This is a genomic window from Dyella jiangningensis, from assembly GCF_003264855.1.
GTDB classification, from domain to species: domain Bacteria; phylum Pseudomonadota; class Gammaproteobacteria; order Xanthomonadales; family Rhodanobacteraceae; genus Dyella; species Dyella jiangningensis_C.
This window is the reverse complement of sequence record NZ_NFZS01000004.1, coordinates 402,540-456,735: the sequence shown is the minus strand read 5'-3', so window position 1 is coordinate 456,735 and position 54,196 is coordinate 402,540. Positions and strand designations below refer to the sequence as shown.

General features: G+C 65.6%; 58 protein-coding genes (2 of these 58 only partly in view). 33 read left to right on the top strand and 25 right to left on the bottom strand.

The features are described from left to right. A protein-coding gene (locus CA260_RS14665) for a hypothetical protein (RefSeq protein WP_111983795.1) crosses the window boundary here: on the bottom strand, positions 1 to 186 show its 5' portion. 12 nt of this gene lie to the left of the window's left edge; 186 of the gene's 198 nt are visible here — the first part of the coding sequence; the start codon lies at positions 184 to 186; its stop codon lies beyond the left edge, outside the window. Between the two features lie 236 nt (positions 187 to 422). Here CA260_RS14665 and CA260_RS14660 point away from each other — a divergent pair, with 236 nt between their 5' ends. After that, on the top strand, positions 423 to 1,982 hold the full coding sequence (locus CA260_RS14660; RefSeq protein ID WP_111983794.1) for a protein adenylyltransferase SelO: 1,560 nt from the start codon (positions 423 to 425) through the stop codon (positions 1,980 to 1,982). Positions 1,983 to 2,004: 22 nt separating this feature from the next. On the opposite strand, the gene trxC is transcribed toward CA260_RS14660, so the two are convergent. After that, positions 2,005 to 2,442 carry a thioredoxin TrxC gene (gene trxC, locus CA260_RS14655; protein WP_111983793.1) on the bottom strand — a complete coding sequence of 146 codons (438 nt, stop codon included), beginning with the start codon at positions 2,440 to 2,442 and terminating at the stop codon, positions 2,005 to 2,007. A 104-nt stretch (positions 2,443 to 2,546) separates the two neighbouring features. Here trxC and CA260_RS14650 point away from each other — a divergent pair, with 104 nt between their 5' ends. Continuing rightward, positions 2,547 to 3,017, top strand: coding sequence for a hypothetical protein (locus CA260_RS14650; protein ID WP_238149773.1), 471 nt, complete (start codon positions 2,547 to 2,549; stop codon positions 3,015 to 3,017). Here CA260_RS14650 and CA260_RS14645 read toward each other — a convergent pair. From CA260_RS14645 to CA260_RS14630, 4 genes are all read right to left on the bottom strand, one after another. Beyond that, the gene (locus tag CA260_RS14645) at positions 2,989 to 4,401 is read right to left on the bottom strand and encodes a tetratricopeptide repeat protein (protein WP_111983791.1); all 1,413 of its coding nucleotides are present in this window, start codon (positions 4,399 to 4,401) and stop codon (positions 2,989 to 2,991) included. The genes CA260_RS14650 and CA260_RS14645 overlap by 29 nt on opposite strands. After that, entirely contained in the window at positions 4,398 to 5,798 is a 1,401-nt protein-coding gene (locus CA260_RS14640) for a glycosyltransferase (RefSeq protein WP_111983790.1), read from the bottom strand. The genes CA260_RS14645 and CA260_RS14640 overlap by 4 nt, the downstream gene beginning before the upstream one ends. A 342-nt stretch (positions 5,799 to 6,140) precedes the next feature. Beyond that, positions 6,141 to 6,956, bottom strand: a complete 816-nt coding sequence (locus CA260_RS14635) for an SH3 domain-containing protein (RefSeq protein WP_172461861.1) — start codon at positions 6,954 to 6,956, stop codon at positions 6,141 to 6,143. Between the two features lie 120 nt (positions 6,957 to 7,076). Next, complete coding sequence (locus CA260_RS14630) at positions 7,077 to 8,948, bottom strand: 3'-5' exonuclease (protein ID WP_111983788.1); 1,872 nt, start codon at positions 8,946 to 8,948, stop codon at positions 7,077 to 7,079. Positions 8,949 to 9,098: 150 nt separating this feature from the next. Here CA260_RS14630 and CA260_RS14625 point away from each other — a divergent pair, with 150 nt between their 5' ends. Then, positions 9,099 to 9,563, top strand: coding sequence for a VOC family protein (locus tag CA260_RS14625; protein ID WP_111983787.1), 465 nt, complete (start codon positions 9,099 to 9,101; stop codon positions 9,561 to 9,563). Here CA260_RS14625 and CA260_RS14620 read toward each other — a convergent pair. Then, positions 9,547 to 10,488 (bottom strand): oxygenase MpaB family protein, encoded by a 942-nt coding sequence (locus CA260_RS14620; protein WP_111983786.1) that lies wholly within the window; start codon positions 10,486 to 10,488, stop codon positions 9,547 to 9,549. The two genes, CA260_RS14625 and CA260_RS14620, sit on opposite strands and share 17 nt — an antisense overlap. A gap of 248 nt (positions 10,489 to 10,736) precedes the next feature. Between CA260_RS14620 and CA260_RS14615 the strand changes: the two genes are divergently transcribed. Next, positions 10,737 to 11,834 carry a 3-deoxy-7-phosphoheptulonate synthase gene (locus CA260_RS14615; RefSeq protein WP_111983785.1) on the top strand — a complete coding sequence of 366 codons (1,098 nt, stop codon included), beginning with the start codon at positions 10,737 to 10,739 and terminating at the stop codon, positions 11,832 to 11,834. A gap of 127 nt (positions 11,835 to 11,961) precedes the next feature. Here the strand turns inward: CA260_RS14615 and CA260_RS14610 are convergent, their stop codons facing one another. Further along, positions 11,962 to 12,387 carry an OsmC family protein gene (locus CA260_RS14610; protein WP_111984401.1) on the bottom strand — a complete coding sequence of 142 codons (426 nt, stop codon included), beginning with the start codon at positions 12,385 to 12,387 and terminating at the stop codon, positions 11,962 to 11,964. A gap of 150 nt (positions 12,388 to 12,537) precedes the next feature. On the opposite strand from CA260_RS14610, the gene CA260_RS14605 reads away from it, so the two are divergent. Both CA260_RS14605 and CA260_RS14600 read left to right on the top strand, forming a co-directional pair. Beyond that, the gene (locus CA260_RS14605) at positions 12,538 to 12,813 is read left to right on the top strand and encodes a GNAT family N-acetyltransferase (protein WP_111983784.1); all 276 of its coding nucleotides are present in this window, start codon (positions 12,538 to 12,540) and stop codon (positions 12,811 to 12,813) included. 100 nt (positions 12,814 to 12,913) lie between these two features. Then, positions 12,914 to 13,600 (top strand): DUF1345 domain-containing protein, encoded by a 687-nt coding sequence (locus CA260_RS14600; RefSeq protein ID WP_111983783.1) that lies wholly within the window; start codon positions 12,914 to 12,916, stop codon positions 13,598 to 13,600. A gap of 47 nt (positions 13,601 to 13,647) precedes the next feature. Here CA260_RS14600 and CA260_RS14595 read toward each other — a convergent pair whose 3' ends face one another. After that, positions 13,648 to 14,130, bottom strand: coding sequence for a YajQ family cyclic di-GMP-binding protein (locus tag CA260_RS14595; protein WP_111983782.1), 483 nt, complete (start codon positions 14,128 to 14,130; stop codon positions 13,648 to 13,650). Positions 14,131 to 14,237: 107 nt separating this feature from the next. Here CA260_RS14595 and CA260_RS14590 point away from each other — a divergent pair, with 107 nt between their 5' ends. Both CA260_RS14590 and CA260_RS14585 read left to right on the top strand, forming a co-directional pair. Then, on the top strand, positions 14,238 to 15,416 hold the full coding sequence (locus CA260_RS14590; protein ID WP_238149772.1) for an NAD(P)/FAD-dependent oxidoreductase: 1,179 nt from the start codon (positions 14,238 to 14,240) through the stop codon (positions 15,414 to 15,416). A 64-nt stretch (positions 15,417 to 15,480) separates the two neighbouring features. After that, positions 15,481 to 16,368 carry an NAD(P)-dependent oxidoreductase gene (locus CA260_RS14585; RefSeq protein WP_111983780.1) on the top strand — a complete coding sequence of 296 codons (888 nt, stop codon included), beginning with the start codon at positions 15,481 to 15,483 and terminating at the stop codon, positions 16,366 to 16,368. Between the two features lie 91 nt (positions 16,369 to 16,459). On the opposite strand, the gene CA260_RS14580 is transcribed toward CA260_RS14585, so the two are convergent. Together CA260_RS14580 and CA260_RS14575 are read right to left on the bottom strand one after the other, a co-directional pair. Next, positions 16,460 to 16,936 (bottom strand): YaiI/YqxD family protein, encoded by a 477-nt coding sequence (locus CA260_RS14580; protein ID WP_111983779.1) that lies wholly within the window; start codon positions 16,934 to 16,936, stop codon positions 16,460 to 16,462. After that, positions 16,933 to 17,814, bottom strand: a complete 882-nt coding sequence (locus CA260_RS14575; RefSeq protein ID WP_111983778.1) for a PhzF family phenazine biosynthesis protein — start codon at positions 17,812 to 17,814, stop codon at positions 16,933 to 16,935. The genes CA260_RS14580 and CA260_RS14575 overlap by 4 nt, the downstream gene beginning before the upstream one ends. Before the next feature lie 161 nt (positions 17,815 to 17,975). Here CA260_RS14575 and CA260_RS14570 point away from each other — a divergent pair, with 161 nt between their 5' ends. The 4 genes from CA260_RS14570 to CA260_RS14555 all read left to right on the top strand — a co-directional run bounded on the left by CA260_RS14570 (position 17,976) and on the right by CA260_RS14555 (position 21,049). After that, the gene (locus CA260_RS14570; protein ID WP_111983777.1) at positions 17,976 to 18,578 is read left to right on the top strand and encodes a rhomboid family intramembrane serine protease; all 603 of its coding nucleotides are present in this window, start codon (positions 17,976 to 17,978) and stop codon (positions 18,576 to 18,578) included. 112 nt (positions 18,579 to 18,690) lie between these two features. Further along, on the top strand, positions 18,691 to 19,416 hold the full coding sequence (locus CA260_RS14565; protein WP_111983776.1) for a histone H1-like repetitive region-containing protein: 726 nt from the start codon (positions 18,691 to 18,693) through the stop codon (positions 19,414 to 19,416). A gap of 134 nt (positions 19,417 to 19,550) precedes the next feature. Then, positions 19,551 to 19,946 (top strand): hypothetical protein, encoded by a 396-nt coding sequence (locus CA260_RS14560; RefSeq protein WP_111984400.1) that lies wholly within the window; start codon positions 19,551 to 19,553, stop codon positions 19,944 to 19,946. Between the two features lie 80 nt (positions 19,947 to 20,026). After that, positions 20,027 to 21,049, top strand: coding sequence for an aminopeptidase (locus CA260_RS14555; protein WP_111984399.1), 1,023 nt, complete (start codon positions 20,027 to 20,029; stop codon positions 21,047 to 21,049). Positions 21,050 to 21,402: 353 nt separating this feature from the next. On the opposite strand, the gene CA260_RS14550 is transcribed toward CA260_RS14555, so the two are convergent. Next, complete coding sequence (locus CA260_RS14550; RefSeq protein ID WP_111983775.1) at positions 21,403 to 22,224, bottom strand: cytochrome c; 822 nt, start codon at positions 22,222 to 22,224, stop codon at positions 21,403 to 21,405. Between the two features lie 333 nt (positions 22,225 to 22,557). Between CA260_RS14550 and pncB the strand changes: the two genes are divergently transcribed. Then, complete coding sequence (pncB, locus tag CA260_RS14545; protein ID WP_111983774.1) at positions 22,558 to 23,760, top strand: nicotinate phosphoribosyltransferase; 1,203 nt, start codon at positions 22,558 to 22,560, stop codon at positions 23,758 to 23,760. Between the two features lie 236 nt (positions 23,761 to 23,996). Here pncB and CA260_RS14540 read toward each other — a convergent pair whose 3' ends face one another. The 3 genes from CA260_RS14540 to CA260_RS14530 all read right to left on the bottom strand — a co-directional run bounded on the left by CA260_RS14540 (position 23,997) and on the right by CA260_RS14530 (position 26,583). Continuing rightward, the gene (locus CA260_RS14540) at positions 23,997 to 24,797 is read right to left on the bottom strand and encodes a MetQ/NlpA family ABC transporter substrate-binding protein (RefSeq protein WP_111984398.1); all 801 of its coding nucleotides are present in this window, start codon (positions 24,795 to 24,797) and stop codon (positions 23,997 to 23,999) included. 74 nt (positions 24,798 to 24,871) lie between these two features. Beyond that, on the bottom strand, positions 24,872 to 25,555 hold the full coding sequence (locus tag CA260_RS14535) for a methionine ABC transporter permease (protein WP_111983773.1): 684 nt from the start codon (positions 25,553 to 25,555) through the stop codon (positions 24,872 to 24,874). After that, complete coding sequence (locus CA260_RS14530; RefSeq protein WP_111983772.1) at positions 25,552 to 26,583, bottom strand: methionine ABC transporter ATP-binding protein; 1,032 nt, start codon at positions 26,581 to 26,583, stop codon at positions 25,552 to 25,554. Before CA260_RS14530 ends, CA260_RS14535 begins: the two co-directional genes overlap by 4 nt. A gap of 164 nt (positions 26,584 to 26,747) precedes the next feature. On the opposite strand from CA260_RS14530, the gene CA260_RS14525 reads away from it, so the two are divergent. The 3 genes from CA260_RS14525 to CA260_RS14515 are packed head-to-tail and all read left to right on the top strand — an operon-like array spanning position 26,748 to position 29,298. Further along, positions 26,748 to 27,983 (top strand): methyl-accepting chemotaxis protein, encoded by a 1,236-nt coding sequence (locus tag CA260_RS14525; RefSeq protein ID WP_111983771.1) that lies wholly within the window; start codon positions 26,748 to 26,750, stop codon positions 27,981 to 27,983. A 43-nt stretch (positions 27,984 to 28,026) separates the two neighbouring features. Next, on the top strand, positions 28,027 to 28,737 hold the full coding sequence (locus CA260_RS14520; protein WP_172461860.1) for an MHYT domain-containing protein: 711 nt from the start codon (positions 28,027 to 28,029) through the stop codon (positions 28,735 to 28,737). 60 nt (positions 28,738 to 28,797) lie between these two features. Beyond that, a complete protein-coding gene (locus CA260_RS14515) occupies positions 28,798 to 29,298 on the top strand; it encodes a glutathione peroxidase (RefSeq protein ID WP_111983769.1) in 501 nt (166 codons plus the stop codon). Between the two features lie 180 nt (positions 29,299 to 29,478). Here the strand turns inward: CA260_RS14515 and dacB are convergent, their stop codons facing one another. Next, positions 29,479 to 31,086, bottom strand: coding sequence for a D-alanyl-D-alanine carboxypeptidase/D-alanyl-D-alanine endopeptidase (gene dacB, locus CA260_RS14510; RefSeq protein WP_111983768.1), 1,608 nt, complete (start codon positions 31,084 to 31,086; stop codon positions 29,479 to 29,481). Positions 31,087 to 31,193: 107 nt separating this feature from the next. Between dacB and CA260_RS14505 the strand changes: the two genes are divergently transcribed. Continuing rightward, positions 31,194 to 31,676, top strand: coding sequence for an FKBP-type peptidyl-prolyl cis-trans isomerase (locus CA260_RS14505; RefSeq protein ID WP_111983767.1), 483 nt, complete (start codon positions 31,194 to 31,196; stop codon positions 31,674 to 31,676). A 102-nt stretch (positions 31,677 to 31,778) separates the two neighbouring features. Here the strand turns inward: CA260_RS14505 and CA260_RS14500 are convergent, their stop codons facing one another. After that, positions 31,779 to 32,309: a hypothetical protein gene (locus tag CA260_RS14500; protein ID WP_111983766.1), complete on the bottom strand. Its 531-nt coding sequence runs from the start codon at positions 32,307 to 32,309 to the stop codon at positions 31,779 to 31,781. A gap of 424 nt (positions 32,310 to 32,733) precedes the next feature. On the opposite strand from CA260_RS14500, the gene CA260_RS14495 reads away from it, so the two are divergent. Beyond that, positions 32,734 to 33,102 (top strand): RcnB family protein, encoded by a 369-nt coding sequence (locus CA260_RS14495; RefSeq protein WP_172461859.1) that lies wholly within the window; start codon positions 32,734 to 32,736, stop codon positions 33,100 to 33,102. 50 nt (positions 33,103 to 33,152) lie between these two features. Here CA260_RS14495 and CA260_RS14490 read toward each other — a convergent pair whose 3' ends face one another. Together CA260_RS14490 and CA260_RS21195 are read right to left on the bottom strand one after the other, a co-directional pair. Next, positions 33,153 to 34,250, bottom strand: coding sequence for a phospholipase A (locus CA260_RS14490; protein WP_111983764.1), 1,098 nt, complete (start codon positions 34,248 to 34,250; stop codon positions 33,153 to 33,155). Positions 34,251 to 34,353: 103 nt separating this feature from the next. Beyond that, a complete protein-coding gene (locus tag CA260_RS21195; protein ID WP_172461858.1) occupies positions 34,354 to 34,905 on the bottom strand; it encodes a hypothetical protein in 552 nt (183 codons plus the stop codon). Positions 34,906 to 35,211: 306 nt separating this feature from the next. Here CA260_RS21195 and CA260_RS14480 point away from each other — a divergent pair, with 306 nt between their 5' ends. After that, positions 35,212 to 36,336, top strand: coding sequence for a winged helix-turn-helix domain-containing protein (locus CA260_RS14480; protein ID WP_238149771.1), 1,125 nt, complete (start codon positions 35,212 to 35,214; stop codon positions 36,334 to 36,336). Between the two features lie 2 nt (positions 36,337 to 36,338). Here the strand turns inward: CA260_RS14480 and CA260_RS14475 are convergent, their stop codons facing one another. Continuing rightward, positions 36,339 to 36,848 carry a hypothetical protein gene (locus CA260_RS14475; protein WP_238149770.1) on the bottom strand — a complete coding sequence of 170 codons (510 nt, stop codon included), beginning with the start codon at positions 36,846 to 36,848 and terminating at the stop codon, positions 36,339 to 36,341. A 372-nt stretch (positions 36,849 to 37,220) separates the two neighbouring features. On the opposite strand from CA260_RS14475, the gene CA260_RS14470 reads away from it, so the two are divergent. The 6 genes from CA260_RS14470 (at position 37,221) to CA260_RS14445 (ending at position 41,304) form a co-directional block, all read left to right on the top strand. Further along, positions 37,221 to 37,430 (top strand): cold-shock protein, encoded by a 210-nt coding sequence (locus CA260_RS14470; RefSeq protein ID WP_038616297.1) that lies wholly within the window; start codon positions 37,221 to 37,223, stop codon positions 37,428 to 37,430. A gap of 277 nt (positions 37,431 to 37,707) precedes the next feature. Next, entirely contained in the window at positions 37,708 to 37,917 is a 210-nt protein-coding gene (locus CA260_RS14465; RefSeq protein ID WP_038616299.1) for a cold-shock protein, read from the top strand. Between the two features lie 119 nt (positions 37,918 to 38,036). Beyond that, entirely contained in the window at positions 38,037 to 38,933 is an 897-nt protein-coding gene (locus tag CA260_RS14460) for an alpha/beta hydrolase family protein (protein WP_111983762.1), read from the top strand. Between the two features lie 53 nt (positions 38,934 to 38,986). After that, positions 38,987 to 40,045, top strand: a complete 1,059-nt coding sequence (locus CA260_RS14455; RefSeq protein WP_111983761.1) for an NADH:flavin oxidoreductase/NADH oxidase — start codon at positions 38,987 to 38,989, stop codon at positions 40,043 to 40,045. A 14-nt stretch (positions 40,046 to 40,059) separates the two neighbouring features. Continuing rightward, on the top strand, positions 40,060 to 40,932 hold the full coding sequence (locus CA260_RS14450; RefSeq protein WP_111983760.1) for a pirin family protein: 873 nt from the start codon (positions 40,060 to 40,062) through the stop codon (positions 40,930 to 40,932). Between the two features lie 69 nt (positions 40,933 to 41,001). Continuing rightward, positions 41,002 to 41,304 carry a DUF962 domain-containing protein gene (locus CA260_RS14445; protein ID WP_111983759.1) on the top strand — a complete coding sequence of 101 codons (303 nt, stop codon included), beginning with the start codon at positions 41,002 to 41,004 and terminating at the stop codon, positions 41,302 to 41,304. 110 nt (positions 41,305 to 41,414) lie between these two features. Here CA260_RS14445 and CA260_RS14440 read toward each other — a convergent pair whose 3' ends face one another. Further along, entirely contained in the window at positions 41,415 to 41,804 is a 390-nt protein-coding gene (locus CA260_RS14440; RefSeq protein WP_111983758.1) for a cytochrome c, read from the bottom strand. A 136-nt stretch (positions 41,805 to 41,940) separates the two neighbouring features. Here CA260_RS14440 and CA260_RS14435 point away from each other — a divergent pair, with 136 nt between their 5' ends. Then, the gene (locus CA260_RS14435) at positions 41,941 to 42,780 is read left to right on the top strand and encodes a tRNA threonylcarbamoyladenosine dehydratase (protein WP_425479749.1); all 840 of its coding nucleotides are present in this window, start codon (positions 41,941 to 41,943) and stop codon (positions 42,778 to 42,780) included. A gap of 52 nt (positions 42,781 to 42,832) precedes the next feature. Here the strand turns inward: CA260_RS14435 and phbB are convergent, their stop codons facing one another. After that, positions 42,833 to 43,573: an acetoacetyl-CoA reductase gene (gene phbB / locus CA260_RS14430; protein ID WP_111983757.1), complete on the bottom strand. Its 741-nt coding sequence runs from the start codon at positions 43,571 to 43,573 to the stop codon at positions 42,833 to 42,835. A 150-nt stretch (positions 43,574 to 43,723) separates the two neighbouring features. Continuing rightward, positions 43,724 to 44,584, bottom strand: coding sequence for a tRNA glutamyl-Q(34) synthetase GluQRS (gene gluQRS, locus CA260_RS14425; RefSeq protein ID WP_111983756.1), 861 nt, complete (start codon positions 44,582 to 44,584; stop codon positions 43,724 to 43,726). Positions 44,585 to 44,789: 205 nt separating this feature from the next. Between gluQRS and htpX the strand changes: the two genes are divergently transcribed. From htpX to CA260_RS14395, 6 genes are all read left to right on the top strand, one after another. Further along, on the top strand, positions 44,790 to 45,686 hold the full coding sequence (gene htpX / locus CA260_RS14420) for a protease HtpX (protein ID WP_111983755.1): 897 nt from the start codon (positions 44,790 to 44,792) through the stop codon (positions 45,684 to 45,686). A 111-nt stretch (positions 45,687 to 45,797) separates the two neighbouring features. After that, entirely contained in the window at positions 45,798 to 47,669 is a 1,872-nt protein-coding gene (htpG, locus tag CA260_RS14415; RefSeq protein WP_111983754.1) for a molecular chaperone HtpG, read from the top strand. A 150-nt stretch (positions 47,670 to 47,819) separates the two neighbouring features. Next, positions 47,820 to 48,722 carry an AEC family transporter gene (locus tag CA260_RS14410; RefSeq protein WP_172461857.1) on the top strand — a complete coding sequence of 301 codons (903 nt, stop codon included), beginning with the start codon at positions 47,820 to 47,822 and terminating at the stop codon, positions 48,720 to 48,722. 3 nt (positions 48,723 to 48,725) lie between these two features. After that, a complete protein-coding gene (locus CA260_RS14405; protein ID WP_111983753.1) occupies positions 48,726 to 49,082 on the top strand; it encodes a DUF4440 domain-containing protein in 357 nt (118 codons plus the stop codon). A 571-nt stretch (positions 49,083 to 49,653) separates the two neighbouring features. Then, complete coding sequence (locus CA260_RS14400; RefSeq protein ID WP_111983752.1) at positions 49,654 to 50,052, top strand: RNA-binding S4 domain-containing protein; 399 nt, start codon at positions 49,654 to 49,656, stop codon at positions 50,050 to 50,052. Between the two features lie 97 nt (positions 50,053 to 50,149). Beyond that, a complete protein-coding gene (locus CA260_RS14395; protein WP_111983751.1) occupies positions 50,150 to 50,728 on the top strand; it encodes a response regulator in 579 nt (192 codons plus the stop codon). A gap of 79 nt (positions 50,729 to 50,807) precedes the next feature. Here the strand turns inward: CA260_RS14395 and katG are convergent, their stop codons facing one another. Further along, positions 50,808 to 53,066: a catalase/peroxidase HPI gene (gene katG / locus CA260_RS14390; protein WP_111983750.1), complete on the bottom strand. Its 2,259-nt coding sequence runs from the start codon at positions 53,064 to 53,066 to the stop codon at positions 50,808 to 50,810. 451 nt (positions 53,067 to 53,517) lie between these two features. Here katG and CA260_RS14385 point away from each other — a divergent pair, with 451 nt between their 5' ends. After that, entirely contained in the window at positions 53,518 to 53,769 is a 252-nt protein-coding gene (locus CA260_RS14385) for a hypothetical protein (protein WP_111983749.1), read from the top strand. Here CA260_RS14385 and xth read toward each other — a convergent pair whose 3' ends face one another. After that, positions 53,770 to 54,196: the 3' portion of an exodeoxyribonuclease III gene (xth, locus tag CA260_RS14380; protein WP_111983748.1), read on the bottom strand. 419 nt of this gene lie beyond the right edge of the window; only the last 427 of its 846 coding nucleotides appear in the window; the start codon falls outside the window, past its right edge — the gene reads right to left on this strand; it ends in the stop codon at positions 53,770 to 53,772.

Below are 54,196 nucleotides of genomic sequence, written 5' to 3'. Positions count from 1 at the left end.
TTGATCGCGGCGTCGCGCGAGTTCGTCTTCCCTGCGCGAGTGCGCGCCGGGCTGCCAGGAAACCAGTCTGAACCTGGCGTCCTCCTGGGTGTGGGTTTTTCCAGCGTCCTGCGTGTCCCGATGAAGCATCCCTGCGACCAGCTGCATTCCGCGCTCGATGGCGGAACGGGCAAGAAGCATGTGCATGTTGTGTGGACTCCGGGCTGCCCCTGTGCAGCCGCGAGCTCATCTAATCATCTTCACGGGCGATACACAAATGCCAATCGTCACTGAATTCTTCCGTAAGTTTGCGGAATCAAAGGCCTTTTCTTCACATACGTGAAGGTCGATGACAGGTGCCGTTTGCAGGCAATGCCTTGCATGGCGAAGCTCGCGCGCCGATATAGCTACAGTCAGCTTTTACCCGGCAAGTCTCATTGCATATGCGATCTCTCCGCTTCGACAACCGCTTCATCCGTGAGCTTTCCGGCGACCCCGAGCAAGGTGCGCATCGGCGCCAGGTACTGGGCGCGTTGCATTCCTCCGTGCAACCGACGCCGGTAGCCGCGCCCCGCGTGGTTGCATGGTCGCGCGAGATGGCCAGCGCGCTTGGCCTGTCCGATGCGGACGTCGCCAGCGCCGAGTTCGCTCAGGTCTTCGGTGGCAATGTCCTGCTGGAAGGCATGCAGCCTTACGCCGCGAACTACGGCGGTCACCAGTTCGGCGTCTGGGCTGACCAGCTCGGCGACGGACGCGCCATTTCGCTCGGTGAAGTGCTCGGCGAGAGCGGCCGGCGCTGGGAACTGCAGCTCAAGGGGGCGGGCCCCACGCCGTATTCCCGCGGCGCCGATGGCCGCGCGGTGTTGCGTTCGTCCATCCGCGAATTCCTCTGCAGCGAGGCCATGCACCATCTGGGCGTGCCCACCACGCGCGCGTTGAGCCTGGTCGTCACCGGCGACACGGTGGTGCGCGACATGTTCTACGACGGGCATCCGCAGGAAGAGCCTGGCGCCATCGTCTGCCGCGTGTCGCCGTCGTTCATCCGCTTCGGCAACTTCGAACTGCCGGCCGCGCGAGGAGACCTCGCCCTGTTGAAGCAGCTGGTGGACTTCACCATCGCGCGTGATTTTCCGGGGCTCGATGGCGAGGGCGAAGCACTCTATGCGGAATGGTTCGCCCAGGTGTGCGAGCGCACCGCCGTGACGATGGCGCACTGGATGCGCGTGGGCTTCGTGCATGGCGTGATGAATACCGACAACATGTCCATTCTCGGGCTCACCATCGACTACGGCCCCTACGGCTGGATCGACAACTTCGACCCGGAGTGGACACCCAACACCACCGACGCCGGGCGTCGCCGCTATCGCTTCGGCCAGCAGCCCAACGTGGCATGGTGGAACCTGAGCCGGCTGGCGATGGCGCTGTCGCCGCTGTTCTCCGGCGTCGAGCTGCTGCAGGCGGGCCTGGATCGTTATGCTGCAGCGTACGCCGCCGCCGATCGCGAGAACGTGGCAGCCAAGCTCGGCTTCGCGGCATGTCGCGATGAGGATGTGGAGCTCATGCGCTCTCTGCACACGCTGCTTGCGGAAGCGAATGTCGACATGACGTTGTTCTTCCGTGCGCTCGCCGACGTGGATCCGCGGCAACCCGCGCTGGCACCGCTGCACGAGGCGTTCTACGACGAGGCGATGCGCGTGGCCGCGGAGCCCGCTTTCCTGGCATGGCTGACGCGTTACGCGGCGCGTGCCATCGATGATCCGCTGCAAGGAGAAGAACGGCGAGCACGCATGAACGCCGCCAACCCCCGCTACGTGTTGCGCAACTACCTCGCGCAGGAAGCGATCGATCGCGCCATGCAGGGCGACTACGCCGGCATCGATGAATTGCTGGATGTGATGCGCCGTCCTTACGACGATCAGCCGGGACGCGAACGTTTCGCGCGGAAGCGTCCCGACTGGGCGATGCACAAGGCCGGTTGTTCGATGCTCTCGTGCAGTTCCTAGTCAGTGTTGCCCTGGGTGCCGCTCAGTGCAGCGTGTTGGCGAGGAACTGACGCAGCTGCATGGGATTGAGCGCGCCGGCCTGGCGGCCGACCTCCCGGCCGCCACGCAGCACCAGCAACGTGGGAATGCTGCGGATGCCAAAGCGCTGCGCCAGCGCCGGCTGGGCCTCGGTATCCACCTTCGCGAGCCGCAGCTGTGGTTCCAGCGCACGTGCCGCCTCCGTGAACACAGGCGCGAAGTTGCGGCAGGGGCCGCACCAGGGCGCCCAGAAATCCACCACGACGGGCAGGTCGCCACGGCCGGCCACGGCGTCGAAGTTGCCTGAAGTCAGCTCCACCGGCTTGCCTTGGAACAAGGCCTGCTTGCAGCGGCCGCACACCGGATGTTCGCCGAGCCGTTCGGACGGCACGCGATTGAGCGCACTGCAATGGGGGCAGGGGATATCCAGCGTGGTGGACATGGCGGGCCTCGTGGCGAACACTCGATGTCGCGTCAGATGGTGATGGCGAGGCCCTGAAACAAGGTGGAGGGGAGCGGATGGATGGCGGTCGCGACCGGCGAGTCATGGCGCGCCTAGCGATGATCCTGGGCATCTGCTGGACGTCACCCAACAGCCTGCTGGGATTGTTGGCGGGCCTCGCATGCCTGCCGTGGGGCGCGCGGCCGCAATGGCGGCCCCGCGACTGCGCGCTGGTGTTCCGTCATATGCCGTGGCATGGCGTGGGCGGCGCGCTCACGCTCGGCAACATCATTCTCCACACCGGCGCGCAACTGGATGTGCCGTGCGCGACCTACGCCCATCGCGCCGGCCAAGGCGATGAGCCGTTCATTTCGCTGGCCGACCATGAGCGCGCGCACGTCTACCAGTACATGGTGCTGGGGCCGCTGTTCCTTCCGCTGTACGTGCTGCACGGTGGCATCAGCGCACGCAACCGGTTCGAGCGCGCCGCGGATCGCTACGCGCGTCGCGGCACGGGTTGGTGGCCCTGGTGCAAGCCCGATGGACTCAGAGCGGGTAGCGCACCGAGAGGTTGATGCTGTTGCACCAGTAGCCCGAACCGCCACCGTTGGCCGATGCCGCGGAACTGCGGCCCAGCTGCAGTTCCAGTCGCCCATTGCCTGGCAGCCGTCCGCTGAGCGAAGCACCGATCGTGTACACGCTGGCGCCCGCGCCGTCGGTCACCTGGCGACCCACGGCCGCCACGCCGCGCACCTTCCATTCCTGGCTGAGGCTGTACACGCCGACCAGGCCGACCTGTGCGGTGCGGTAGTTGGCCGGATTGAAGTACACGCCGTGGCTGGGCTGGCTGCTGTGGAAGATGCGCGCGGAAAACTCCGCGCCGATCGCGCCGCCGGTGTCGGGTATGTCGTAGGGGCTCAGCAGCACCTTCATCGTGCCGCCGTCGCGGTGATTGCCGTCGCTGAAATCCTGGCGGTAGTACGTCGGCACGACGTACCAGCGCGAGGCCGGACGCAGGCTGACGCCCACGCTGTAGACGTCGTAGATCAGGCGGTCGGCGATGGCCGTATCCGTCGGCACCGGCGCGCGTTCGGCACCCGTCGACAGGCTGAAGCTGTCGCTAGGTTGCAGCGTCCAGCGCGCGCTGCCCTGCAGGTAGTTCCAACTGCCGCTGCGCCCCGGACCGAGATCGAGATCGATGCGGTTGTCATCGCCCAGGTGCAATTCGCCGAGCAGGGAGAGATCGTCGAGGCGGCGCGACTGCAGGTCGTCTTCCACATGCGTGGTGCCAGCAGCGATGCCCCAGCGCTGCGTCCAGCCGTCATGCCCGGACGGGGCGAAGCGATAGGCGCCACCGACATGCCAGGTGTCCAGCCCGTCGCTGTCGTGGCTGTAGGCAAAGTCGCCTTGCAGCTGCGACGACAGCGCGAGGCGGATGTCGTCGCCGAGCAGGCGGTACTGCGTAGCGAGGTAGCCTTGTGTCGTCGGTGCGGGGGCCGCATCGAGATAGCTCTCGCCGCGATCTTCCCAGCCCAGCGACTGCGTGGCGCGCATCAGTTCCACCGTGGGACGCGTCTGGCCCATCGCGAAGGGCGCAACCAGCGCATAGGCGGCGCGCGGGTAATCCTGTGCGTTCAAGGCCTGCGCGAGGCCCGTGTCGGCCGCCTGGCGTGCAGGCGTGCCCGCGGCCTCCTGCTGCGCGATGCGGAACGCATCCGCCGCGGCGGGATACTGGCCCAGCCACAAGGTGGATTGGCCTAGCCCCATCGCGGCGGCGTAGCGGTCGTCGTGCGAGCCGCCGTCCTGCGCCAGCGCTGCAGCAAACAAGCTGCGCGCGCGTGCGGGCTGGTTGTCCGACAGCGCAGCCCGGCCTGCCTGGATATCGCTCGCGATCGAAGCGGTTTGCGCGTGCGCCGCTGGCAGCAGCAAGAGCGCGAGCAAGGGAAGCCGGCGGTTCATTTCGTTCCCCACCGCTTGCGCATCCTGAACAGCTCGGCCAGGTAGCCCATCACGCAGCCCGGCTGCAGCACCACGCCATAGAACAGCGTGTACATCATCAAGCCGAACGGATTGCGGCGGACCGTGAGGTTCTGCTCGCGGAACATGCGCGACTGGATCATGTACATCAGGTAATTCACCAGGCCGGCCATCGGCAGCACCAGCAGTGTCATCGGCCCGGCCAGCCAGTAGATGCCGAAGCAGGCGAGCAGCAGGCCGGGGATGAACACCAGCGTGTAGATCAGGTCCATGTACGGGAACAGCAGGTTCCACCAGATGAAGATCGTGCTCATGCGGCGATGGAACAGCAGGCCGCCGTGCGCCTTGAAGGCCTCGATGAGGCCGCGCGACCAGCGCTGGCGCTGGCGGATGAACTGGCGCAGCGTGGTGGGTGCATTGGTGAAGGTGATGGCGTCTTCGCAGTAGCCCACGCGGTGGCCGTCACGCAGGATGGCCCAGGTGAGCACGATGTCTTCGCCCACGCATTCGGGCCAGCCGCCGACCACGCGCAGGATGTCGGTGCGGTACAGCGAGAACGCGCCCTGCGCCACCAGGGTGCCCTGGAACAGGCTCTGCAGGCGCTTCACCGCGGCGATGCCGTGGAAGTAATCCCACTCCTGCATGCGCGTGACCAGGTTGACCCGCGAGTTGCGCACCAGCACGGCGCCGGCCACCGACGCGGTGTTCGGCGGATCGCTCAGGTAGCGCTCCACCAGCCGGCGCAGCGCGTTGCGATAGAGGTACGAATCGGCGTCGAGCGTGACCGTCAGCGGATACGAGGCGTGGCGCAGCCCGACATTCAGCGCCTTGGCCTTGCCGCCGTTGCACTTGAGGTCGATCACGTGCAGCCAGGGGAAGGACACGGTGCGCAGGCGGTCCATGGTGCCGTCGGTCGAGCCGTCGTTGATCACCATGACTTCGATCGGGCCGGGATATTCCTGCTGCGCGATGCTCGCGATGGTGGCGAGGATCGATTCTTCCTCGTTGAATGCGGCGACCAGCACGGTGATGCCGGGCAGGTCGGCATCCGAGAAATGCGAGCGGGGAGGACGGCGATCCAGCAGCAGTCCGACCACCAGGAAGGCGTTCATGAAGCCCGGCAGGATGGCGATGCCGAAGATCATCACGTGCGCGAGCGCCGAGCCCACTTCGCCGCTGAGCTCATGGATCCAGCGCTGCGCCAGCGAATACGAGAACGCGGCCCAGGCAAGGGAGAAGATCAACGTGAGCGCGAACTTCAGCCGCACCGAGACATACGAGCGGCGATGCACCTTGCTGTCGTTGGCGGCGGCCAGGGTGAGCGGAAGCGACTTTCCCCTCGCTGGCTGTTCCCGCCACTCTTCCGCATTGATGCTCATGGGTGCTCCGATCGTGTATTGACGCGCCGCAGGTACAAACCGTCCCTGCCCGCCGGTCGTTGCCCGGTAGGAGAGGCGCTCGTCCGGTCATGCCGGCTGGGCAGCCCTCGTCGACGTGGTGTATGGCCCTGTTCCCTTGCAGATGTCTTGGCAAGAGTCGTGCCATGGGGCGCCAGCCTCGCTGCGCCCGCAGATCCCATGTTTTAGGCATGCCAGGCGCTGCCTTTTGGCCCGGAAAGGCCGGCGCAAGGCGCTTCCGCGGGTTCTAGCGACGCCGTGGGTCAATGCATGACAAAAAAAGCCGCGGGCGACCCGCGGCTTTCGGTGAACGGGTGGAATGGCTCAGTGCCCGTTGTCGTCCTGCTTCTTGGGCTCCGGATGCGGCGCGGCTTTCTGCGCCGGCTTCTGGCCGCCATGGTTTTCGCCCTGCGGCGGTCGCTGTACGGGCTGCGCGGGTCGGGCGCCCGGGTTCGGCGCAGGCGGGCGGTGACCTTCCTCGGGCGGCGGGCGGTTGGCGCCGGGCTGCGGTCGATAGGCCGGCGAAGGCGGGCGGTTTTCCGGCGGACGATGCTCCGGCGCGCGGTCGGGCTGCGGCCGATAGCCGGCCGATGGCATGGGGCGTCCCTCCGGGGGCACCGAGGGGTGGACCGGAGGCGGCGGTGGGCGACCCGGTGCCGGAGCAGGGCGACCGCGGTCGTCACGGTCGCGATCGTGGTCGCCGCCGCGCCACCCCGGCGGGCGCGGCGGCGGACGGGATTCGATGGGGCGGCTGTACCAGCGGTCGCGCTCACGATAGAACGGCCGGTCCCGGTAGTAGCGGTCCCAATACACGCCGATGGAGAACGCAATGACGGGAATGCCGATGCGCGGGCCGTAGTCGGCGACGATCACGGGCTGGTTGTCGTACGTGTATTGCACGAACGTGCCCGCCACCCAGCCGCGCGTGCCCATCGTGATCACGTCGCACCACCTCCAGCCGTCCAGGCAACCCTGGATGGCAACCGGGGTGCCTGCAGGCAGTTCGGCGACGGGGGGATAGCCGATGTCGGGGCCGGCGTACAGGTCGACGTACGAGGTGATGACGCCGTTGGCGCCCTGTGCGGCTGCCGGGCCCGCAAGGGCCAACGAAAGCAGGAACGTCCAGTGATAGCGTCGCATCGAGGTCTCTCGTGGGTATGCGACCCGATCAGACCCCCGCTCATGAGAAGGCATCGTCAATCCCATGTAAGCGGTATGCCCCGCCTTCAGGAAGGAAAACGCTGCCGAAACGGATGATGGTCAGGCGATCTCCGCCAGTTGCCCCTGCACCTCGTTGATGGAGTTGCGGATGCGCTGGCTGAAGATCGAATCCTCGTGATGAATCATCACCAGCCGCTCGGTGCCGCGCGTCATCGCGACATACAGCAGGCGCGCTTCGTCGGCCTCGTCCTTGCCCGGCTTGGGCAGCGAACCGAGCCCGGGAATGATCACCAGCGGAAACTCCAGGCCCTTGCTGGAATGCATGGTGACGAGCTTCACGGTGTCTTCGACGACGAACAGCGAGCGCTTGCCGTTACCTTCCGCCAGGCGGCTGGGAATGCCTGCGCGCTGCAACGCTTCGTGCAGTTTTTCGCCTTCCCAGGCATTGCGGAAGATCACTGCCATGTCCGACAAGCGCCGGCCGTGGCCGTGCTCCTGGCGCAAGCGATCGATGATGGCCGGCAACTGGTCTTCCTGTCGCTCCACGCGGATCAGTTCCGGCAGCGCGCCACGCCGGCCCGCGCTTTGCGGCGCGATCAGCGGCACGCTGTCGTCGTCTTCGCTGCGTTCGAGCAGGAGTTCGTTGGCGAAGCCGCGCGCCACCGAGAGGATCTCCAGCGTGTTGCGGTAATTGAGCTTGAGGATGGTGGTGCGGCCTTGCGCCTGCACGCCCAGGCTTTTCCAGCTGATCTTCTTGCGGTTGGCCTGGCCGTAGATGTTCTGTGCGTCGTCGTACAGCACCAGCAGCGAGTTGGTGTTGGGATCGATCATCTGCACGATCAGCTTGTACCACTCCGGTTCGAAGTCGTGGCCTTCGTCGATCAGCACCGCGCCGTACTGGAAACGGGGGATCTGCCCGCGATCCACGCCCTCGATCACCGCCGGCGGCAGTTCCTCCGCGAAGCGCGGACCCTCGGGCGGCAGCGGCACGTGGTAGGCCGTGAGCATGCTGCGGCACCACGTGTGGAAGTTGTAGACCTGCACCTTGTCGCTGAGGCCACGCTCGCCCATCAATTGTTCGAGACGCGCGGCCAGCGTCGTGTTGTAGCAGAGCACCAGGATCGGCTTGGACAGCGCGCGCGCCAGCTCCATCGCGCGAAAGCCCAGGATCATCGTCTTGCCCGACCCGGCCACGCCGTGAATGATGCGATGCTCGTCGCCCAGCGAACGCGCGAGCAGTTCCTGCTGCGCGTCCATCACCTTGATGAGGTCGGGCACTTCCACCTTGGTCACGCTGGCGCGATCGCTGGACGCAAAGAGGCCGAACTGGCCTTCGCCCGGTTCCACGCGGATGTCCGGGAAAAGATGCCAGCGCACGCGATCGATCTGCGGCAGCGTGAGCGCGGTGGGAAATACCTGCGGGAACATCGCCCACAACCGTTCCTGGAACGCTTCGGACTCCACCGATTCGTACATCTCGTCCTGGCAGATCACCAGGTGCGCGGGAATCACCGCGTCGAGCTCACCCGCCTCGAACTGCTTGCGGCTGATGTTGGCCAGCACCACGCCGTAGCCCCATGGCATCAGCAGTTGGCCTTCGTACGCATGGCCGGGCGGATAGCGCAGCGCGGGGTCGTGCTGCAGCACCTTGTAGATCTCGTTGGCGCAATCGCGCGCCTGCATCAGCGGATTGTGTTCCTTCACGCTGCTGCTGCCGGTGAGCAGGGTGAACAGCGTGCGGTCGGCCTGCTGGATGGTGCCGGGCTTCCAGTCCTTCACTTCCAGCACGAGCAGGCCGCGGCGCGGGTGGAACACGATGAAGTCGGGGCAGCGCTGCTTGGGGCCGATCGGCACGTCGTACCACAGCAGGTAGTCCTCCTCGAGCTTCTGTTCCAGCCGTTCGGACAGCCGCTTCTCGCCGCTGGTCATGCGGGAAAGACAGCTGTTTCGGGAAGGAATGAGTGTCGCCATCACGGCCCCTGGGCGTTCCGATGCGGCGACGTTAGCGGATCGCGGCCGACTGTCAATTCTGGCGGGCCGGGGCTCGGATTTTCTCCAAGACGCCGGGAGGCGGCCGGCGTAAGGTCCATCGCACGCCTTTCGCCCTCACGGAGTCCCACGATGAGCACGTATCCCCCGCCGATCGTCCATGAGTTGTTTCCCTATCTGCGCGTGCGCGGCGCAAGCGCCGCCATCGACTACTACCAGCGCGCCTTCGGGGCGCGATTGCGGCTTCGCCTCGACGAACCGGGCACGGGCAGGGTAGGGCATGCGGAGCTGGAGCTGGGCTCGGCGGTGCTGATGGTGTCCGACGAATATCCCGAATGCGACATCCTCGGGCCCGAGAGCGTGGGCGGCACCAGCGTCTCCATCCACCTGCATGTCGACAACGCCGACAACGCGTTGGCGCGAGCGGTGGCCGCGGGCGGCACGCTGATACGCCCGGCGCAGGACGCGTTCTACGGCGAACGGGGCGGCACGGTGCGCGATCCGTTTGGTCATGAGTGGTTGATCGGCCACAGCATCGAGGACGTGAGCCCCGAAGAAATGCAGCGCCGCTATGATGCGCTCATGGCCGAGGGCTGACGCGGGGCCAGTGCTGCAGCGTATCGCTCGCCACGCCGACACGCGCGCAGGCCCGCGCCGCGATGCCATCGTGCAATGCCGCGCGGAAGATCGGCGCCACCGACCATAGCGCCCGCGATGCCAGCCGCGCCTGCGCCTGCTGCAGCGGCGTGCGTTCGAGCAGCGTCGTGGCCCATGCCGGCAGCAGGGCGGCGCCGGCCTGCAGGAACACATCGCGCGACAACCCCGCCGCCGGCACTGGCAGGTGCACGCGCGAAAGCACGTCGAGCACTTCGCGGGAGCGGTGGTCGAAACGCAGTTGCCGCTGCACGCCGTGGAAATACGCGGTCACCTGTGCTTCGGAAGCAGGCACGTCCTTCGCACCCAGCGCTTCGGCCACGCATCGTACTTCGTCGTAGTAGCGATCGGCGGCGCCGGCGGGCAGCGATGCATGGCTGTAGCGTCGATAGCCCTGGAGGAAGCTGTATGCCTCGGTCACATGCACCCAGGTCAGCAGTACCGGATCGTCGGCGGCATAGGGACGTCCATCCTCGGTCTGGCCATGGACCTGCGCGTGGATGGCCTTCACCCGGTCGATCAGCTGCTGTGCCTGCTCGCGCGGCGCATACGTCGTGCCGCTGACGAAGGAGGTGGTGCGACGCAGCCTTCCGACCAGGTCGTCGCGAAAGTTGGAGTGGTCCCACACGCCGGCCAGCGCGAGCGGATGCAACGTCTGCAGCATCAGTGCCGCGAGGCCGCCGGCGAGCATGCCGGGAAAGTCGGCATGCACGCGCCAGGTGGCGCTGTCTGGCCCGAACAGGCCGGGGTCGCCGAGGGGCTGGTCGTAATCGACGTGACCGCCGCCGCCGCGCGGAAAGGCGCTCAGTACCCAGCGACGGATGGGTTCGCGCGCGGGCCGTGAGAGCAGCTTCCATGGCGTGATCATGGAGGAAGTGTATCGCTTGGTTTCAAATGCATCCTTTGCATGCGCGAAAAAGCTGTGTTATCTCTTCTCGCCATGACCCACACCACCGCCCGCCAGTATTTTTGGTTTTACGGCTATCCGATGCCGCTGGCGGAGGGTCGGTCGCGAATGTCCTAAGACTTCGACACCAGAACCCAAAAAGGCCGCCAGCCACCACTGGCGGCCTTTTTCTTGGGCCGCGAGTGGAAACCCCCGACCAGGAGACCACCGTGAACCCTTCCACCGACGACCTGCGCATTCGCGCTATCACACGGCTCAGCACGCCCGCCGACGTGATGCGCGATTTCCCCATGAGCGGGCGCGCGGCCGGCACCGTGAGCGCATCGCGCGAGGCCTTGCACCGCATCCTCAACGGCGATGACGACCGGGTGGCCGTGGTCATCGGGCCGTGCTCGATCCACGACACGGCGGCCGCGCTCGAGTACGCCGAACGCCTCGCCGAGCAGCGCCAGCGCCATGCGGAGGAGCTGGAAATCGTCATGCGCGTGTATTTCGAAAAGCCGCGCACCACCGTGGGCTGGAAGGGGCTGATCAACGACCCGGACCTGGACGGCAGCTTCCAGATCGACAAGGGCCTGCGGATGGCGCGCGGCCTGCTGCGCGACATCAACGAACTCGGCGTGCCGGCCGGTTGTGAGTTCCTCGACATGATCACGCCGCAATACATCGCCGACCTGGTGGCCTGGGGCGCGATCGGTGCACGCACCACGGAGAGCCAGGTGCATCGCGAGCTTGCATCCGGGCTTTCCTGCCCGGTGGGTTTCAAGAACGGCACCGATGGCAACGTGAAGATCGCAGTGGATGCCGTGCAGGCAGCGTCGCAGCCCCACCATTTCATGGCGGTGACGAAGGACGGCCAGACGGCCATCGCCGCGACTACCGGCAACACGGACTGCCATGTGATCCTGCGCGGCGGCAAGACGCCCAACTACGATGCAGCCAATGTCGACGCGGCCTGCAAGGCGATCGGCGGCGCGGGCCTCGACAGCCGCGTGATGATCGACGCCAGTCATGCGAACAGCAGCAAACAGCCGGAAAACCAGCCGCGCGTGATCGAGGACATCGCGGTGCAGCTGGCAGGCGGTGAACGGCGCATCGTCGGCGTGATGGTCGAGAGCCATCTCGTTGGCGGCCGCCAGGAGCTGGTTGCGGATCAGCCGTTGCGCTATGGCCAGAGCATCACCGACGGTTGCATCGATTGGGATGCGTCGGTGGACGTGCTGGAACGGCTGGCGCAGGCCGTGCGTGAACGGCGGGCGTTGCAGCGCGCCGCGTCACGTCCGGTGCGTCTGGCGGCCGGGTGCTGAGGCACGCCTCGGCTGTATCGCGGGCGGAGGTGTCCTTGCCGTGAAATGCGCGAGGCGCGGTTCACGGTCGAACATTCGTGCGGTGGCGAGGATGGCAGGCGCCGCTTGCCGCGTCACGACGCCGAGTTCAGCTTTCCAGTTGGGCGTCCAGATTGATCTGTGCCTTCAGCACCTTCGACACCGGACAGCCCGCCTTGGTGGCTTGCGCGACCTTGTCGAATGCCTGAGCGTCGATGCCAGGAACACTCGCCCTGCAGGTCAGGTCCACGGTGGTGATGGCAAAGCCGTCGCCATCCTTGTCGAGCGTGACGACGGCCTTGGTTTCGATGTGCTTGGCGACGAATCCCGCCTGTTCCAGCCCCAACGCGAGCGCCATGCTGAAGCAGCCGGCATGTGCGGCGCCCAGCAGTTCTTCCGGGTTCGTCCCCGGGCCGTCTTCGAAGCGTGAACGAAAACCGTAGGGCGCATCACGCAGCACGCCGGTGGCCGTGGAGATCGTGCCGGTGCCTTCCTTCAGGCCGCCGGCCCAGGCGGCGGACGCTGTCCTCTTCATGGTGGTGCCTCGCGCAGTGACCGGTTGCTTGGTGAGTGTGCCCATCCGCTCATGCAAGAAACGCGAACGGCGACAACCGTAACCTTCACGCGCGGTTTGCCGTGCGATGCATTACGCTGCGCGCCATCGTTTCATCAGGGTGAGTGTTTCATGCAGGCCGAGATCAACCACAACCCAAGGACGCACCGTTTCGAGACCAAGGTCGACGGTGTCCCTTGCGTATTGGATTACACCTTGATCGATGGCGTCATGACGATCACGCACACCATCGTGCCCTCGGCGGTCGGCGGCCGTGGCATTGCTTCCAACCTGGTGCGAACCGCGCTCGACATGGCGCGTGCGGAGCATTGGAAGGTCGATCCTGCCTGTTCCTATTCCGAAATCTGGATGACGCGCCATCCGGAGTACCAGGACCTGCATATCTGAGCGGTTCGCAAAACGGCATTAAGATGCGCCATGCCCGCTGCCGGGCCATGGGAGAGACCGTCTTGATCGTCAGCCGCTCGTTGCCCGTCGGGGCCTATGCATGAATACGCCCACCGGAAATGCGCCGTCGCCCGGCAGGCGAGTCCACTTCCGCATGTTGCGCGCCCGCCCGCGGCTGGCCGCTTCCACGGCGTTTTTCCTGGCGACCTGGCTGGTGCTGTGGCTTGCCTTCCACATGAAACCGGCCAAGGCGCTGCTGCTCGGATTCGACTTGGGCGTACTGGTGTATCTCATTGCACTGGCGAGGTTGTTCGGGCGCTGCTCGACCATGGAGATGATGCGGGGCCAGGCGCGTCGGCAGGACACCGGGCGCTGGGGCGTGCTGTGGACGGCATTGGGCCTAATCGGCGTCGTCGCGGTGGCGCTCACCACCGAACTGGGCGCCGCGCACGGCGGCGGCGTGCAGGGCCTGGTGATCGCCGCGAGCAGCATCGTGCTGTCGTGGCTGTTCCTCAACATCATGTTCGCCATGCATTACGCACATGGCTATTACGGCGATTTCGGCAAGAAGCACGAAGGCCTTGAGTTCCCGGGCACGCCGCAGCCCGACTACTGGGACTTCGCTTACTTCGCCATCGTGATCGGCATGACCTTTCAGGTCTCGGACGTGCAGATCACCAGCCGTTATCTGCGTCGCGTGGCGCTTATGCACAGCGTGATCGCGTTCTTCTTCAACGTGTTCATCATCGCGATCAGCGTGAATATCGCCGCCGGCCTGGTGGCCTGATCGCCGCGCTTGTCCGGCCGTGGCCGGACGAGCGTCGAAGGGCTTTCTCAGTCGCGGAAGTTGTCGAACTGCAGCGGCAGTTCCACGTCGGCCTTGCGCAGCACGCCCATGGCCAGCTGCAGGTCGTCGCGCTTCTTGCCGGTCACGCGCAGCTTGTCGCCGTTGATCTGCGCCTCGACCTTGAGCTTGGCTTCCTTCAACGCGGCCACCAGCTTCTTGGCAATCGGTTGCTCGATGCCCTGCTTGACGGTGACCTTCTGGCGGGAGCCGCCCAGGTTGGTTTCCGGGTCGCCCACTTCCAGCGCGCGGATGTCGATCTTCCGCGTGGTCAGTCGGCCGCGCAGGATGTCCAGCATCTGCTGCAACTGGAATTCGCTGGGTGCGGTCTGCGTGATGACGAAGTCGTCCAGCGTGAACTTGGCGTCGGTGCCCTTGAAGTCGAAGCGGCTGGTCAACTCGCGGTTGGCCTGGTCCACGGCATTGGTCAGCTCGTGCTTGTCGACTTCGGAAACTACGTCAAAAGAGGGCATGGCGGCCGTCCCGTATGCGATGGAAAGCCGAAGTTTAAGCGATATGGCCTCGGCTGGCGGATAATGCGCGGCTTGCAATGGGAGCAGGCCATGACGGCGGTGCGTGCGTGAAAGTGGATGTCTTGGTCATCGGCGCCGGTGCCGCCGGGCTCATGTGCGCCATGGTGGCCGGCCAGCGCGGGCGCTCGGTGCTGGTGGTGGATCACGCCAACAAGGTCGGCAAGAAGATCCTGATGTCGGGCGGTGGCCGCTGCAATTTCACCAACATGGGCGTGACGCCGTCGTGTTATCTCTCGGGCAACCCGCACTTCGCCAAGTCGGCATTGGCGCGCTACACGCCGTGGGATTTCATCGCGATGGTGGAAAAGCACCGCATCGCCTACCACGAGAAGGAGCTCGGCCAGCTCTTCTGTGACGAATCCTCCAAGCTGATCGTGCGCATGCTGCTGGATGAATGCGCGCAGGCCGGCGTGCGCATCGAAGCGAGTTGTGGTGTGACGCGCGCGCAGCGCACGGAAGAGGGTTTCAACGTTCTTACCGCCCATGGCGAAGTGCATGCGCAGTCGCTGGTGGTCGCCACGGGCGGGCTGTCCATTCCCAGCATGGGCGCAACGGGTTTCGGCTATGAGCTGGCCCGGCAGTTCGGCCACAACGTGCTGCCTACACGCGCGGGGCTGGTGCCGTTGACGCTCAGTGGAAAACACCAGGAGCGTTATCAGGATCTCTCCGGCGTCGCGTTGCCCGTTGTCGAAGCGCGCGTAGGAAAACGCAGTTTTCGCGCCGGCATGCTGTTCACGCATCGCGGCATCAGCGGGCCGGCCATCCTGCAGATTTCCTCGTACTGGCAGCCGGGCGATGACCTGCGCATCGATCTGTTGCCCGAAGCGGATGCCGGCGCCTGGTTGCAGGAACAGCGCGTGGCCCGTCCGGCGGCCGAGTTGAAGAACGTGCTTGCCGACCTGCTGCCGCGACGCCTCGCGCAGCGCCTGTGCGAGCTGTGGTTCGAAAGCAGGCCCATGCGCCAGTACCGCGAAGCGGAACTCGCGCAGATCGGCGCGCAACTGCACGACTGGCCCATCGTCGCCAGCGGCACCGAGGGCTACCGCACGGCGGAAGTCACCCTGGGTGGCGTCGATACCGATGGTCTGTCGTCGTCGACCCTGCAATCGAAACTGGTTCCGGGTCTGTTCTTCATTGGTGAAGTGGTGGACGTCACCGGTTGGCTGGGCGGTTACAACTTCCAGTGGGCATGGGCATCGGGCCACGCGGCAGGTGAAGTGGTCTGATTTCGCATGAGCTGAACGCGCGCCGTGATCCACTGGCGGCGCTGCAGAACGTGGAGAAGAACACATGAAAGTCGGTTTCATCGGCCTCGGCGCCATGGGCAGTGCCATGGCGAGCAACCTCATCAAGGCCGGCCACGAGGTAACGGTATGGAACCGTTCGCCGGGCCCCACCGAGCCGCTGGCATCGCTGGGCGCCAAAGTGGTGAAGACTGCAGATCGTGCCGTGCTCGGCGACGCGCTGTTCAGCATGCTGGCCAACGACCAGGCCGTGCGCGATGTCTTCCTTGCAGGCAGGCTGCTCGACGCGATGGACAAGGGCATCGTGCATGTCAATCACGCCACCATCTCGGTGGCGCTCGCCAAGGAGCTGGCGGCAGAACACGCCAAGCGCGGCATCGACTATGTCGCCGCTCCCGTCTTCGGACGTCCGGATGTGGCCGCGGCCGGCAAGCTCAACATCGTTGCCGCCGGCAGGCCGGGCGTGATCGAGCGCGTGCGGCCGCTGCTGGAAACCATGGGCAGCCGCATCTGGCCGCTGGGCGATGCGCCCGAACGCGCCAACGTCGTGAAGATCGCCGGCAACTTCATGCTGGGTGCCGCCATCGAGAGCATGGCCGAAGCATCGGCGCTCACGCGCGCCCATGGCGTCAGCGCGGCTGACTTTCTCGAAGTGATGACCAGCACGCTGTTTGCGTCGCCGGCCTTCCAGGGCTATGCAAAGCTGATCGCCGAACAACGCTACACGCCGGCCGGGTTCGCCTTGCCGCTGGGCTACAAGGACATCGGCCTGGCCTTGTCCGCCGCCGACGCCACGCGTGTACCGCTACCGCTGGCCAGCCTGCTGCACGACAGCCTGCTGGAGGCGCTGTCGGCGGGCGACGAGGACGTGGATTGGTCGATCATGGCTCAGGTCGCCGCGCGGCGCGCGCATCTGGACGAGCGCAAGCTGTAACAAACGCTCTCATGTAGGAGCGCACCCAGTGCGCGATAAGCCTGCGAAGCGGATGACTACCCAGCGCCGCGGTCGCGCACTGGGTGCGCTCCTACAGACGTGGTTTCGCCTGCCTGCGCCGCGTCAACCAACGATCCAGCTGGTTCGCGAACGCCTGCTTGTCGCGCGGATGGAATGCCGCCGGGCCGCCCGTGTCGATGCCGGCGCCGCGCAATTCATCCATGAAATTGCGCATGCCAAGGCGCTGCGCGATGGTGTCGGCGGTGTACAGCTCGCCGCGTGGATGCATGGCGAGCGCGCCCTTGGCGATCACGGCGGCGGCCAGGGGAATGTCCTGCGTGACCACCAGGTCGTCCGCGGCCACGCGTTCCACGATCTCGTTGTCGGCCACATCGAAGCCGCCGGGCACCTGGATGGCGCGCACGTACTTCGAAGGCGGAGTGCGCAGCCACTGGTTGGCCACCAGCGTCACCGATACCTGCTCGCGCTCGGCGGCGCGAAACAGCACTTCCTTGATGGCCGCCGGACAGGCGTCCGCATCCACCCAGATCTGCGCGGCGGGATTCACGCCGCGCCGTTCCAGTGCAGCGTGCCGTCGATGATGGTGTTGGTGCGCCCGCCGATCCACACGACATCACCGTCGATGCGTACGGCGAGGCTGGCGTCGTGGCCGATCTCGCGGCCCTGGCTCACCATGTAGCCGCCGGCGAGCGGGCCATGTGGCTCGGCGTGGGCAATGTAGGCAGCAATCAGGCCATTGGCGGCGCCGGAGGCGGGGTCTTCCACGATGCCGACGCCGGCCGGGAAGGCGCGCACCACCAGCGGGTAGTCGGGGTGTGAGCTGCGCGCGAACACGCAAAGACCCAGGCTGTCGGTGGCGTGCGCCAACGCGCCGATCGCCGAATGATCCGGCTGCCAGTGGCGCAGGGAGGCCTCGTCGGCGCACTCGGCCAGCCACCAGTGGCGTCCACCGGCGACGTAGGCCGGCGGCAGGGCGCCAAGGCCGATGCCACCTAGCGCCGCCTGCAGCAGCGGATGGGCGTCCAGGCCGGTCTTTTCCACCACGGCGTGCGGCGATTTCAGCAACAGCTGGCGATCCTCACCGCTGCCCTCGACGCGGATGGGCAGCACGCCCGCACCGCATTCCTGCCACAGCACGCCATTCACGGGCGCAGCCAGGCCGCACAGCAGCACGGCATGCGCGCTGCCGATGCTGGGATGCCCGGCAAAGGGAATTTCCTTGTGCGGCGTGAAGATACGCACGCGGTAGCTCGCGTCGGATTGGCTCGGCGGGAGCAGGAAGGTGGTCTCGACCAGGTTGGTCCAGCGGGCGAAGGCTTGCATGCGGGCATCGCTCCAGCCGGTGGCGTCGGTGACGACACCCAGGTGGTTGCCGCCGCCAGGCGTGGCGGCAAAGACGTCCAGATGCAGGTAACGGATCGACATGGGGAGGGGGCCTGCAGGCGTGGGGAAAACGCGCGAAGCCGCGAATGATAGTGCGGAAAGGCAGGCCGTGCGCGGCGTCCGGCGCGCAGGCGGTGTCGACAAGCCGGGCGCGCGCGGCCAAGATGCGGGCTCTTTGTCCCGATGATTCTCACGGAAACCGCATGATCACCCTGGCCATCATTGCCATCACCTGCATCGTGTCCTTCATGGCGTTCAACAACGTCCGCCTCATGAACGACCTGATCCTGTGGCCGCCGGCCATCACGCGGCATCGCGAGTATCACCGGCTGGTGACCTACGGCGTGGTGCATGCGGATTTCAACCACCTGCTGTTCAACATGATCACGCTGTTCTTCTTCGGCCGCTCGATGGAGGGCTTCTATACGGCGCGGCTGGGCATGCTGGGCTTCGCCCTGTTCTACATCGTGGCGATGGTGGTTTCGATCCTGCCGACCTATCTCAAGAACCGGCGAAACCCGAACTATCGCAGCCTGGGCGCGTCGGGTGCGGTATCCGCCGTGTTGTTCGCCTACATCCTGCTGGCGCCGTGGTCACGCATCATCGTGTTCGTGGTGCCGATGCCGGCCATCATCTACGCGGTGCTTTACCTGGCCTATTCGATCTACATGGATCGCCGTGCGCAGGACAACGTCAATCACAGCGCGCACCTGTGGGGCGCCGCGTTCGGTGTGGCGTTCACGCTGCTGCTGCGGCCCGAAGTGTTCTCGTATTTCCTGTCGCAGCTTGCGCAGCCGCGCTTCTGAGCGGACGACTCGCGGAGTTGCTCACATCGGATACATCTTCGCGGTGCTAATGCTCGTTTTGCCTGGCGAGCAGGGCGTCGGGCACTCTCGACAACCGCAGGAGTGAAGACGCATGGCAACGACGCGCAAGCCGGCCGCGAAGAAATCCTCGGCCAGGAAAGCAGCCACCCGCAAAAGCACCCGCAAGACCGCCACCGGCAAGAGCGCCGCACGCAAGGCGCCTGCCAAGAAAGTGACCTCCCGAAAGACGGCCGCCCGGAAATCCTCCGCGCGAAAGACCACTGCCAAGAAAGCCACGCCCAGGAAAACCGCTGCCCGCAAGACGACGGCGCGCAAGAGCGCCACCCGCAAGACGGCAGCCAAGACCTCCGCCCGCAAATCCACGGCCAAGCGGCCAGCAACGCGCAAGACCACCGCCGCCAGGAAGACGGCGAAGAAGACCGTGCGCAAGACGGCGCGCAAGGCCGCGGCGAAAAAGACCCCGGCAAAAAAGGCCGCGACACGCAAGACCGCCGCGACCAAGGCCACGACGCGCAAGACCGCGCCGCGCCGAGCACACAAGACGGCGGCACCGAAGCGGGTTGTACGTCCGCGGGCGGCGTCACCGCGCAAGGCGGCCAAGAAACAGCTGACGCCGCAGGAAGCGGCCGCGCACATCCAGGCCCTGCTCGAAGCGAAGCAGGAGCGCGTGAAACAAGGCCCGACGTGGCCCGGCGCCGATCAGCCGCCTTCCAGCGACACCGGCAACCAGGGCAATGGCAACTCCGGCATGGGCGTGTCCAGCGAAGCGGTCTACGGTCACATCCGGCAGCCTCCCGAACGCGGCGGCAACGGCTGAACCGGTGCCGGAAACCGTCGTTCGCAAGCGCATGGCTGGGCGGCCCGTGCCTCCCGGCCGTGCGAAAAGCGCATTCAGCACGCACTTAATCGATCGGGTCCAGAGTGGAGTCATCTACCCGTGAGGTGATGGTCATGAAACGCGTGCTTGCCGGTGTTGCCCTCGCGGTCGCCACCGCGGCGTTATCCGGTTGTTATTACGATCCTGGCTACAGCTACGTGCGCCCCGTGGCGACGTATGGCGATGCCTATTACGGCAGTGGCGTCACCTACAGCGCTGCGCCGGGCTACTACTACCCGAGCTACGGTTATTACGGCTATGGATATGGCTGCTGCTACGGCCCTGCCGTGAGCGTCGGCATCGGCGGCGTGTGGTACGGCGGTCATTCGCACTACTACAACCATGGCGGCTACTACGGTCACGGTGGTTACTACGGCCACGGCGGTTACTACGGCGGCCATGGCGGCTATTCCGGACACGGCAATTGGCATGGCAACCGTGGCAGCTGGAACGGCAACCACGGCCACTGAAGTCAGGGCACAATCGCGGCATGAGGTTGTCTACCTGCATGCCGCCAACCCACGCACTGTTCAGGCCCATCGCTCTGGCGATGGGCCTCATGCTTTCTGGCTGCGGCACGGTGGGCTATTACGCGCATGTCGCCGAAGGGCAGGGCGAGTTGGTGCTGCACCGCCGAGACATCGCCGAGGTGGTTGCCGATCCCTCCACGGACCCCGCCGTGAAGCGGCGCCTGGCGCTGGCGCAACAGGCGCGCCGGTTTGCCACGACGGCGCTCGCCCTGCCGGATAACCGCAGCTACACCAGTTACGTCCAGCTCGATCGCCCCTACGTGGTATGGAACGTGTTCGCCACGCCGCGCTATTCGGTGGCGCCGGTGACGCACTGCTTCCTGTTCGCCGGTTGCGTGGCCTACCGCGGCTACTTTTCGCATGACAGGGCGAAGCAGGAGGCGGCACGGCTCGAGGCCAAAGGCGACGATGTCTACGTCGGCGGCGTTCCCGCCTATTCCACGCTCGGATGGTTCGCCGATCCCATCCTCAGCAGCATGATGCGCTGGGACGACGACGAGCTGGCCGGCACGATCTTTCACGAACTGGCCCACCAGCTGGTTTACGTCAAGGACGACAGCGCGTTCAACGAGTCCTTCGCCACCTTCGTGCAGGAGGAGGGGCTGCGCCAGTGGCGACAGTCGCGAGGCATGGCGCCGCAGGACGCGCGAAGCAAGGCGATGGATGACGGTTTCACGCAACAGGTGCTGGACCTGCGCGATCGCCTGAAGAGGCTGTACGCCAGCGGTGTCGACGCGTCCGCCATGGAAGCCGGCAAGCAGCGTGAGATCGCCGATTTCCGCGCGCATTACGCGCAGTGGCGTGCGAAGAACTGGCCGGACGATCATCGTTACGATGCGTGGGTGGCTGCACCGATCAACAACGCGCGGCTGCTGCCGTTCGGGCTCTACGACCGCTGGACGCCGGCCTTCGCCACGCTGTTCCGGCAGGCCGAAGGGCAGTGGCCCGCGTTCTACACCAACGTGCGGGCGCTCTCGCGGCTGCCCGCGGCGCAGCGTGAGCAGGCCCTGCAGCAACGGCTCGCCGCCAGCGGTGAACCTTAAGGCAACACTGACGAAGTATTGCCGTCGTCCCACGGGACTAGCTTCGCGTCGTCACCCGCCCCGTCTGTTCGCAGGCCACAGGGCCGTTGGCGCACGCGGGCAGCGGCCATGGATGGCCGCAGCCTTGAGGAGCGAGGAAGGCAGACTGGCCGTCTGTCGAGCCAGCGGACCGAAGGCGTGCGGACAGACAGGGCGGGCCCAGCCGGTTGAATTTTCAATGATGGGTGATGTCTGGAAGGCCCGCCTACCGTGCCGCGCGGCTTGGCAAGACGGCCAGTCTTCCCGGCGCCACGCGACACAGCCGGCGAGCCTTCCAGACATCATGACGACGGCAATACTTAGTCAGTGTTGCCTTAAGGCGATGTGGGATGCGCTTTGCGCCCGCTCATATGGCGCAGGTAGGCAAGCAGCTCATCGAGCTCCGCATCCGAAAGCGCCTGGCGGTCGAAGCCCGGCATCCGCGCCTGCGGCCAGTGCCTGAGCGATTGCGGGTCGCGGATGTAGGCGCGGAGCAGGTCTTCCCGCAGGTACTCGGTGGGATTGTGCGGAATGTTGAGATCAGGGCCCAGCCGGGCTTCGCCCTGGCCGTTGAGCGTGTGGCAGGCGAAGCAGGTGCGCTGGAACACGGCAAAACCCTTGCGGACCGCTCCGTCGGGTTTCAGCGCCAGATCGGGCACGATGCCCGGGAAGCGTTCCGCCACGGGTGCGAGGCGACGGATGGCGGCCAGCTGGAACGGCCACTGTTCCGGCCCGATGCGCATGGCCTGCGGGTCGGTCCACACCACGTAGAACGGGCCTGCAACCTTGTTCTCGGCGAGCGGCGGCCACGGGCGGGCGGGTTCTTCGACAGCCAGCCACGCTTCCGAGCCATGCGCCTGCAGGATCGTCGTGGCGGGGATCTCGGCGGCGAAGCCGTCGGAGGCCACGAACAGCAGCGCATCCTCCGGTCTCGCGCCCTGCAGCAAGGCCTTCAATGGCACGGCGCGGTAGCGCATGGCGCGCTTGAACGACACATCGTCGGGAATGTCGATCGTGCGGGCGTCGCCGCGGGCCAGCAGCTGCTCCGTGCGGTAGGTGCGCGCGCCATGGCCAAGGTCGACAGTCAGCTCGGCGGCGCGCAGGGGCAGGGCCACGCAGAGGGCGAGCATGCACAGGCGGCGGAGCAGGGCAGGCATCGGAGTTTTCCCAAGGGCAAGGGCGCCGATTGTAGGCGGCTCCGCCAGCTTGCCAAAAGCTGAACGAATCCACGGGGACGCTTGAACTAGGTCCCCGCGGCCCACACTAACCAACCGTATCGCCGTGACGGCGACAGGAAGTGGTGCAGCTTCGTCGTGCCACTGGGGGGTCGGTCCCATTTCCCCCTCTTTGTTAGGACCGGCCTGACAAAACCCCGGTAGCCCCTCCCCTGGCTACCGGGGTTTTTATTTGCCTGCGTGACCCGTGCGCTCGCGCCACCGGCATCCGGAGCGGGATAATCCAACCCTTCCCCCGCGCCGCGCGAGCGACCGATGATCGTTTCCTCCCTGCTCGACACCGACCTGTACAAGTTCTCCATGATGCAGGTGGTGCTGCACCACTATCCGGCCGCCCAGGTCGAGTACAAGTTCAAGTGCCGCAACCCCGGCATCGACCTGGTGCCGTATATCGACGAGATCCGCGCCGAACTGCACCAGCTGTGCTCGCTGCGCTTCACGCCGAAGGAACTGGACTACCTGCGCAGCTGGCGTTTCATCAAGAGCGACTTCGTCGATTTCCTGGGACTGTTCCAGCTCAATGCCAAGTACGTCGACATTCAGCCCGCGCAGGCCGGACGGGGCGAGATCGAGATCCGCATCCGTGGCCCCTGGCTGCACACCATCCTGTTCGAAGTGCCGCTGCTGGCGATCATCAACGAGGTGTATTTCCGCAATACCCGGCCGGGTCTGGATCTCGGTGAAGGGCGTCGGCGACTGCGCGACAAGATCGCCCTGCTACGCGATACCGATGGTTTTGCGGGCTGCAAGATCGCCGATTACGGCACGCGCCGGCGTTTTTCGCGCCGATGGCACGAGGAAGTGGTGACCGCGCTGCGCGACGGCCTGGGCGAACAGTTCGCCGGGACCAGCAACGTATGGCTGGCGTGGAAGCTCGGCCTGACGCCGCTGGGCACGCTGGCGCACGAGTATCTGCAGGCGCACCAGGCCCTCGGCCCTCGCCTGCGCGACTCGCAGGTGGCGGCGCTGGAAACCTGGGCCCGCGAATACCGCGGCGACCTGGGCATCGCGCTGTCGGACGTCTACGGACTGAGCGCGTTCCTGCGCGATTTCGACATGTACTTCTGCAAGCTGTTCGACGGCACGCGGCACGACTCGGGCGATCCGTTCGCCTGGGGCGAGCGCGTGCTGGCGCACTACCGTGCGAACCGCGTGGACCCGCGCACCAAGATCCTGGTGTTCAGCGACGGCCTGGACATTCCCAAGGTGATGGCGCTGTACAAGCACTTCCATGGCCGTTGCCAGCTGGCCTTCGGCGTCGGCACCAATCTCACCAACGACGTAGGGCCGGAGGCGCTGCAGATCGTCATCAAGATGATCCGCTGCAACGGCCAGCCGGTGGCGAAGATCAGCGACTCGCCGGGCAAGAACATGTGCGAGGACAGTGCCTATGTGGCCTACCTGCGGCAGGTCTTCGAGATTCCCGTAGAGCCTGATCGGGCGACAGCGGTTGCCTGAGCTGGGCGGGCGTCTTCCCCTGTAGGAGCCCACCCATTGGGCGACCGCGGCGTTGCGGCTTCACCGCTCCGTTGGCTTGTCGCGCACTGGGTGCGCTCCTACAGGTAAAGCGAGGCGCAGCTCTATTTCTGTAGGAGCCCACCCAGTGGGCGACCGCGGCGAGACGGTTTCACCGCTCCGTTGGCTGATCGCGCACTGGGTGCGCTCCTACATAAGGGGGCGGGGCTGGTTGTGGTTTAGAACGCCGGCAGCACCGCGCCCTGGTACTTCTGCTCGATGAACTGCTTTACTTCCGGGCTGGTCAGCGCTTTCGCCAGCTTCTGGATGCGCGGGTCGTCCTTGTTGTCCGGACGCGCCACCAGGTAGTTCACGTACGGCGAATCCTTGTCCTCGATCAGCAGCGCGTCCTTGGTCGGGTTGAGGCCCGCGGCCAGCGCGTAATTGGTGTTGATCAGGGCGAGATCCACTTCGTCCAGCGTGCGCGGCAGCATCGCCGCTTCCAGCTCGCGGAACTTCAGCTGCTTCGGATTCGCGGTGATGTCCTTCAGCGTGGACAGCTCGTTGCTCGGATCCTTCAGCGTGATGATGCCGTGCTTGGCCAGCAGGAGCAGGGCGCGACTATTGTTGCTAGGGTCGTTCGGCAGGGTGACGGTGGCGCCGTCGGGCAGCTGGTCGATCGCCTTGAGCTTGCGCGAGTATGCGCCGAACGGCTCGATGTGCACGCCCGTCACGATGGTCAGGTTGGTGCCGCGCTCGCGGTTGAACGCATCGAGGTAGGGCTTGGTCTGGAAATAGTTGGCGTCGATCGACTTCTCCAGCACCTGCGTATTGGGCTGGACGTAGTCGGCGAACACCTTGACCTCCAGGTCCACGCCTTCCTTCGCCAGGATCGGCTTGACCTGCTTGAGGATCTCCGCGTGCGGCACGGCGGTGGCGGCGACCACCAGCTTCTGGCCGGCTGCTTCACCACCGCCGTTGGACGAAGAACAGCCCGCCAGCAGGAGCAGGCCGGAAAGAATGGCAATGAGCTTATGCATCTTCGTCATGACGGAAGGTTTCTGTGATGCGGCGCAACAGAATAGCCGTCCATACCGCCGGATGCAAAAACGCGTCACTGGTGACGCGTGTAATGCGCCACGATGCGGTCGCCCAGCATCTGCAGTATCTGGACCAGCACGATGAGCAGCACCACCGTGACCAGCATGTAGTCCGACTTGTAGCTGAGATAGCCGTAACGGTAGGCCAGGTCGCCCAAACCGCCGGCGCCGATGGCGCCACCCATGGCGGTATAGCCCACCAGCGCGATGGCAGTGACCGTGGTGCCCGCAATCAGGCCTCCGCGAGCCTCCGGGAGCAATACATGTCGCACGATCTGCCAGGTGCTGGCGCCCATCGCCTGGCTGGCCTCGATCACGCCGCGCTGCACTTCGCGCAAGGCGGTTTCCACCAGGCGCGCGAAGAACGGCGCGGCGCCGATCACCAGCGGCGGGATCGCGCCACGAATGCCCAGCTTGGTGCCTACCAGCACATAGGTGAGCGGCATCAGCACGATCATCAGGATGATGAAAGGGATCGAGCGCAGGATGTTCACCACCAGCGAAAGGATGGCGTACAGCTTGGGCATGGCGCGCAGCTGGCCCTTGCCGGTGAGGTAGAGCAGCACGCCGAGCGGTAGGCCGATCGCCACGGTGAGCAGAAGCGAGCCGCCCAGCATCAGCAGGGTGTCGATGCAGGCGCGGCCGATCTCGCTCCAGTCGTCGATGTTGGGAAACAGACTCTGCAGCGGCGAGTTCATGCGCGGTTCTCCGGCGACAGCGTGGTGATTTCTTCGACTTCGATGCCCGCCTGGCGCAGGCTGGCCAACGCCTCGTCGACACGGGCGCCCTGCATGGCCAGGGTGAGCTGGCCGTAGGGCAGGTTCTTGATGCGATCGATGCGGCCGGCGAGGATGTTGAAATCCACGTCGGTTTCGCGAGCCACGCGCCCCAGCGCCGGCGTCCAGGTGGCTTCGCCGCGGAACGACAGGCGCAGGATGCGTCCGGGCACGTTCGCGAATGGTGCCTGTTCGCCGGCAGCCTCCTCGGGCAGCGCCTCGTTGACGAAGCGACGCGTGGTGGGGTGCTTGGGATGCAGGAACACATCCGCCACCGCGCCGCTCTCCACGATGGTGCCCGCATCCAGCACGGCCACGCGATCGCACACGCGCCGCACCACGTCCATTTCGTGCGTGATCAGCACGATGGTCAGCTTCAATTCGCGATTGATCTCCGCCAGCAGGTCGAGCACCGCGGCGGTGGTCTGCGGGTCGAGCGCACTGGTTGCCTCGTCGCACAGCAGGATCGACGGCCGGTTGGCCAGTGCGCGCGCAATGCCCACGCGCTGCTTCTGGCCGCCGGACAGCTGCGAAGGGAACTTGTCGGCATGGGCGCTCAGCCCCACGCGGGCGAGCAGTTCGTCCACCCGACGGCGAATGACCTCCGCATCGCGCTCGCCGGCGAGGCGCAGCGGGAAGGCGACGTTTTCCGCCACCGTCTGGGAAGCCAGCAGGTTGAAGTGCTGGAAGATCATGCCGATCCGTTGGCGCTTCTCGCGCAGCTGCGCGTCGCTCAGCATCGTCATGTCGGTGCCGTCGACCAGGATGTGGCCGCCGCTCGGCCGCTCCAGCAGGTTGATCAGACGTATAAGCGTCGATTTGCCGGCGCCCGAATGGCCGATGATGCCGAACACCTCGCCGTCGACGATGTCGAGGTCGAACGCGTGCAGCGCGGGAACATCCTTTCCGTCGACGCGGTAGGACTTGTGGACGGCCTGGAATCTGATCACGGGATACCTTCGTGCAAACCGGAGGCGGGCGCCTTGGGGACGGGTGCCGGCAGGCCGGCGGCTGCCAAGCATAAGACAACTGGCGTTGCCGGTCCGAAACCGCCCTCAAGTTGGTGCCGAAACTGCCGATAAGCGGTGCTGCGACAAAGAGCTGGGGGGCTCGGATGATCCGCTACACGATCAAGGTCCGCATGGGATTGCGGCTAGGGCTGGTGCTGTTGTTCCTGGTGGTCACCGGTTTGGTGGGGCTCTATGGCATCGATCGTGCGAATGCCAATACGGATGAGGTCTACAGGGAAGCCAGCAGCGTGTTCGCCCAGCTGCAGGCCGGGCACCCCGATCTTTCGCTGACGGCCGCGCGCCAGTCGCTGGAGGCGGGCGCGCAGAAGCATGCCGCGCAAGGGCACGACATCCGTAACGTGGCGCTGGGCGTCGTGCTCGCAGGCCTGCTGCTTTCGGTGATCTTCGACGGGATCTTCGTGCGATCGGTGACGGTCCGCCTGCGCGACGCGCTGGCGCTGGCGCGCATGGTGGCCGATGGACGCCTCGACAACCGCATTCCCGCGCTCTATTCCGACGAGATCGGTGAATTGCGCGCTGCTTTCCGTGACATGGACGAGCGCCTGGCCAATGTGATCCGCAAGGTGCGCGACGGCGCAGGCGCCGTCAACGTCGCCGCGCAACAGCTGGTGAAGGACAACCAGGGCCTGTCGGGCCAGCTGAGCGAGGATGCCAGCGGATTGCGCGACACGGCCGAAGACATGGATGCCGTGTCCGCGTCGGTGGAGGAAACCGCCGAGCATGCGCGCCACGCCGACCGGCTCGCCGCCGATGCGCGCGTGTGCGCGGAGGACGGCGGCGAGGTGGTGTCGCAGATGCAGCAGGCCATGGTCGCCATTGGCCATTCCAGTGGGCGCATCGACGACATCGTGGGGCTCATCGACGCCATCGCGTTCCAGACACGCCTGCTCGCGCTCAACGCCGCCGTGGAGGCGGCACGCGCGGGTGAGCATGGTCGTGGATTCGCCGTGGTGGCAGGCGAAGTGCGCGATCTCGCCCAGCGCTGCACGGTGGCGGCGGGCGAGATCAAGCAGCTGATCGCCGACAGCCGCGAAAAGATCGCGGATGGTACGCAGCTCGCGAGCCGTTCCGGCGACACGCTGGCCAGGATCGTGCACAGCGTGCGCGAATTGACCGACGTGGTCGGTCATATCGCCCGCGCCAGCGCACAGCAATCGCATGGCGTGGGGAAAGCCAGCATGGCGCTCAACCGGATCGACGAGGCGATGCGCGCCCATGAGTCGCTGCTGCGCCAGGCCAGCGAGGCCAGCCGGCACATGCTCGCGCAGGCCGATGGCCTGGCGGACAACGTGGCTTATTTCACTTTCACGCGCGCCTGATCGCCGTCCGGCGTTTCGTCGCTCATCGTCAAGGGGCTCCTCGATGGAACAGCACTACGACTTGGTCATGGTGGCGTACTCGTTCGTGATCGCCACGCTCGCGGGCTACTGCGGCATCGAAATGACCGCGCGCATCCGCGCCGCCGCGCCGGAAGAAAAAGGGCGCTGGATCATCGCCGGCGCCTTTGCATTCGGCACCGGCGTGTGGTCCATGCATTTCATGGGCATGGCGGCGCTCACGCTGGGCGTGCCGGTGAGCTTCGATCTGTGGATCACGGCCGCTTCATGGCTGGTGGCAGTCGTGGTGAGCGCGATCGGCTTCTATGTCATCCGCGACGGCGTGCGCCTGCTGAGCTGGCTGGTCGCCTCGGTGCTGATGGCTGCCGGCGTCTGCCTCATGCACTACGGCGGCATGTATGCCATGCGCATGTTGCCGGGCATCGAATATCGCCCGGTGCTGTTCTGGACATCGGCTGCCATTGCGTTGGGCGCGAGCGGCGCAGCGCTGCTGATCATGACCTGGCTGCGCGCCAGTCATCGCTGGACGCACGTGGCGATGCGGCTGGGAGCGGCCCTGGTGATGGCCGTGGCGGTCACTGGCATGCATTACACCGGCATGGCGGCAGCCATTTTCGCGCCGGGCGCGTATTGTTCGCCTTCCAACGAATTGAGCGATGCCTGGACTATTCTCGGGTTGGTGATGGCAGGCACGGCCGCGGTGAGCCTGTCGCAATGGTGGGCGCTGCTCAAGTAAGCGGACGCACCGGCGCGGTATGGCGATAGACTGGGCCCCTCTGTCCGAGGATTCATCGCGATGACTTCCGTCTACGACTTCTCCGCCCGCGACATCGACGGCAACGAGCGCTCGCTCGCCGAGTACCGCGGCAAGACCCTGCTGATCGTGAACGTGGCCTCCAAGTGCGGGTTCACGCCCCAATACACCGGACTGGAAGCGCTGTGGCGAGATGATCGCGACAAGGGCCTGGTGGTGCTCGGTTTTCCGTGCGACCAGTTCGGTCATCAGGAGCCGGGTGATGAAGCGGAGATCCGCAACTTCTGCTCCACCAGCTATGACGTGACCTTCCCGATGTTCGCCAAGATCGAAGTGAACGGCGAGGGCGCGCATCCGCTCTACAAATGGCTGAAGAGTGAAGGCAAGGGCATCCTCGGCAGCGAGGGTATCAAGTGGAACTTCACCAAGTTCCTGGTCGACAGCGATGGCCAGGTGGTGAAGCGCTATGCACCCACCGATACGCCGGAAAAGATCGGCAAGGATCTAAGAGCCCGTTCACTATCGCCGCATGGCCCGCGTTGACCAACTGCGTCCGCTTCCTGGCGGGCGCAGATGGTCAACCCTCCGGGCCGGGTCTGTTTGCCCGCACGCCGGCGTCATCACTCGGTTGTGTATCGACATACATGCCCTCGTTCTTGCTTGGCCTGCGGGCACACAGTTCCCGGCGCGGGCTATGCGGCGATGGTGAACGGGCTCTAGGGCTCAGTTGGCCGGATGAGTGGCGACGCTCGGCGCTGATACCGGTGCGGCGACGCGGTTTCGCAGCCCGGCCAGCATGACGGCGATCGCGTCGATGTCGCGCGTGGCGCTGGGTGCGCCTGCCGGCGGGTTGTAATTGTTGAGCATGATGGCGAACGCAAGTCGTTCGCCATCGCCCGTGGTGACATAGCCCGCGAGGCAATGCACGTAGCTCATGCTGCCGGTCTTGGCGCGCAGGTTGTTCTGCGCCGGCGTGTTGCGCATGCGCCATTGCAGGGTGCCGTCCACTCCGGCGAGCGGCAATGCATCCTCGAGCGTTGCGGCATAGGGCTGGGTAGCGAGGAAGGCGAGCAGTCGGGCCATCGCATTGGGCGTGGCGAGATTGCGGCGGGACAGGCCGCTGCCTTCCTCGATCACGCTGGCGCCCGGTGCGATGCCCACGCGTTCGAGCAGCTGCTGCATGGCACGAATGCCCCAGCGCTCGCTGGTGATGAAGCCGGTGTCGCCGTTCTGCTGCACGGCATCGGCCTGCGCCTTGACGCCGGCGAGCAGCAGAAGGTTCTGCAGATAGAGGTTCTGCGAACGCTTCAGGCCGCGTCCGAGGATTTCTCCGATCGGTGGCGACAGCACTTCGGCGAGCGTGCGCGGCTGCGCATCAAGCAGCGTATCGCGGCGAGGCCATTGGACCGACACTACCTTGCCATCGAGCTGGATGCCGTGGCGCGCCAGCGCCTGCTGCAACAGCATGCCGGCGAAACGCGCGGGATCGGGCACCGCGAGCTTGTAGGTCTGCGCAGGCGATTTGGCGGGTACGTTGCCGAAGGCATACAGCACGGCATCGCCGGGCGCGCGGTAGAGATTGACGTCGGCGCGCGAATGCACTGCGCCCGTCGTGACTTCGCTGATCACGCTCGGTATGGCGTCGCCCGGATCGAGACTGACGCTGGCCGCCATTCCCGCGGCGGCGGCAGGCGTGATGGTCACCTCCACCTGGTTCTCGCGCACGCTCAGCGCAGTGGCCGGCACCGCAAACCAGCTCTGTAGATCGATCGCCTCCCAGCCGGTGCCCATCGCCGGGCTCGCGAAATACGTGGCGTCCGCCACCAGGTCGCCGTGCACCTGGCGCAGGCCTTGGGCGGCCAACTGCGTGGCGAGCTGGTCGGCCCACTGCGCCGTGGAGGTATCGGCGCCGAGCGTGGGGTCGCCCATGCCGTAGAGCACCAGCGGGCCGTTGAGGCGGCCGTGGCGAATGTCGCTGGTCGCCAATACGCGGGTGGGAATGCGGTAGTCGGGGCCAAGTTCGCTCAACGTCACGGCGGCCGTGAACAGCTTGGAGGTCGAGGCCGGCTGGAACAGCTGATCGGCGCGATGCGCGTAGACCGTGCGTCCGCTGTCCAGCGAGATCACCGAAATGCCCCAGTCCGCTCCGGCGAAGCGCGGCTGTGCGATCAGGCTGTTGATCTGATCGGACAGCGACACCGAGGGCGCCGATGGAGGCTGTACGCCCCGTGGCGCCTCTTCCGAGGCCCATGACGAGGTCGCCAGGCAACCGATGGCTGCGCCGAGCGTGATGGCGATAGTGCGGCGAAACAGAGGGTGCAACGTGCCCATGCACGAAGTATCGCCAATCCGGCGCGCCGGTGCCTACCGGCGGGGTCTGTTACCCTTGGCGTTCGCGCCAGCGTCAGCGGGCGCTTCCTTCCCCAATCGAGAACGTCATGCAGATCGCACAGAATTCCGTGGTTTCCTTCCATTACACGCTGACCGACGACCAGGGCCAGGTGCTCGACAGCTCGGAGGGTCGCGAGCCGCTCGTCTACCTGCAGGGCGTGGGCCAGATCGTGCCGGGCCTGGAGAAGGCGATGGAAGGGCGCCAGGTGGGTGATCAGTTCAAGGTGAACGTGGCGCCGGAAGAGGGCTATGGCGTGCATCACGCCGAGCTGGTGCAGGAAGTGCCGCGCGAGGCTTTCCAGGGCGTGGAAGACATCCAGCCGGGCATGCAGTTCCAGGGCCGTGGTCCGCAGGGTGTCATCAATGTCACCGTGACCAAGGTCGAGAGCGACAAGGTGCACATCGACGGCAACCATCCGCTCGCGGGCCAGACCCTGCATTTCGACGTCGAAGTGACCGACGTGCGTCAGGCCAGCGAGGAGGAACTCGCCCATGGCCACGTGCACGGCGAAGGTGGCCACCACCACTGAGTGGTCGATGGAGCGCCGGTGTGATGGCCGGCGCTCCGGTTCTCAGGCGACGCACCGCACGGGCGCGCCGTCAGCATGCGCAGTGCGCATTTCCTCTTGCCGTCACGGGCTGTCCGCCGCCGCCACGCTGCCGTCAGCCGCGAGCTTGACGCCCAGCGCCTTCGAGATGTTTCCCCATACCTGGCCGCGACTGCGCAGCGCGAGCACGCCTGGCATCTGTGCAGGACCGTAGGGCGCCATGATCGCGCCGCCGTTCAACACCGCTTCGATCTGCGCCGCCGTTGGCTGTGTGATCTGCGCCTTGGCGAGGGCCGCCTGCGCAAGCGCAAGCGCCATCCTGACGTTGTCGTAGCCCAGCTTGCCGGTTTTCGGCGTGAACGACGTTGGGGCGGAGGACTTGCCCGAGGACGAGGGCATGACCAGCGTGATTCGGCTTCCGTTGAGCAGGCCCTCGACAAGGGCGTGCGCGTTGCTGCTCGATCCGGCGAAAGCCGTATAGGCGTCCGTCAGCGCGTCGCTTTCCCGATCGCCGGGGGCGGCAGCGGAAAGATCGGCCGCCGATGCGTAGAAGCCACTCATGCAAAGAACCACGGCCATGCCCAGCGATGAAAACAGCTTTACGCGCTTTTTCATGGTGCGCCTTTGGAGGATGGGTCGCGCTCCCATGGGTTGCTCGGGAGCCTGAAGACTTCGCAACGGCGATGCGGTGCTGCAGCACAACACAGGGCGCGAGATCGCCCGGGCGTCGGATAGTCGCCCAACAATCGCGGGGAGGAAAGGGTCACGGTTCTCAGGTTGGGCAAGGCGGCTTCAACGAAAGCGCCGATTCCTGACCGTTTGGCCATCCATTCTGTGTGCTGTATCGCATGACGAGCGGGTTCGAGGCTAGGGCGGCGACCATGAACGGAGCCCGCACGATTTCGTTGTCGTTTGGCGGCGATTCGGCCAGTGCGGGTCGCTTTGTGCGATGTTGCCTCCGCGCCGCACGCATCGATGCGGCGGTCCCGGCACGCGTTGCCGCGCGCCGAATCCTTTCACTGTATGGATGGAGCTCCCCATGAAGCGTCTGCTGATTCTCGCCGTCACGACGGCCGCATTGTTCGTCGGAAGTGGGATGGTCATGGCCAGTCCGCAGGAAGGTCATGGACATGGCGATGACAAGCATTGGGAGGATGGCGACCACGATCGTGGCCACAACCCCAAGGACGAGGGACGCCATGACAACGGCAAGCACAATGGCTGGTACAAGAAGGGCGATCGCCTGCCTGATCGCTACTACGCGCACGAGTACTACGTGACCGATTACGAGCACTATCACCTGCGCCGCCCCGATCCGGGCTATCGCTGGGTGCGTGCGGACGGTGGCCAGTTCTACCTGACGCTGGTTTCCAGCGGCGTCATCATCGACGTGTCCGGCGGCTACTGACCACATGTCGCGGAAGGGACGCCACCGTCGATTCGGCGGTGGCGTCTTGGTCAGTACCAGTCGAGCAGCGACAGGCCGATGCCGAGATACGTGGCGTTGTGGTTGTAGTCGATCATGCTCTCGCCATAGCCCTTGAACAGCTCCATGTAACCGCGCAGGTTGCCGGCGATGGGAAAGGCCCAGGTGAGTTGCGCGGCGCCATGGCTCTCGCTGCCGCCGCGCAGCGAATGGCGAAGCATCAGGCCGAATTCCTGCCCTTTCCATTCGCGGATGATCTGCATGTCGGCCCGGCCCATGTAATTGCTGATGTCGGGATTGTTGTCGTCCTTGCCACCTTCGGGTATGCGCCACCAGGGACGAATCGTCACCGTCCAGTTGTCGCGCTCGAAGCCGACGTAACCCATCACGCGATTCCAGCTGCGCGACAGCGGATCGGAGCGGCCGTTGGATTCATGGTTGACGCCGATGCCCAGCAGCCGTCCGTCCCAACCACCCACCTCGTAGTGGGTGTTGAACACCAGCATGGCCTCGGGTTCGTAATTCGTCTCGCGGAACGGCCTGGAGGTTTCCTTGTTGTATACCTGCCAGTGCGAGGCCTGCGTGTAACCCACCCACACATCGCCGGCGTCGCCGAACACGCCTTGCCACACCTTGGTCTTCAGGCTGATCTGGAACTTGCCCTCGATGTTGTCGAGGTTCTGCGGCGTGTTGACCGTGTTGATGGGATTGGGGCTATGCGGCTGGTCGTTCTGGTTGCTGGTGGCGAACACCGGCATGATCGTGATCGGCTTGTAGCCGCGCAGGTTGAACGTGCCGAGTTTGCTCTCGGGCGTCAGCTCCCATCGGCTGTCGAGCAGCGACAGCGATTTCACTTCCTCGGTGGCGGTGCCCGCTTGCGTCGGCGCGGGCGTTTCATGCCCGAAGACGTTGTTGCCCGTGGGCTTGGTTTCCTGCGCTGTCGTTTCGTTCTTCTTGCGCGCCGCGGGAAGGTTTTCACGCCCCGTGGCGCGGTCGTAGCAGGCGAGGCGCTGGGAATCGGTCTCGATGGCTGTGCAGGCGCGGATATCCATCGGATCCGGATTCTGCGCGTGGGCGGCGAGGGGCTGGCCGACAACAAGCATGGCGGCCACGCATAAGGTCAATCGCATCGATGGGCTCCATCCGCGTACTGCGCGACGCCGACAAGATCTTGGCGCGGCAATGCAATGAAGCGGGCCAGTCCAGCGACCGGCCCGCCTGGGGAGCGTCATCTTACTTGTTGTTGTTCAACCAACGCTCGTACTGCGCCTTGGTGATATGGCCGGTGTGCCCCTTGTCCACGTAAAGGAAGTCGTTGGCAAGGAGGGGATACGCAGCGGCCTGGTCTTCCGTGATGAAGCGCGAACCGCCCGACAATTGCTCGAAGCTGGGGGCGGGACCGGCGACGACCGGTGGCACGCTCGAATTGATGGTCACCTGGCCCTGCGGGCTGTTGACGTTGGCCTGCGTACCGGCCGGTGGCGGTGGCGTAGGCGTGGCGGCTGGCATGGTCGCCGCCGGCGCTGACGGTGCAGCGGAGGTGGCAGGCATGCTCGATGGCGGTGCGGCGGGCGCGGACGGCGGAGGCGGTGCCTGCGTGGCAGGCATCGGCGCAGCAGGCGCGGAGGGCGGAGGTGGCGGTGGCGTGGCCTGCGTCGGTGCCGCAGGGGCCGGCGGCGGAGGCGGTGGCGCTGTCTGCATGCCCTGGTCCTGGGCGAGCAGCGAACCGGCCACCGTCATCGAACCGGCGGCCAGGAGCGCGAGAAGGGGTTTGCGTGATTTCATCGTCGTTACTCCATGCCAGAATGCGTGGCTAGTGGACGGATGTGCGTGGAGCGGCGAACGTGGCGATATCGCGCTGCGAACTGCTCCCCGCTGGCCACCACGCTATCAAAGGCCCGATAAATGCCGCCTCAATACAGGCATCGTGAGCGCGTGAAGTCGTCGTTACCGTTGTCGATTCCTTCAGGCATTCCGCACGCTCGCTTAGCGCTTGCGCAGGCACAGCGGCTGCATCTCGCCGCACAGGGCCTTTTGCGCAAGCCGCGCGCCAAGGCGCGCCCGGCGGATGTGGTCGCCGCGATCTCACGGATGAATCTGCTCCAGATCGACAGCATCCATGTGATCGCGCGCAGTCCCTATATGGTGCTGCACTCGCGTCTGGGTGATTACGACCCCGCGTGGCTGGACGATGCATTGGCATCGGGGCGCATCGCCGAGTGCTGGGCGCACGAGGCGTGCTTCGTGCCGGCGTCCGATCTTCCCCTGCATCAGGCGTGGCGCATGCAGCGGTCGATGCACTGGGCTTACAAGCATGCGTCGCGCATGCATCGCGAACACCGCGAAGGCATGGACTCACTGCTCGCGCGTATTCGCGAAGGAGGCGCCGCGCGTGCTTCGGATTTCGAAAGCGAGCAGCGTAGCGCGGGTGGATGGTGGTCGTGGAAGCCGGAAAAGCGCTGGCTGGAGGCGTGGTTCGCGCTGGGCGAATTGATGGTCACGCGGCGCGAGCGTTTCCAGCGCGTGTACGACCTGGCCGAGCGCGTACTGGCCAAGCTCGATCCGCCGATGGATGCAGCGCTGATGCAGATGGACCATGCCGCGTTACGGCAGCGCTTCATCCTCGACAGCGTGCGCGCGCTCGGCGTGACGCAGGCGCGCTGGATCGCCGACTACTACCGCCTGAAGCCCGCGGTGACCGATCGCGAACTTGCACCGCTGGTCGAAGCAGGGCAGCTGCTCGCGGTGGACGTCGCCGACTGGAACGTGCCCGCCTATGTGCACCCCGATCACGCGGAACTGCTCGCGCAGGCGGCGGAAGGAAAGCTGCGCGGCACGTACACGACGTTGCTGTCGCCGTTCGATCCCGTCGTATGGGATCGCGCACGGGCGCAGGCGCTGTTCGGTTTCGAGTACACCATCGAGTGTTACGTGCCCGCGCCGAAGCGGCGCTACGGCTACTACGTGTTGCCCATCCTGCATCGCGGACGACTGGTGGGGCGCTTGGACGCCAAGGCGCACCGCGTGGAAGGCGTGTTCGAGGTCAAGGCCTTGTTCCTCGAGCCGGACGTGCAACCGAGCGAGCGCCTGCTCGCCGAGGTTGCCGAGGCGGTCGGTGCGACGGCGCACTGGCATGGCACGCCCAAGGTGCGATGGGGACGCACGCGCCCGGCGAGTGTTGCGGGCGCGCTGCGTGCGTTGTGGCGGGGGCGCTGAACCTAACCGCCCTTGCCGGATGATGACGCGGGCGTGGCCGGACTGACCGGGCCACAGGAGCGACCATGCAACGCCTGGCGCAGCGTCTGTGCCAGCGCCGTGCAGCGTCCACCCAGTTGCGGCCGCGTATTGGGATCCTGCGAGTCGCGCAGCAGGCTGTCGCGCATGGCCTCGTAATGCCCCTCGATCTGGTCCGGCGGATAGATCGCCGCGGTGCGGTGGCAGGCGACATAGCTGGCAAGGTAGTCGTCGCAGGCCGGTATCCCGGTGCTTCCGGTCGGGCCGGTGGCGGCGGCGGGTGCGCCGGTCGCGCCGGGCGCTGCCGTCCTCGATCGGGGTGCGGAGGTGCCCGTGCTCCGGGGCGACGTCGAGGTGGAGGCGCCCGTGTGTGATCTGCCGGTTGTCGTCGTGGTGGTCGTGGTGGTGGCGGTGGGCTGGCTGCTGCAGCCAGCCAGCGCGATGCCACCGCTGATCAGCGACAACAGGGCAAGGCGGGTACGACGGGACATCATCGAGCTTCTCCTTCTAATGGCCGGCCGGACGCCTCGACGGTCTCAGAGCCGTTGCGAGGGAAGAGACTTTCATACTCGTCCTACGCGGTAAAGACCGGATGAAATGAGAAGACGATGTGAAAACCGAGCTGCATTGCCGCGCCGTTATCTGGCATTCATTCAGTTTGAGAAAACGCCCTATTCGCCTTGTGACGATTGAACCGCTATGATGCGCGAACTGTGTCTGCCGGGGTCACCAGAGTTTTGTGACCCGATGCCGCCTGATCTCGATCTAGCCTCATCGCATCACCCCTAGGGTTTCCTTGCATACCAGTAAGTCGGCCCGCGCACGTTGCGCGAGTTGAGTCTTTTTTATCCCAAGAGGTGATTTACATGTCTGATCGTCAGATCGGTACCGTCAAGTGGTTCAACGACGCCAAGGGTTTCGGCTTCATCAGCCGTGACAATGGCCCGGATGTCTTCGTGCATTTCCGCGCGATCCAGGGCAACGGCTTCAAGAGCCTGCAGGAAGGCCAGAAGGTCTCGTTCAAGGTCGTGCAGGGCCAGAAGGGTCTGCAGGCTGATGAAGTGATCCCGCAGTAAAAAGCGTTATTCATAACGCAAAAGAAAAGCCAGGCAGCGATGCCTGGCTTTTTTATTTTCAATGCAAATGTCGTTGAAATGTGAAAATGCCTAAAGCCATTCACTTGCATTAAAGAAATCCGTTATGCTGGATTCACTGTGGTTGCTCGGTCACGTGCATGCCCGGTGCGCGACCCCTCCGGGTCCACATCGCTTCACCCGATCCCTGCATGCCCAGTAAGCCGTCGGCCAAAGGGGAGGCTGACTTGTCTCAGCGTCGAGCAGATCGGAGTGAGTCATGTCGGATCGTGAAGTTGGCACAGTCAAATGGTTCAACGACGCCAAGGGGTTTGGCTTCATCAGTCGTGAAAGCGGACCCGACGTCTTCGTGCATTTCAGGGCAATCAGCGGAACGGGTTTCCGCAGCCTCAAAGAGGGACAGAAGGTGAGCTTCAAGGTGGTGCAGGGCCAGAAAGGCCTGCAGGCCGATGAAGTGGCACCTGCTTGATCCAGGTATCGCTTGTTAATGAAAAAGGCCGGCGCAAGTCGGCCTTTTTCATTTAGCGGCCTTTTTCCCATGGAGTGGATTCACTAGCCTGCGTCGTTTCGCTTCAGCGGCAATCATCCATGTCCGTGCCTTTGCCTTCGACATCACCGTTGCCTGCTTGCGAAGCCCTGCCGGCACGAGCCCCGGACGGCGCGCAGGCGGAGGTGCTGTTGCAGTTGCCTGTGCGCACGCCTCGTTGCGTGATGTATTGGTTGCCGGCGCTGGGTGTGTCGGCCAGGCAGTACCTGCCGTTGGCGCAAGCGCTGGCCGAGGCAGGCGTGGCGATGGCGATCCACGAATGGCGAGGCATCGGCTCCAGCAATCGTCGCGCGGGACGGCATCAGAACTGGGGCTATCGCGAGTTGCTGCAGGACGACCTTCCCGCGGGCCTCGCGGCGGTGCGCGAGCGATTGCCCCATCAGGGCCTGCTGCTGGGTGGACACAGTCTTGGCGCGCAGCTGGCCTCGCTCCACGCCGCCATGCATCCGGACGCGGTGGGCGGCCTGGTGGTGGCTGCCAGCGGATCGCCGTACTGGCGACAATATCGTCACGGCGCATGGATCCGGCTGGCGTATGCCGCGGCACCGTGTCTTGCGCACGTGGTCGGGTATCTGCCGGGCAGGAAGATCGGTTTCGGCGGCAACGAAGCCCGTGGCGTGATCGACGACTGGGCGCGCAGCGGGCGCACCGGCCGTTATGCGGCCGTCGGCATGGCCGACGATCTCGAGCAACGCCTGGGCAGGCTGCAGATGCCCCTGCTGGCGCTGCGCTTTGCCGATGACTGGCTGGGTCCCGAGGCTTCGCTGTCGTGGCTGCTGGGAAAGATGCCCCGTGCGCAGGTCGATCGGCAGCTGCTGACGTCCAGCGACATGGACGGCCGGCCGGCGGATCACTTCGGTTGGATGAAGACGCCAGGGCCCGTCGCCGAACGCATCATCGCCTGGCTGTCCGGTTTGCCGTCGGCCTTGCGCCCTTGAAGCGGCCATCTGTCGCCGGCATGTGAAGCGGATCCTTATTCCGGACCCGTTCGATGAACCTCTTCACTCCTTTCGCCCAACGCAGCCTGTCCTTGCGCAATCGGCTGGTGATAGCGCCCATGTGCCAGTACTCGGCCACCGACGGCGTACCCGACGATTGGCATCTGGTGCATCTGGGCAGCCGTGCCGTGGGTGGAGCCGGCGCGGTGATCGTGGAAGCGACCGCCGTCTCCGCGGAAGGCCGTATTTCGGCGGGCGACGTCGGCCTGTGGAACGATGCGCAGCTGGCGGCCTGGCAGCCGATCACGCGCTTCATCACGACGCAGGGTGCCGTAGCCGGCGTGCAACTCGCCCATGCCGGCCGCAAGGCCAGCGTGCTGCCGCCATGGCAGGGCGGTCATCCGTTGGCGGCGGACGCGGGCGCCTGGCAGACCGTGGCGCCCTCGGCCGTCCCGTTCGACGCGCACTGGCATGTGCCGCAGGCGTTGGACGCCGCCGGCATCGCCAAGGTGGTCGCTGACTTCCGCGCGGCCGCGGTGCGCGCACTCGAGGCCGGCTTCCAGCTCATCGAGCTGCATGCTGCCCATGGCTACCTGCTGCACCAGTTCATCTCGCCACTGAGCAACCATCGCACCGACGAGTACGGCGGCAGCTTCGAGAACCGCACGCGCCTCGTGCGCGAAGTGATCGGCGCGGTGCGCGAGGTATGGCCCGAGCATCTGCCGTTGTGGCTGCGCATCTCCGCCACCGACTGGACCGAGGGCGGCTGGGATATCGAGCAGAGCGTGCAGCTCGCGCGGGACATCAAGTCACTCGGCGTCGATCTCATCGACACCTCCAGCGGCGGCCTGATTCCGCACGCGAAGATTCCCGTGTCGCCCGGCTACCAGGTGCCATTCGCGTCGCGCATCCGCCATGATGCGGGCATCGCGACCGGCGCCGTGGGGCTCATCACCGAATCCACACACGCCGCGCGCATCATCGACGAAGGTGCTGCCGACGTGGTGCTGATCGCGCGCGAAAGCCTGCGCGATCCGTACTTTCCGCGTCGTGCGGCCCAGGAACTGGGCATGCCGATCACCGCGCCGCTGCAATACCAGCGGGCGTGGTAACCAAAGGAACCGACATGGAACAACAGCCGATCTTGATCGATGGCCGCGTGCACGACCTGGGCGATGGCTTCAACGTGCGACGCCTGCTGCCGGTGCTGCAGGCGCGCCACGTGGGCCCATTCGTCTTCTTCGACTACATGGGGCCGGTGACCTTCCTGGAGGACAAGGGCATGGACGTGCGCCCGCATCCGCACATCGGGTTGGCCACCGTGACATGGTTGTTCGAAGGCGTGATCCGTCATCGCGACAGCATCGGCAGCATCGCCGACATTCGTCCTGGCGAAGTGAACTGGATGACGGCCGGTCGCGGCATCGTGCATTCCGAGCGCACGCCGCCGGAAGCGCGTGGCGGTGGCCAGCGCGCGCATGGCATCCAGGTGTGGGTGGCATTGCCGGAGAAGGACGCGGAAGTCGACCCGGAATTCCACCATCACGGCGCCGACGAACTGCCGCGCGTCGACCTGCCGGGTGCGAAGCTGGTGCTGATCGCCGGCTCGGGCTATGGCCAGCAGTCACCGGTGAAGGTCTTCGCGCCGATGTTCTTCATCGAGGCGACGCTGGAGGCGGGTGCCGAGTTGCCGTGGCCTGAGGATCACGTGGAACGCGGCGTATGCGTGGTGGACGGCGAAGTGGAGTGGGACGGCGTGATCGTGGCGCCGATGCAGGCCGCCGTGCAGGCCGGCCCCGATTCGCCGCCGCTGCGCGCACGCACGGCCAGCCGCGTGATGCTGTTCGGCGGCGCGCCGCTGGATGGCGAGCGCCACCTGTGGTGGAACTTCGTCGCCAGCAGCCGCGAGCGCATCGAACAGGCCAAGGCCGACTGGGCCGCGCAGCGAATGGGCAAGGTGATCGGCGACGAAGCGGAATACATCCCGCTGCCTGCGTGATGCTGCGGAAGCGCATGCATCGCCAGAGGAGCCGGATTAGGCTGTTGTCATCACGCCAAGGGTGAATGCATGTCCGGCTACGCCAGCTTCCGTGAGTTCTATCCGTTCTATCTGAACGAGCACAGCGATCGCCAATGCCGACGCATGCATTTCGTCGGCAGCACGCTGGTACTGGTGGTGATCGCGACGGCGCTGGTGACGGGCCATGCGTGGTGGCTCCTGGCAGCGCCGGTCGTGGGCTATGGCTTCGCCTGGATCGGGCATTACGTGTTCGAGAAGAACCGGCCCGCGACCTTCACCCATCCGCTTTACAGCCTGATGGGTGACTGGGTGATGTATTGGCAGATTTTGCAAGGCAAGATCAGGCTCTGACCAGCTGCTTTTGTAGGAACGCACCCAGTGCGCGATAAGCCTGCGGAGCGGCCACAATGAAACCCTGCGGTCGCGCACTGGGTGCGCTCCTACATCACGGCCAGGCCGCGTCAGCGGTATTGCTGATGGCAGGACTGGCAGGTCTCCGCGATCGGCTTGAGCACCGCGGCCAGCGCCTTGCAGTCGGCGGGCGCGGCATCCAGGGCGGCCTGGGTCTTGTCGTGCAGCTTGGCGGCCTCATCCAGGAAGGGTTGGTCGACACCCGGGAAAGCCTCGCCGATATCGGCCTGGGTCTGCAGCAGGCGCGTCAGGTGCTGGCGCATGGGCGCCGCTTCGCAGTGCTGGGCCTTGAGCGCCGCGCGCAGTTCGCCGGCATGGTGATCCATCAGCGACATCACCGAATGGGACAGCGGTTGATGCTGGCGGAGCGCGTTCAGGGCGAACACGGTGCCGAGGATGCCGATGAACAGGCCGAGCACGATCAGGAGGGCGGCGCGCATGCGTTGGATTTCCATGGAAAGGCACAAAGATGGCAAGCATAACGGGCTGCCTGCGCGGTGGCTCGCCTCCCGCTAAAATGCACGTTCTTCAAGACGTTGGTGGATTCCAGTGAAGCATCCCGATGGCACGGCCGGTGTGGCCGCGCATCATTCCCCCGGCAACGCGGCGGTGCGCGAGGTGCCGTTCCCGCGAGAGCGTTTTGCCGGCGTGGAGCGACTTTATGGCGTGGGCAGCGTCGACAGGCTGGCCCAGGCGCATGTGTGCGTGATCGGCATCGGCGGCGTGGGTTCGTGGGCGGCCGAGGCGCTGGCGCGCAGCGGCGTGGGGCATCTCACCCTGATCGACGCCGACGAGATCTGCGTCTCCAACACCAACCGCCAGTTGCACGCGCTGGATGGCGAATACGGCAAGTCCAAGGTCGGCGTGATCGAAAAGCGCCTGCGCGCGATCAATCCGGCGATCAAGATCGACGCGATCGAGCGTTTCCTCACCACCTCCACGCTGGACGAGTTGCTCGATCGCGGCTACGACGTGGTGCTGGACGCGTGCGATGCATTCCGCGTGAAGCTGGAAGCCATCGCCTGGTGCCGCCGCCGCAAGCTGCCGATGGTGACGGTGGGCTCGGCGGGCGGCCGTACCGATCCCACGCAGATCCGCGTGCGTGACCTGTCGCGCACCGAGCACGACGCCATGTTCAGCCTGATCCGCAAGAAGCTCCGTCAGGACTTCAACTTCCCGAAGAACCCCGACCGCTACTTCGGTGTGTCGGCGGTGTATTCGCTGCAGAACGTGCAGTACCCGCAGCCGGATGGCACGGTGTGCGGCACGCGGCCGCCGGTGGCCAATGGCACCGAGGCGTTGAATCTTGCCTGCGGCGGCGGCCTGGGCGCCGCCACGCACGTCACCGGCGCTTTCGCGTTCGCGGCGGTGGGACGGGTGATGGAACGACTGCTTCAGGGCGACAAGCAGGGATGAAAAAAGCGCCGGACATGCCGGCGCTTTCTTTGTGCCACAGGGTGACAGCGGCCTACCAACCCATGTAGTGGCCGCCGTTGATCGAGAGATTCGCGCCGGTGATCCACGCCGCTTCCTCGCCGGTGAGGAAGGCCACCGCATGGGCGATTTCCTCGGGCTTGCCGAGGCGGCCCACCGGGATCTGCGCAATGATCTTCTCGCGCACGTCCTCGGGTACGGCCATCACCATGTCGGTGCCGACGTAGCCGGGCGACACCGTGTTCACGGTGATGCCGAACTTGGCGTTTTCCTGAGCCAGCGAAATGGTGAAGCCGTGCATGCCGGCCTTCGCTGCGGCATAGTTGGCCTGGCCGTACTGGCCCTTCTGGCCGTTGATCGAGCTGATCTGCACGATGCGGCCCCACTTGTGCTGGCGCATGCTCTCGATCACCGGGCGCGTCACGTTGAAGCACGCGTTGAGGTTGGTGTTCACCACTTCCATCCACTGCGGATAGGTCATCTTGTGGAAGGTGGTGTCGCGCGTGATGCCGGCGTTGTTGACCAGGATCTCCACCGGGCCCATCGCGGCCTCGATGATGCGCACCATGGCTTCGCAGGAGTCGGGGTCCTTTACGTCGCCCGGCACCAGCATCACTTCGATGCCTTCCTTCGCCATCATCTCCTTCATCGCTTCCGCCTTGGCCTGGTCGCGATAGTTGGTGGCAACCCGATGCCCCTGGCGGGCGAGATACCGAATGATCGCGGTGCCGATTCCGCCCGTGCCGCCTGTGACCAATGCCGTGCGCTGCGTCATGCCTGTTCTCCGAAGTGACCGAATGCCCGTTCGCCCGTGCGTTGTGGGGCGTAGCCATGTGTAACCGCGCTACATGGCAAAACGTCTACGGAGCATACGCAAATTCCACGGCAACGTGCGGTGAGTTCGATAACGGAAGGCGGTTGCCGTTTAGGCGGCCATCCGTTCGCTGCAGTGCGGCAGCCGGGCGGGATCGAAATGACCGAGCGCGTGGGCAAGGAGATCGGCCGGCCGGGTGGCCGCCGGCGCAGCAGGCAGGTCGAGGAAGGCGAAGGCACGGCGCAGTGCCGGCATCGGATCGGTAGGGTCCACCGGATGGGCCTGTTCCGACTTGGAGAGCTTGCGGCCGCCGTCATCCAGCGCCAGCGGCAGGTGCAGGTAGGCAGGCGTGGGCAGGCCCAGGCAACGCTGCAGGAAGATCTGGCGTGGCGTGGAGTCGAGCAGGTCATACCCTCGCACGACCTCGGTGATGCCTTGGAAGGCGTCGTCCACGACGCAGGCGAGCTGGTAGGCGTAGTAGCCCTCGACCCGTCGGATCACGAAATCCCCGGCGGCGGTGCGCAGGTTTTGCAGCTGCGGGCCCTGCAGGCCGTCGTCAAAGCGGACATCCACGTCGGGCACCCGCAATCGCCAGGCTGGCTGCCGGTCCGGCTGGGGCGCGGCCAGGCAACGTCCGTCCAGGTGCAGGCCGCCGGCGAGGTCGTTGCGGCTGCACCAGCAGGGAAACACCCGGTCCGCCGCCTTCAGCTGTTCGAACGCGGCGTCGTAGGCCGGTTGGCGAGTGGACTGGAACAGTACCGGAGCATCGGCCGCCAGCCCGAAGGCGGGCAGGGCGGCCAGGATGCTCTCGGCGGAGCCCGGCATTTCACGCGGCGGATCGATGTCCTCCACCCGCAGCAGCCATTCCCCGCCCGCGTGGCGTGCGCACAGCCAGCTACCCACCGCGGCGACGAGTGAACCGAAATGCAAATGGCCGGTCGGAGAAGGAGCGAAACGTCCGCGATAGGTCATCCGTTCATTGTACGGAGGAAGCTCTCCCTTGTAGGAGCGCACCTAGTGCGCGACCGCAGAGTCACGGCGTCCCGCTCCGTAGGCTTTTCGCGCACTGGGTGCGCTCCTACAGAAAGGCAGGCCTTGAAACCGCAAGATTTCGCCACGATCCTTGGGTGACGGCGAAAGCCGTCTGTGTTCCTTCATGACTGCCAAAGAGACAGCCATGCGTCGCATCGCATTGTTCCTGCTTACCAATATTGCCGTCCTGTTCCTGCTGAGCATCGTCTGCCACCTGTTTGGCGTCGACCAGTGGGCCGCCGCCCGTGGTTACGGCGGCATGGGAGGCCTGCTGATCTATGCCGCCGTGTTCGGCATGGGCGGCGCGTTCATCTCGCTGGCCATGTCCAAGTGGATGGCGAAGATGTCCACCGGCGCCCGTGTGATCGAGCAGCCGCAGAACGAGGCGGAGCGCTGGCTGGTCGATACCGTGCGGCGCCATGCGCAGAACGCCGGCATCGGCATGCCCGAGGTCGCGATCTACGACGCGCCTGAAATGAACGCCTTCGCCACCGGCATGACCAAGAACAGCTCGCTGGTCGCGGTGAGCACGGGCCTGTTGCAGCAGATGGATCGCGAGCAGGTGTCGGCCGTGCTGGGCCATGAAATCGGCCACGTCGCCAACGGCGACATGGTGACGCTGACCTTGATCCAGGGCGTGGTGAACACGCTGGTGATCGTGGCGGCACGCGTGGTTGGCCGGCTGGTCGACAGCTGGCTGTCGGGCGGACGTGACCGCGACGGCGGTGGCGGCATCGGCTATTTCGTGTCGGTGATGGTGCTGCAGCTGGTGTTCGGCCTGTTCGCTTCGATGATCGTGATGGCCTTCTCGCGCTGGCGCGAATTCCGCGCGGACGCGGCCGGAGCCAAGCTGGCCGGCCGTGGCGCGATGATCTCCGCCCTGCAGCGCTTGCAGGTGCAGCACGGCGAAAGCACCTTGCCGCAGACCATTGCCGCGTTCGGCATCTCCGGCCACCTGGCCACGGGCTTCAAGCGCCTGTTCATGAGCCATCCGCCGCTGGAAGAGCGCATCGCCGCGCTGCAGGGTTCGGCTAACACCTGATCGTCTTCACCCGCCTTCCCGGCGAAGGCGGGTAGCCTGAGGGGCCGACTTGTCGGCCCCTTCGTTTGTGTATCTTTCTCTCTTGACTGACTTTCGAACGAGCCTTTCCGTATGACGAACGCCACGCCCGAAACCCGCAAATTCGAAGCCGAAGTCGCCCAGGTGCTGCACCTGGTCACGCACTCGCTGTACTCGCACAAGGAGATCTTCCTGCGCGAGTTGATCTCCAACGCCTCCGACGCTTGCGACAAGCTGCGCTTCGAGTCGCTCGCCCATCCTGATCTGATCACCGGCGATGGCGAACTGCAGATCCAGGTGAGCTGGGACGCCGACGCCCGCACCGTCACCGTGCGCGACAACGGCATTGGCATGACGCGCGACGAAGTGGTGGCCAACATCGGCACCATCGCCAGCTCCGGCACGCGTCGCTTCCTCGAGGCGATGAGCGCCGAGCAGAAGACCGACGCGCGCCTGATCGGCCAGTTCGGCGTGGGTTTCTATTCCTCCTTCGTGGTGGCCGATCGCGTCACCGTGCTGAGCCGTCGCGCCGACCAGCCCGCGGGCGAAGGCGTGAAGTGGGAAAGCGACGGCAAGGGCGAATACAGCCTGGCCCAGGTCGATCTGCCGGAGCGCGGTACCGCCGTGATCCTGCATCTGAAGGCAGACGAAGACGAGTTCCTCAAGGGCTGGGAACTGCGTTCGCTGATCCGCAAGTACTCCGACCACGTGGCTTTCCCGATCCGCATGCCGAAGGAGCAGGACGGCAAGCCGACCGACGAGTGGGAAACCGTCAACGACGCGTCGGCCCTGTGGGCCAAGCCGCGCAACGAGATTTCCGACGAGGACTACCAGAGCTTCTACAAGTCGCTCGGCCACGACTTCAACGACGCGCTCGCGTGGACGCACAACCGCGTCGAAGGCAGCCAGAGCTTCACCACGCTGCTCTATCTCCCCGAGCAGCCGCCGTTCGACCTGATGATGGGCGGGCGTGACGAACGCAAGGGCCTCAAGCTCTATATCAAGCGCGTCTTCATCATGGACGCCGCGGAAGAACTGCTGCCGAACTACCTGCGTTTCGTGCGTGGCGTAGTGGATGCGGACGACCTGCCACTCAACGTGAGCCGCGAGATCCTGCAGCACAACCGCCAGCTGGAGCGCATCCGCGCCGCCTGCGTGAAGCGCGTGCTCGACCTCATCGAGAAGCTGGCGCGCGATGAGCCGGAGAAGTTCGCCACGTTCTACAAGTCCTTCGGCAATACATTGAAGGAAGGCATCGTGGAAGACGCCGGCAATCGCGAGCGCATCGCCAAGCTGCTGCGCTTCGCCTCGACCAAGGGCGACGGCGCCGGGCAGGCCGTGTCGCTGGACGACTACATCGGCCGCATGGACGTGGGACAGGACACGATCTGGTACATCACCGCGGACAGCTACACCGCCGCGCTGGGCAGCCCGCAGCTTGAGGCGTTCAAGGCTAAGGGCATCGAAGTGCTGTTGATGTTCGATCGTGTCGACGAGTGGATGCTGGGCAGCCTCAACGAGTACGCCGGCAAGAAGCTGCGCAACGTCGCCAAGGGCGAGCTGCCGCTGGACGAAGCCGGCAAGAAGCAGCAGGAAGAAGCCAGCAAGGCGGCCGAGCCGCTGCTCAAGAAGCTCAAGGAGCTGCTGGGCGATCGCGTGAACGAGGTGCGTGTGTCCGCACGTCTCACCGATTCGCCGTCGTGCCTGGCGCTGTCCGATTTTGAAATGGCGCCGCATCTTGCACGACTGCTGCGCGAGGCCGGCCACGAGATGCCCGAGAGCAAGCCGACGCTGGAGATCAATCCGCAGCATCCGTTGCTCAAGCGCGTGGAAAGCGAGAGCGATACGGCCAAGGCTGGCGATCTCGCCAACCTGCTGCTCGATCAGGCGGAGATCGCCGCGGGTGCGCAATTGCCGGATCCGGCGGCTTTCGTGCAGCGATTGAATCGTCTGATCGTGGGGTAACACGCAGCGGGCAACGGTTCACCGCGGTGAAGTCCAGTGTCCTTGCACCTCGGCGCGGGGCACCTGACGAGCCGATGTGGTTCCTGCTTCTGCAAAAGGCATCACGCCAACGGCCGCTATACTGCGGCCGTTTCTTTTCATGGGACGTCCATGAGCGCATTGCTCCTGCTATTTGCCTGCCTGGTGCTTGGCGCGCTGGTTGCGCGCTATGCCAAGCCGCCCAGTGGCACCGTTCATGGCATCAACTGGTGGGTGCTCCGCGTCGCGCTGCCGGCGCTGGTGCTGGACCTGGTGCCCAAGGTGAAGGTGGACACGCAGCTGTGGTTTCCCGTGGCGGCGATGTGGGTCGTGTTCTTCGGTGCGTGGCTGCTGTTCGCCGTGTTGGGCCGCCTGCTGAACTGGTCGCGCGGGCGCATCGGCGCACTCACCTTGGTATGCGGGTTGGGCAACACGTCGTTCATGGGCTACCCCATGATGCAGGCGCTGCACGGCAAGGAAGGTCTCGCGTTGGCCGTCGTGGCGGACCAGCTCGGTTGCTTCCCGTTGCTTGCTTCGGCGGGTGTTGCGGTCGCCGCATGGTATTCGGGCAAGACCCCGCAGCCGGCGGCAATCGCCCGCCGTATTTTGACGTTTCCCGCCTTCATCGCCCTGGTAGTCGGCGGCATCGTTGGCGCCCTGGGCGGGTGGTCGGACATGCTCGAAGGCGTGCTTGCGCCGATCGGCGCTACGTTGACGCCGCTCGCGCTGTTCTCGGTGGGCCTGCAGTTCAAGTTCCATCTCGGTGAACGCCAGTTGCTCCCGCTTTCGCTGGGGCTCGGCTGGAAGCTGTTGCTCGCGCCGCTGGCGTCGCTGGCGCTGGGCCTGGCTGCCGGCGTAGGTGGCCTGACGCTCACCGTGGGTGTGTTGCAGGCCGCCATGGCACCGATGATTTCGGCGGCCATTCTCGCCGACGAGCACCGCTTGGAGCCAACGTTGGCCAATACGATTCTCGGTGCAGGCATCGTGCTGTCGCTGGTCACGATCCCGTTGGGCAACCTATGGATGGGCGGATAGGCGATGGATCTTCTGGCGCATTTGATCGACCTCGAAACGCAGCTGCATCGGCAGGAGGTGCGCGCGGATGCGGACGCGTTGCGGGCGCTGATCGCTGATGACTTTTTTGAGTTCGGCGTGTCGGGCACGGTGTGGACGCGTGAATCGGTGATCGATGCCTTGAGGGACGAAGCGTTTTCGCCACGCGAGGCCATGGACTTTCGCCTGACCTTGCTTGCGGAAGACGTGGCGCTGTTGACGTATCGCGCACACCGCGGCGCCACGCCGCTGCGTCCCGCCGCCGATTCGCTGCGCAGTTCCATATGGCGGCTGCGTGACGGGCGCTGGCGGATGATGTTCCATCAGGGGACGGTGCTTTAGCGGGGACCCTGCTGTTGGCGGCTGTGGAGGTTCGTCTTCACCGCTCCGTCGGCTTATCGCGCACTGGCTGCGCTCCTACAGGCAAGGCCGTAGGGTTTCGGTGCGCCTTTTGTAGGAGCCCACCCAGTGGGCGACCGCGACGCCTCGTCTTCAACGCTCCGTTGGCTTATCGCGCACTGGGTGCGCTCCTACAGGCGAGGCCGCAGGGTTTTGGTGCCCCTTTTTGTAGGAGCCCACCCAGTGGGCGACCGCGGCGCCTCGCTTCACCGCTCCGTTGGCTTATTGCGCACTGGGTGCGCTCCTACAGGCGAGGCCGCAGGGTTTCGGTGCTTTTTTGTAGGAGCCCGCCCAGTGGGCGACCGCGGCGCTTCGTTTTCACCGCTCCGTCGGCTTATCGCGCACTGGCTGCGCTCCTACAGGCGAGGCCGCAGGGTTTTTTGTAGGAGCCCACCCAGTGGGCGACCGCGGCGCCTCGCTTCACCGCTCCGTTGGCTTATTGCGCACTGGGTGCGCTCCTACACCAAAGCGGGCCCATGGATGCGGAGAGACGTGGATGGGTGACAATGGGCCCATGTCATCCGCTCCATCTCCTCATGCACCAACGGTGCGCGCCGACGTCTGGCTCTGGGCCGCGCGTTTCTTCAAGACCCGCAGCCTGGCCAAGCAGGCCATCGATGGCGGCAAGATCGACCTCAACGATGCCAGCTGCAAACCGGCCAAGGCGGTGCACGTCGGGGACGTGTTTCGCATCAGCCGGGGCGAGGAGCGACTGGAGGTCGAGGTGCTGGCGCTGTCCGAAAAACGTGGACCGGCGCCGGTAGCGCAGGGGCTCTACCGCGAAAGCGAAGCCAGCGTGAAGGCTCGCGAAGAAGCGAAGGCGCAGCGCAAGCTGGTCGGCGCGATGGCCCCTCCAGGCCGTCCGGACAAGCAGGCACGTCGAGAATTGCGACGGCTTAAGGATTCCATGTGAGTCGCCCATCGCAGAACGCGGCTGCGTTCTGCGGGAGCATCTCCCTCCAAGAGCCGCGAAAAGACGGCTCTCCTTGGACGGTGCTGGGAGGACGACGATGACGGGCTTGACCTTTCTGAAGCGATGGCTGGGCGGTGCGGCGCAGGAGCCGGCACCGGAGGCGATGCGCAAGACGACGCTCGGTGCGCGGGTGCTGGTGGTGGATGATTCGCCCACGATCCGCGCGGTGCTCGGGCGCATGCTCGAAGTCGATGGCTACGAGGTCGTGCGGGCGGCCGATGGCGAGACCGCGCTGGAGATGGCGCGATCGGAGCCGCCGGCAATGATCTTCCTCGACATCGTGCTGCCCGGCATGAACGGGTTTTCCGTGCTGCGCTCGCTGCGCCACGACGCGGCAACCCAGCACATCCCGATCGTGATGATCAGCGGCAACCAGCAGGCGACCGAGCAGTTCTACGTGCAGCGTTTCGGTGCCGACGACTTCATCAGCAAGCCGTTTGGCCATGCCGAGGTGGCGCGCAGCATCGATCGCCTGGTGCAGCAGGAACGCCTCCCTGTGCGCGACCTTGCCAAGGTGGTGAGCCTCCCCGTGCCGGTGGAAACCATTCCAGCCATGCTGGCGAACGCGACCAGCGAGCGGCCCGAGAGCGGCAGCGTGCCCGAGCTCGCGGCCTGACGATTCCGGCGTGCCGTCAACGGAAAGGGCGACCATCCCAGGATGGCCGCCCTTCGTTTTTTGACGCTGTGCCTGTCGATCAGGCCAGGTCGAAGCGGTCCAGGTTCATCACCTTGGTCCAGGCCGCGACGAAGTCACGGACGAACTTCTCCTTGGCGTCGGTGCTGCCGTAGACCTCGGCCAGTGCGCGCAGCTGCGAGTTGGAACTGAAGACGAGATCGACGCGCATGGCCGTCCAGCGCGGTGCGCCGCTCTTGCGGTCGCGGCCTTCGAACAGCTCGCCGCCTTCCGCCGCCTTCCACTCCGTGCCCATGTCGAGCAGGTTCACGAAGAAGTCGTTGCTGAGCGTTCCCGGCTGCTCGGTGAAGACGCCCTGCCTGCCATGGCCGACGTTGGTGTCCAGCACGCGCATGCCACCCACCAGCACGGTCATCTCCGGCGCCGTCAGCGTGAGCAGCTGGGCCTTGTTCACCAGCAACTTCTCGGCAGGCACGCTGTAGCGGCCCTTGAGGAAGTTGCGGAACCCGTCCGCCAGCGGCTCGAGCACCTCGAACGATTCCACGTCGGTCTGTTCCTGCGAGGCATCCATGCGGCCCGGCGAGAACGGTACGGTGACCGTGACGCCCGCGTTCTTGGCGGCCTGCTCGACGGCGGCGTTGCCGCCGAGCACGATGAGGTCGGCGAGCGAGACCTTCTTGCCGCCTGATGCGCTGCCGTTGAAGTCGCGCTGGACGCCTTCCAGCGCCTTCAGCACCTTGGCCAACTGCTGGGGTTCGTTGGCGGCCCAATCCTTCTGGGGCGCGAGGCGGATGCGCGCGCCATTCGCGCCGCCGCGCTTGTCGGAGCCGCGGAAGGTGGAGGCCGAGGCCCACGCCGTGGAGACGAGTTCAGGGATGGATACGCCCGAGGCAAGGATCTTCGCCTTGAGCGACGCGATGTCCTTGTCGTCGACCAGCGGATGGTCGAGCGCGGGGATCGGGTCCTGCCAGATGAAGTCCTGCTTGGGAACCTCGGGGCCGAGGTAGCGGGAACGCGGCCCCATGTCGCGATGGGTCAGCTTGAACCAGGCGCGCGCAAAGGCATCGGCAAACTCTTCCGGATGCTGGTGGAAGCGCCGCGAGATCTTCTCGTAGGCCGGATCGACGCGCAGCGAGAGGTCCGTGGTCAGCATGGTCGGTGCGTGCTTCTTCGACGGATCGTGGGCGTCCGGAATCACGCCTGCGCCGGCGCCGTTCTTCGGCGTCCACTGGTGGGCGCCGGCCGGGCTCTTGGTGAGCTCCCATTCGAAGCCGAACAGGTTGTCGAAGAAGTAGTTGCTCCACTTCGTCGGCGTTTGCGACCAGGTCACTTCCAGTCCGCTGGTGATCGTGTCGCCGCCCTTGCCGCTGCGGAAGCTGCTGCGCCAGCCGAGGCCGTGGTCCTCGATGCCGGCGGCTTCGGGCTCCGGGCCCACATGCGTGGCAGGGCCCGCGCCATGCGTCTTGCCGAAGGTGTGGCCGCCCGCGATAAGCGCGACGGTCTCCTCGTCGTCCATGGCCATGCGGCCGAAGGTGTCGCGGATGTCGTGCGCCGCGGCCGCCGGGTCCGGATGGCCGTCGGGGCCTTCGGGGTTCACGTAGATCAGGCCCATCTGGACGGCAGCCAGCGGGTTCTCCAGGCGGCGCCCGTGGTCGGTGCGGCTGGTCTCGCTGCCATGCAGCTCTTTCTCCGCGACCAGCACGGCTTCGTCCTGGCCACCCGGACCCTTGCCGTAGCGAACGTCGCCGCCCAGCCAGGTTTTCTCGTTGCCCCAGTAAACGTCCTCGTCGGGCTCCCACACGTCGGCGCGGCCGCCGCCGAAGCCCAGCGTCTTGAAGCCCATCGACTCCAGGGCGACGTTGCCGGTCAGCACCAGCAGGTCGGCCCAGGAAAGCTTGCGGCCGTATTTCTGCTTGATCGGCCACAGCAGGCGGCGGGCCTTGTCGAGGTTGGCGTTGTCAGGCCAGCTGTTGAGCGGCGCGAAACGCTGCTGGCCGCTGCCGGCGCCACCGCGTCCGTCACCGATGCGATAGGTGCCGGCCGCATGCCAGGCCATGCGGATGAAGAGCGGGCCGTAATGCCCGAAGTCGGCCGGCCACCACTCCTGCGAGTCGGTCATCAGCGCGTGCAGGTCCTGCTTCACGGAGGCGAAGTCGAGTGTCTTGAATTCCTTGCGGTAATCGAAATCCTCGCCCATGGGGTCGGTCCTTTCCGAGTGCTGGGAAAGGATCTTCAGGTTGAGCTGGTTCGGCCACCAATCACGGTTCGTGGTGCCGGAGCCGGCGGTACTGTGGAACGGGCATTTCATTTGGGCTGACATGGGGGCTCTACCTTTGGCCGCGGTGATTCAGCAACCCGGACCTTGGGGAATCCGGGCATGGAAATGATGAGAGGTATTGCGTGCGGGCGCGCAGGGCTCGTCGGCGTGGCGATCGTCCGAACCGCGGCGCTTGCGGCACCAGGCGGGACACGGGACTGACGCGGTGGTTTCCCATGACTGCATTTCCTAGCAACAGGGAATGGCTGGCGACGGCTGGCTTGCAACCGAATGTACGCAGGTCGTGCCTGCGGGTGAATTCGATTGTTTTGATGCTTTCCATAGATGAGGGCTATGGGATGCCGTGTGCGCATGGCTCAGCTCGGCAAGTTCGCCTTCTGCCTGGTGATGACGGTGTGACGACGCGACCTGAACGTCTGCGACGAGCGCTTCACGCCAGCCCGACGGGACCTTATCGACGATTTACCGCAGTGAATACGCGTGGAGGCCGGCCATGGCCGAGTCAATCGAAGAAGGTTCGCTGGTGTTCGTCGCCGATGGCGAAGACGGTGTCGGCGCGGTGCGGCGTCTGTTGCCGGAAGAGAACGCGGTCATTGTCTACATCGAGAACTCGGGCGACTTCCTGATACCCGCCAGCGGCGTGCGAGCCGTGCATGCAGGCAAGGTCATGCTCGATCTCGATCACCTCTCGCGCCCCGTGCTCGAAGCGATCGGCCGGGCGCGCAAATCGGAATATCCGCACTGATCATGTTGCCGTGCTGCGTCGCCGCGCCGTGGTCTTGCGCGTCGATACGCGCGTCCTGCTTCGTGGCTCTTCCGCAAGCTGCACCCATGCGGGTGCGTGATCGCTCGCCTTGCTTTCGCCGCGCACCCAGCGGTCGACGCCCGCCTTCGTCATGCGCTCGGCCAAGGCAGGCGACAGCAGCAGGTGATCGATGCGAAGCCCGGCGTTGCGTGGCCAGTGCTGCCGGAAGTAATCCCAGAACGTGTAGATCCGCTCGTCGGGAAAGCGCGCACGCAAGGCATCGGTCCAGCCTTGTGCCAGCAGCTTGCGATAGCGCTCGCGTGTTTCCGGTTGCAGCAGCGCATCGTGGCGCCAGGATGCAGGGTTGTAGATGTCCTCGTCGGTGGGCACGACGTTGAAGTCGCCGGCGAGCACCACCGGTTCGCCG

Excerpts from the sequence above, each read along its gene's own strand:
- CA260_RS14575 (WP_111983778.1), bottom strand. The coding sequence starts at position 17,814 with ATGTCGATCCGTTACCTGCATCTGGACGTCTTTGCCGCCACGCCTGGC.
- CA260_RS14550 (WP_111983775.1), bottom strand. The coding sequence starts at position 22,224 with ATGCCTGCCCTGCTCCGCCGCCTGTGCATGCTCGCCCTCTGCGTGGCC.
- CA260_RS14570 (WP_111983777.1), top strand. The coding sequence starts at position 17,976 with ATGATCACCCTGGCCATCATTGCCATCACCTGCATCGTGTCCTTCATG.
- CA260_RS14605 (WP_111983784.1), top strand. The coding sequence starts at position 12,538 with ATGCAGGCCGAGATCAACCACAACCCAAGGACGCACCGTTTCGAGACC.
- CA260_RS14585 (WP_111983780.1), top strand. The coding sequence starts at position 15,481 with ATGAAAGTCGGTTTCATCGGCCTCGGCGCCATGGGCAGTGCCATGGCG.
- CA260_RS14610 (WP_111984401.1), bottom strand. The coding sequence starts at position 12,387 with ATGAAGAGGACAGCGTCCGCCGCCTGGGCCGGCGGCCTGAAGGAAGGC.
- CA260_RS14465 (WP_038616299.1), top strand. The coding sequence starts at position 37,708 with ATGTCGGATCGTGAAGTTGGCACAGTCAAATGGTTCAACGACGCCAAG.
- CA260_RS14520 (WP_172461860.1), top strand. The coding sequence starts at position 28,027 with ATGGAACAGCACTACGACTTGGTCATGGTGGCGTACTCGTTCGTGATC.
- CA260_RS21195 (WP_172461858.1), bottom strand. The coding sequence starts at position 34,905 with ATGAAATCACGCAAACCCCTTCTCGCGCTCCTGGCCGCCGGTTCGATG.
- CA260_RS14645 (WP_111983791.1), bottom strand. The coding sequence starts at position 4,401 with ATGAACCGCCGGCTTCCCTTGCTCGCGCTCTTGCTGCTGCCAGCGGCG.
- CA260_RS14540 (WP_111984398.1), bottom strand. The coding sequence starts at position 24,797 with ATGCATAAGCTCATTGCCATTCTTTCCGGCCTGCTCCTGCTGGCGGGC.
- CA260_RS14450 (WP_111983760.1), top strand. The coding sequence starts at position 40,060 with ATGGAACAACAGCCGATCTTGATCGATGGCCGCGTGCACGACCTGGGC.
- CA260_RS14460 (WP_111983762.1), top strand. The coding sequence starts at position 38,037 with ATGTCCGTGCCTTTGCCTTCGACATCACCGTTGCCTGCTTGCGAAGCC.
- dacB (WP_111983768.1), bottom strand. The coding sequence starts at position 31,086 with ATGGGCACGTTGCACCCTCTGTTTCGCCGCACTATCGCCATCACGCTC.
- CA260_RS14490 (WP_111983764.1), bottom strand. The coding sequence starts at position 34,250 with ATGCGATTGACCTTATGCGTGGCCGCCATGCTTGTTGTCGGCCAGCCC.
- CA260_RS14470 (WP_038616297.1), top strand. The coding sequence starts at position 37,221 with ATGTCTGATCGTCAGATCGGTACCGTCAAGTGGTTCAACGACGCCAAG.
- CA260_RS14630 (WP_111983788.1), bottom strand. The coding sequence starts at position 8,948 with ATGGCGACACTCATTCCTTCCCGAAACAGCTGTCTTTCCCGCATGACC.
- trxC (WP_111983793.1), bottom strand. The coding sequence starts at position 2,442 with ATGTCCACCACGCTGGATATCCCCTGCCCCCATTGCAGTGCGCTCAAT.
- CA260_RS14500 (WP_111983766.1), bottom strand. The coding sequence starts at position 32,309 with ATGAAAAAGCGCGTAAAGCTGTTTTCATCGCTGGGCATGGCCGTGGTT.
- CA260_RS14525 (WP_111983771.1), top strand. The coding sequence starts at position 26,748 with ATGATCCGCTACACGATCAAGGTCCGCATGGGATTGCGGCTAGGGCTG.
- CA260_RS14440 (WP_111983758.1), bottom strand. The coding sequence starts at position 41,804 with ATGCGCGCCGCCCTCCTGATCGTGCTCGGCCTGTTCATCGGCATCCTC.
- CA260_RS14395 (WP_111983751.1), top strand. The coding sequence starts at position 50,150 with ATGACGGGCTTGACCTTTCTGAAGCGATGGCTGGGCGGTGCGGCGCAG.
- CA260_RS14595 (WP_111983782.1), bottom strand. The coding sequence starts at position 14,130 with ATGCCCTCTTTTGACGTAGTTTCCGAAGTCGACAAGCACGAGCTGACC.
- CA260_RS14560 (WP_111984400.1), top strand. The coding sequence starts at position 19,551 with ATGAAACGCGTGCTTGCCGGTGTTGCCCTCGCGGTCGCCACCGCGGCG.
- katG (WP_111983750.1), bottom strand. The coding sequence starts at position 53,066 with ATGTCAGCCCAAATGAAATGCCCGTTCCACAGTACCGCCGGCTCCGGC.
- CA260_RS14455 (WP_111983761.1), top strand. The coding sequence starts at position 38,987 with ATGAACCTCTTCACTCCTTTCGCCCAACGCAGCCTGTCCTTGCGCAAT.
- htpG (WP_111983754.1), top strand. The coding sequence starts at position 45,798 with ATGACGAACGCCACGCCCGAAACCCGCAAATTCGAAGCCGAAGTCGCC.
- CA260_RS14475 (WP_238149770.1), bottom strand. The coding sequence starts at position 36,848 with ATGATGTCCCGTCGTACCCGCCTTGCCCTGTTGTCGCTGATCAGCGGT.
- CA260_RS14640 (WP_111983790.1), bottom strand. The coding sequence starts at position 5,798 with ATGAGCATCAATGCGGAAGAGTGGCGGGAACAGCCAGCGAGGGGAAAG.
- CA260_RS14620 (WP_111983786.1), bottom strand. The coding sequence starts at position 10,488 with ATGATCACGCCATGGAAGCTGCTCTCACGGCCCGCGCGCGAACCCATC.
- CA260_RS14410 (WP_172461857.1), top strand. The coding sequence starts at position 47,820 with ATGAGCGCATTGCTCCTGCTATTTGCCTGCCTGGTGCTTGGCGCGCTG.
- CA260_RS14625 (WP_111983787.1), top strand. The coding sequence starts at position 9,099 with ATGAGCACGTATCCCCCGCCGATCGTCCATGAGTTGTTTCCCTATCTG.
- CA260_RS14405 (WP_111983753.1), top strand. The coding sequence starts at position 48,726 with ATGGATCTTCTGGCGCATTTGATCGACCTCGAAACGCAGCTGCATCGG.
- pncB (WP_111983774.1), top strand. The coding sequence starts at position 22,558 with ATGATCGTTTCCTCCCTGCTCGACACCGACCTGTACAAGTTCTCCATG.
- CA260_RS14600 (WP_111983783.1), top strand. The coding sequence starts at position 12,914 with ATGAATACGCCCACCGGAAATGCGCCGTCGCCCGGCAGGCGAGTCCAC.
- CA260_RS14660 (WP_111983794.1), top strand. The coding sequence starts at position 423 with ATGCGATCTCTCCGCTTCGACAACCGCTTCATCCGTGAGCTTTCCGGC.
- CA260_RS14650 (WP_238149773.1), top strand. The coding sequence starts at position 2,547 with ATGGCGCGCCTAGCGATGATCCTGGGCATCTGCTGGACGTCACCCAAC.
- phbB (WP_111983757.1), bottom strand. The coding sequence starts at position 43,573 with ATGACGCAGCGCACGGCATTGGTCACAGGCGGCACGGGCGGAATCGGC.
- htpX (WP_111983755.1), top strand. The coding sequence starts at position 44,790 with ATGCGTCGCATCGCATTGTTCCTGCTTACCAATATTGCCGTCCTGTTC.
- CA260_RS14555 (WP_111984399.1), top strand. The coding sequence starts at position 20,027 with ATGGGCCTCATGCTTTCTGGCTGCGGCACGGTGGGCTATTACGCGCAT.
- CA260_RS14480 (WP_238149771.1), top strand. The coding sequence starts at position 35,212 with ATGAATCTGCTCCAGATCGACAGCATCCATGTGATCGCGCGCAGTCCC.
- CA260_RS14535 (WP_111983773.1), bottom strand. The coding sequence starts at position 25,555 with ATGAACTCGCCGCTGCAGAGTCTGTTTCCCAACATCGACGACTGGAGC.
- CA260_RS14505 (WP_111983767.1), top strand. The coding sequence starts at position 31,194 with ATGCAGATCGCACAGAATTCCGTGGTTTCCTTCCATTACACGCTGACC.
- CA260_RS14495 (WP_172461859.1), top strand. The coding sequence starts at position 32,734 with ATGAAGCGTCTGCTGATTCTCGCCGTCACGACGGCCGCATTGTTCGTC.
- CA260_RS14445 (WP_111983759.1), top strand. The coding sequence starts at position 41,002 with ATGTCCGGCTACGCCAGCTTCCGTGAGTTCTATCCGTTCTATCTGAAC.
- CA260_RS14565 (WP_111983776.1), top strand. The coding sequence starts at position 18,691 with ATGGCAACGACGCGCAAGCCGGCCGCGAAGAAATCCTCGGCCAGGAAA.
- CA260_RS14400 (WP_111983752.1), top strand. The coding sequence starts at position 49,654 with ATGTCATCCGCTCCATCTCCTCATGCACCAACGGTGCGCGCCGACGTC.
- CA260_RS14515 (WP_111983769.1), top strand. The coding sequence starts at position 28,798 with ATGACTTCCGTCTACGACTTCTCCGCCCGCGACATCGACGGCAACGAG.
- CA260_RS14385 (WP_111983749.1), top strand. The coding sequence starts at position 53,518 with ATGGCCGAGTCAATCGAAGAAGGTTCGCTGGTGTTCGTCGCCGATGGC.
- CA260_RS14635 (WP_172461861.1), bottom strand. The coding sequence starts at position 6,956 with ATGCGACGCTATCACTGGACGTTCCTGCTTTCGTTGGCCCTTGCGGGC.
- gluQRS (WP_111983756.1), bottom strand. The coding sequence starts at position 44,584 with ATGACCTATCGCGGACGTTTCGCTCCTTCTCCGACCGGCCATTTGCAT.